We start from the raw sequence: 51,639 nt of genomic DNA, 5'->3' as shown, positions 1-51,639 counted from the left end.
CCACCCCCCAAGACATGCGATCGACAGGGGGAGAAAGTCATGCCAACTCCGAAGGCCGGGCGCCCCGTTGCGGGGCCACCAAGAAGGTAATGGGGGGGGGGGGGGTGGACCTCCTCGGTCATGAGCCGCCATAGATGGGGATGGCCAACTCGGCCGGGAAGATCACGGGGTAGTGGTCGCGGTTGGTTCGTTCGCGGAATCTCCACATCCGGATTGGTGTTCCTTCATTTCCATTCCACCGTGGTGGGGATCTGTTCCGCCGTGGTGGGGACCGGTTGACGCGCGTCGACCCGTACGCCAATCTCTGCGTACAACCCAGCCCCGTTTCACGACCGTTCGAGGGAGAGCCGATGCTCAGACGATCCGCCCGACTGTTGCTCAGCCTTGTCATGACCGTGTCATTCGCCTGGGCCGGGGTGCTCGCCACGGCCGGTACGGCACAGGCCGACGGCTGCTACACGTGGTCCCGCACCCTCTCGCAGGGCGCCACGGGCGCCGATGTCACCCAGCTCCAGATCCGGGTGGCCGGCTATCCGGGAACCGGCGCCGTACTCGCCATCGACGGCGATTACGGCCCGGCGACCACCGCAGCGGTGAAGCGCTTCCAGTCCGCGTACGGGCTGGCGGCCGACGGCGTCGCGGGTCCCGCGACCTTCACCAAGCTCTACGCGCTCCAGGACGACGACTGCACCCCGATCCACTTCAGCTACGCCGAGCTGAACACCTGCAACAGCACCTGGGCGGGCGGCGCGGTCGACGCGGCCACCGCCAAGTCCAACGCCCTGCGCACGATGTGGAAGCTGGAGGCGATGCGCCACGCGCTGGGCGACCAGCCGCTCCGGGTCACCAGCGGCTTCCGCTCGACGGCGTGCAACAACGCGGTCGGCGGGGCGGCGGGCAGCCGTCATCTGTACGGGGACGCCGCCGACATCGGCTCGGGGCCGCACTCGCTCTGCACGCTGGCGCAGGCGGCCCGTAACCACGGCTTCAACGGGATCCTCGGTCCGGGCTACCCGGGTCACGACGACCACGCGCATGTCGACCACCGGCCGAGCCGCTACTGGTCGGCGCCGAGCTGCGGCATCTGAGCGGGTCTTCCCGGTCTGCGTCCGGGGCCTCACGCGCGCGGCGTGCGGGGGCCCCGGAGGATGCGGGCCTCACGCGGCGTGCGGGGGCCCGGAATCTGGCGGGGGTCTCATGCGGCGTGCGAGGGGCCCCGGAGCGTACGGGCCTCACGCGGCGTGCGAGGGGCCCCGGAACGTACGGCGGTACGCGTTCGGGGTCGTCCCGAGCGTGCGCAGGAAGTGGTGGCGCAGCCCGGCCGCGTTCCCGAACCCGGCGCGGCCGGCGACGCTGTCCACCGTCTCGTCCGTCGCCTCCAGCAACTCCTGTGCCAGTAGCACCCGCTGGCGCAGCAGCCAGCGGTACGGGGTGGTCCCCGTCTCCTGCTGGAAGCGGCGGGCGAACGTGCGCGGCGACATATGGGCGCGCTCGGCCAGCTGCTCGACGGTCATCTCGCGGTCCAGGTGCCGTTCCATCCAGCCGAGGACGTCGCCGACCGTGTCGCAGCGGCTGCGGGGGAGCGGGCGCTCGATGAACTGGGCCTGGCCGCCGTCGCGGTGCGGCGGTACGACCATGCGGCGCGCGATCGCGTTGGCGACCTCCGGGCCGTGCTCCATCCGTACGAGATGGAGGCAGGCGTCGATCCCGGCGGCGGTGCCGGCCGAGGTGATCACCGGCCCCTCGTCCACGTACAGCACATCCGGCTCGACGACGGCCCGCGGATAGGCGCGGGCCAGCTCCGCCGCGTGCCGCCAGTGCCCCGTGCACCGGCGCCCGTCCAGCAGCCCGGCGGCGCCGAGCACGAAGACCCCGGCGCACACACTCAGCACCCGCGAGCCCCGGTCGACGGCGCGGCGCAGCGCTTCGAGCAACTCCGGCGGGTAGTCGCGGTGCACATACGAGGCACCGGCCGGTACGGCGATGAGGTCGGCCTCTTCGAGCCGGTCCAGGCCGTGCAGCGAGCCGATCGTGAACCCCGCGTGGGTCCGCAGCACGGGCCCTTCGGCGGACACCACGGCGAAATCGTGCACGGGGAGACCCTCGTCGCTCCGGTCGAGCCCGAACACCTCGCAGAGCACGCCGAGTTCAAAGGGATGTACTCCGTCCAGGAGGACGGCGGCCACGTTGTTCAGCATGGATCCAGTGTGGCAGGTGTGTGGCAGTAATTCGATGGTCGATGACAGTCCTGCCACTGCTTTCTGTGCCGGGAAGCGGCGACAGTAGGGGCATGAACACCTTCCTGACAGTTCTCGCCCTTATCGCCCTGTTTGCCCTGGTGGTTCTGCCGTCGCTGATCGGGCACCTCAAGGACCGGGCGATCGACCGCCAGCTACGCCGCGCGGAACACCCGGAGCGCCGGGAACACGGGGAGCGCCGGGAGGATGTCCGGCGTTCCGCCGCCACCGTGCCACCCCTACGTGCCCGAGCCCCGCGCCCAGCGCGCCGACCGCGTACCACAGCAGGTCAGGCGCGTTGAACGTCGACCCGAGCACCAGCCGCGCGACCACACTCCGCGCGGCCAGCTCGGCCGGCAGGCCGGTGAGCTGAAACAGCTCGACGGCCCAACTGACCCCGAGCGCGACGCCCCCGGCGACGGGGGCCCGTACCCGGGGAGCGACCAGCACGACCAGCGTGTACACGAGCACGGTGTAGAGCGCGTCCCCGGCGTACTTGACGACATCACCGCCCCCGCCACCGACGACCCGAATCCCGAGCCCCGCACCGACGGTCACCAGCGCCGCACCACCCGCCACGAGGCGCGTACGCGCGAGAGATCCCATGGAGAGAGACCCTATGCGCTCACCCGCGCCCGGTCAGGCACGGTTTTTGAGGCGGTTGTCGTAGTAACGCTCGTTGCCGACCAAAACCGAGGTGACGTAAATGGGAAGCCCGTCCGGAGTGCGCGGGACCTCCTGAGAGGTCTGGCGGCCGAAGCCGAGCGAAACCCCCGGAATGAAGGGAAACTCGGCCTCGGTCCGGTCGACGGTCCAGCCGCGCTCCACCGCCCTGCGGAAAAGGTCCTCGGCGGGGGTCGTGAAGACATCGTCGCCGTCGAGAAGCACGCGAACGTCGCTCCGGCGGCCCTCGCCCGGCCACCACAGCTCGATCGCGGTGACCACTTCACCGGCGCCTTCCAGGAGGACGTTGACCCGGATCTGCTGGCAGGACGTGTAGATGGTCTTCGAGGGGTCGTCCTCCTCGTCGTAGTCCACATCGTGCGGCCCCCAGACAGAAACCGCCGCAACCGCCTCATCGAGGCTGGCCCCCAGCCGTACGGGGCCGGCGCCGTGAGGTGGATCCAGAACGATGTCCATGGTGCTTCTTTCCTCCGCTACTTAAGGATGTCGTAGTCGATTGTCCAGCCGCGCTTTTCGAGCATCTTCTGAAACTTCCTGTTGTTTTGCAGGCTCGCGATCATGTCTTCGATGTGCCCATCGTACTTATCGCCGAACTTCTTACGGCATTCCTTGATGTCCATCATCATCGCCTGATCCCATCGGCCCGCGTCGATCAGCGCGCGTTGCTTCTGACGCCATCGGACAGACTTGTCGCTGGATCCCGTGCTGGTCATCCTGCGATGATCGTCGTACTCCATCCTGATCGCTGGTCCCATACCCGCGCCACCACCGTTGGAGTCCGTCTTGAACCCGGGCTCGTCCAGGTGCGCGTAGGAGTTCTTGGCGGGTATGTGGTTGATCTCCATCTCGGTGCTCGTGCGGCGCGTGCCGTCATCGTTCTTGAGGTTGGCCGGCTTCATGCCGCTGTACCAACCGCCGTCCTCCGTGCACCCCTTGGCGATCAGCCCCTCAGGGTCCATCCACACATGCGGGTTGGTGACGTACGCCACCGGGTTCGGCGCCGCGTCCAGCCCCAGCGGGTCGGGACTCAGGTAGCGGGCGGTGGTGGGGTCGTAGTACCGGAAGCAGTTGTAGTAAAGACCGGTCTCCGCGTCGTCGTACTGACCGGGGAACCGCAACGGCGTATACGCGACGGCCGTGCGGTTCCACATTGTGGCACCCCACACGGTCGTCCGGGCCTGCCACGCGATCTGCCCCTGCTCGTCAACCAGTTCGCTGGGCGCGCCGATCAGGTCGGAGACGATCGCGAAGAACCGGGAGTCGATGTCCGTGCCCGTGTCAGGCTCGCGACCGGACCGGCGTTCCAACTGGACGAGTGGTGTGCGACCGTCGTACTCCCAGGTGAGCGTGGTGTGATGAGTGGTGTCGGTCTGCTCGATGAGACGTGTGCCGTCCCAAGTGAAGTAGACGGAATGCAGGACGCCTCCGTCGTCGCCTATTCGATGCTTGGCTGTGCGACGACCGAGCGGATCGTAGGAGTACCGCCACAGCACACCGTCGGGAGTGCGGCAGGCCACCAGCCGGTTCTCGGCATCCCAGGAGTATTGCCAGGTGTCGGGCTTGCGTGACAGGCGGGTCTTCCGTCGTACCAGGGTGCGTCCAGCGGCGTCATACTCGCACCGGACGGCGCCGGCAGCGATCAACCGGGTGCCTTCGTAGGTGCGCGCGCCCATTTCCCCGGTCCGCTGGGCACTGTCCGGCCACGTGGCCATGGTCTGGTTGCCCGCCGTGTCATAGGCGTAGGACTCCGACCAGTTCTCTGCCGTCACTTGCGTCGGACGTCCCACAGGATCGAGTTCGAAGAGCGTGCTTGTGTGTGTCAGCTCATCGGTGACGCTCTCCAGGAAGCCGTCGGCTCGGTAGGCGTAGGAGCGTGCACGCAGGGTCCGGTCACGGGTCGTCAGTACGCGCGAGGCTAGACGTCCGGCACGGTCCCGGTCCGAGGTAAGTGTGAGAGGTGCATCAGGCAGCCCGATGGTGCGGGTGAGTTCGCGGCCGAGGGGGTCGTGCGTGAACGACAGCGCGTTGCCGCCGCTGCTCAGGGCGGTGCGATTGCCGGCGGCGTCGTAGACGGAATCCGACACCACTCCGGCGGGAGTGGTGCGTCGGACGGCCCGACCGGCCGCGTCGTATTCGAAGCGCAGGGTGCGCCCGTCGACCGTCTCGGCCACTACCCGCCCCAGAACGTCACGTTGCCATGCCACCGTGGAGGTGGCCGAGACCGCGCTCACGGGCTGCCCCACAGCGTCGTAGGCGTAGCGCGTGACCTGGTCGGCCACCTCCTTGGACACCACACGTCCGCATGAGTCGTAACTGGTGGTGATCCGGTCGCCGAGCGGCGTCGTATGGTGGACGAGCCGCCCGGCCGCGTCGTAGGCATAGGTGACGGTACGGCCGTCGAAGTCGGTTTCGTCGACCAGATTGCCTGCGGCGTCGTAGGCATAGGTCCAGGTCATACCCTGGGGGTTACGGACCTCGGTGAGCCGCAGTTCGGTGTCGTAGGCGAACTCGTACCGCGCCCCGTCCGCACCGATGCGGGCTTTGAGCCGGTCGAAGTGGGTGTATTCGAACCGGGTCACCTCGCCTCTCGGGCCGACGTGGGAGAGGCAATTGCCCTCGTCGTCCCAGGTCCACGATTCCTCGGTCCCGTCGGGACGGACGCAGCGCGAGAGCCATCCCTCCGGAGTCCACTCCATTCCGGTGACCGCCCCGTTGGGGTCGGTGCTTCGCACTGGCCGACCGAAAGCGTCCCGGACGACGGTGTAGCGGTGGCCGAGCGGATCGGTCAGCGTGAGTGAGACACCCGCGCTGTTGTACGTCAGCCGCTCCGTCGCACCGGTCGGGTCCGTCTGTTCGACCACCGCGCCGCGCGGGTCGAGGCGGTAGTACGAGACCGAACCGTCCGGGGCGGTGATCGAGACCCGGTTGCCCCGGTCGTCGTAACTCTGTCGCCATGTCGCGCCGTCCGGGTAGGTCGCCTCTACAGGCAGGTTGAACTCGTTGTAGCGGGTGGAGGATGTGCTTCCGTCCGGTCGCCGGATCGACGTGAGGTTGGCATAGTCGTCCCAGGTGAATTCTGCGGTGTTGCCCAACTCGTCAGTGCGGGAGAGCAGGTTGTCGTACCGGTCCCACTGTCGCTGAACGGTGTTTCCGAGCGGATCCGTCTCCGCGATCACCTGGCCGAGTTCGTTGAGCCGAGTGACGGTGACCGCACCGGTCGAGTCGGTGAAGCGGGTGACGCGGTTGACCGTGTCGTAGGAGAAGTGGGAGGACAGCGCCCCGCCCGGCCCCAGGGTTTGCATCACGCGGCCCGCAGAATCGTAGACGTACCGATAGGTGTGGCCGTTGCGGTCGGTCCACGAAGTCACCCGCCGCTCGTCGTCATAAGTGAACCGCAAGGGCCTGCCGGAGAAGTTGGCGACAGCTTCCAGGTTCCCCTCACTGTCGTAGCCGAAGGTCGCCACCTGGACGGGGCCGTCCGGTGCGGGCATCGCCAGCCCGGTAATACGTCCAGTCTCCGGGTCCGAGGACACCACCACCCGGTAACCGCCCTCGTGCACCACCGTCGCCGGTACGCCGTCGTCATCACGGCCTATCCGAAAGGCGTTGCCGTTACGGTCCTCGATCTCACCCAGCCAGTAGAGACCACCAGCCCTGTAAGGACTGCCGGTGAAACGCCGGGTCAGGCCCGAGTGCGGGTCGGTGACCTCATAGGTAACATCACCGGCAGCGCCGCGCCCGGCGAGGCGCAGCGGCAACCGGTCGCCCTCCAGAGGCAGGACCTGCTCGCCCTCACCGCTAGGGAGGCCGGGGTAGACCAGGACCGAGCCATCCTCCCGTGCCCACGCCGCGCCCGAACCGGTCGGCTCCAGGCGTTCGTCGAGAGTGGAGGCCCAACTGGTCCCGAAACACTGACCAAAGCGATAACTGGATATGTGTGTTCGCCGCAGCACCAGCCACAGGATCCCGGGCAGTGCCAGATCCGTCTGGGCAAGCACCATCTCCCCGCTTGCGATGTCCACGGGGTCCGTCTTGCACCGCCTCTTGAACAGCGACAAAGCCAGCTCACGAGTCCTGTCCCGGGCTTCCCTCATCGACGCAGGCCGCCTCCGCTCAGGGCGGGGGCCACTACGGCGTCCACTCAGGTCGCCCTCGTCCTTGCGGTCACCGGACGTGATTCTCTTGACTCGGTCGCGGATGTCGCCGTCAGTGTCCTTGTGGTTCTTCGAGCTCCTGGTTATGGCGTCCGGCAGCTTCTTCCCAAGGTGTTCGCCGAGGTCGTTGAGTGCTTTGCCGAGCTTCTCCACCACACCGTCGATGGTGCTGTCCAGGACGGCGGTCAGGGAGTCCTTGCCCTTGGCACGCCCATGGTGGCCTTTGGCCTTGACGAGCTTGCCGCCCGTCCTGTCGCGCATGGAGACTTGCACACCGGCCAGGTGCAACCCGGTTTGGCCGTGCGCGTCATGGTCGATCCGCGGACCACCCCTGCCGCTGCCCGCCCCGTCGGCCGAGGCGAGTTGCAGCCCGTCCTTGCCCGCCTGCGCTGTCTGTCCCGTGTTGTAGCCGTCCTGCACACCGGCAATGTTCAGCGCGGTCTGGATCGCCAGGTCCGCCACTATGTTCTCGATCGCGGCGACCGCAGGCTCCGTGAGCGTGGCGACGATCTCCGACACGGCCGCCTCTGCCATCTCCTTCAGGATCCGCTTGAAGGCGATACGCGTTGCCGCGATCTTCGCCCCGGCCAGTAGCGTCGACAGACCGGCGGTCACTGGCGCGAATGCGAGGGTGATGCCCACCGTCGCGCAAAGATCCGCGAGTTCGGCCACCGCCGCTATTTTCCGCGCCACGATGATGTCCGCCACCCGGTCCAGCGCTCCGGCGACTATTCGAGCTGCAGACGCCAAGTCCTTGTGCTTGCCCTGCACTTTCGACCAGTGCGTGTCCAGAGCACTTAGCGACTCGCTCTGCCCACTGGAGAGCAACCGCTGGATGTGCTGATGGGCGGCATGCCCGTCGTCGTCCGCGTCATCCGCGAACTCTCGCAGCGAGTCCGCCATGTCCCGGTACGCGTCCTCGTCGACATTCGGCCAGCCCACGCCGACCACATCGAGCATCGTGTCGACACCTTCGGGAATTGTGTAACCCACGACGCAACAGCCCCCGCTTTTCCAGCACGCCAACAGAAAGATCAGCCAGGATGCCATGGGACGGCGGGGTCGGCCAGCAGGCGAACTTGCGTCCATGTCACAGGGGATCGGGCTGCCTCGTCTCAGGGGGTGTAGGCACTCACGACCACCGAGGGAGCACACCATGGACGCGCGACTGAACTACTTCGACAGCCCGACCGCCGGCAAGGCCCTCAAGCACTTCATGTCGGCGGGCAGGGCGCTCAAGGAGTCGTCGCTGCCGGCCGTCACGCAGGAGCTGGTGGCGCTTCGCGTCAGTCAGATCAACGGGTGCGCCGTCTGCGTCGACATGCACACCAAGGAGGCCGCCGCTGCCGGTGAGACCTCGCTGCGGTTGAACCTGGTCGCTGTGTGGCGGGAGGCCACGGTGTTCACCGAGGCCGAGCGCGCCGCGCTGGAGCTGGCGGAGGAGGGGACGCGGGTCGCGGACGCGGACCGTGGGGTCAGCGACGAGGTGTGGGCGTCCGCCGCCAAGCACTACGACGAGGAGCAGTTGACCGCCCTGGTGATCATGGTCTCGTTCATGAACTCGGTGAACCGGCTGAACATCATCACGCGGCAGCCGGCCGGCGACTACGAGCCCGGACAGTTCCACTGAAAGGGAGGGAGCCCGAAAGAAGGGAAGCGGGCGTGAGCAAGGTCGAGGAGTTCGAGGAGCTGCGCCCGCTGCTGTTCTCGATCGCCTATCGGGTTCTGGGCAGTGTGGGCGAGGCCGAGGACGCGGTGCAGGAGACATGGCTGCGCTTCGACGGCTCGGCGACCAGGCCCACGTCGGCCAGGGCCTATCTGTCGGCCGTGGTGACGCGGATCTCGATCGATGTGCTGCGTTCCGCGCGGGTGCGGCGGGAGGAGTATTCCGGGCCGTGGCTTCCCGAGCCGCTGCTGAGCGATCCGTATCAGGATCCGGCGCGTTCGGTGGAACTGGCGGACTCGGTGTCGATGGCGGCGCTGTTGCTGCTGGAGCGGCTCAGCCCGCTGGAGCGGGCGGTGTTCGTGCTTCGGGAGGTGTTCGCCTTCGGGTTCGACGAGATCGCCGAGGCGGTGGGGCGTTCGGAGGCGGCGTGCCGGCAGCTGCTGGTACGGGCGCGACGGCATATGGAGGCCGGGCGGCCGCGGTTCGCGGCGGACCGTCAGGAGCGGCAGGAGCTGGCGACGCGGTTCTTCGACGCGATGAAGGACGGCGATGTGGCCGGGCTGCGGGATCTGCTGGCCGCCGATGTGCAGTTGGTCGGGGACGGCGGAGGCAAGGCCCCGAAGCTGGCCAACGCCGTTGTGGGCGCGGAGAACGTGGCCCGGGTGCTGGGTACGGTCTTCCCGTTGCTGATCCGGATCGACGTGTCGTTCGAGCCGCACGAGATCAACGGCCAGCCCGGCGCGATCTTCCGCGATCGGGACGGCAAGGTGCTCCACATCATGGCCGTCGATGTGCTCGGCGGGCAGATCCAGACCATCCGCGGAGTGATCAATCCCGACAAGATTGGCCATATCGGGCCGGTCGCCGACGCCTGGGCCATCGACCGCGAGGTGAAGCGGGCCCGTCGGCAGCCGAACTGAGGCGACACACGGCAGGCACGGCGGCGCAGGCGATGCCGCCGGTGGCGGGCGCATGTGTCCGGGTATGAGTGGCCGTGCCGCCTGGCGGGGTGATTGGCTGCGCCGTATGGATCTCGCGCGAGTGTTCGCCGGGTGCGGGGATGTGCACGCTGAGCCGGTGCGGCCGGGAGGTACGACATGAGCGTCCGTCGCGCGCCGTCGGAGTCGGGCCGTGCCCCGTCGCCAAGGGCGCCAACGGAGCCAAGGGCGCCAACGGAACCAAGTGCGCCAAGGGCGGTGCCTCCCTTCGACCCCGAACTGAGCGCCGCGCTGGCGGCCATGGGCGACGAGCCGAGGGAGTCGGTCACCCCGCGGAATCTTGCGTCCTGGCAGGAGCGGGATGCCGCGACCCGGCCCAGGCCGACCGTCGAGGACCTTCGTGCCGACGGCCGTTTCGAGGTGGCTGAGCTGCGCGTGCCGGGACCGTCGGACGGACCCGACGTCACGCTCGTGAGCGCCCGGCCCGCCGGCCTCACCGGGCCACTGCCGCTGCTGTACTACATGCACGGCGGAGCGATGATCATGGGCAACGCGTGGTCCGTGCTGCCACGGATCCTTCGCGAGTGGGCACTCCCGCTGGAGCTGGCCGTCATCTCGGTCGAATACCGGCTGGCGCCGCGGACCCAATACCCGGGGCCACTGGAGGACTGCTACGCCGGACTCGTCTGGGCGGCCGGGCACGCGGGCCAACTGGACATCGACGCGGACCGCGTCCTCATCGGCGGCAAGAGCGCCGGCGGCGGACTCGCCGCGGCCCTCGCCCTGCTGACCCGCGACCGCGGCGGTCCCGTGCCACGGGGACAACTGCTGCTGTGCCCGATGCTCGACGACCGCGACAGCACCTTCTCCAGTCACCAGATGACGGGCCTCGGTACGTGGGACCTCACCTCGAACGCGACCGCGTGGAAGGCGCTGCTGGGTGACCGCTACGGCGCCGCGGACCTGCCGCCTTACGTCGCCCCCTCACGTGCCACGGACCTTTCCGGACTCCCCCCGGCCTATATCGAGGTCGGATCGGCCGAGATGTTCCGGGACGAGGACGTGGCCTACGCGAACGCGATCTGGCAGGCCGGCGGCCAGGCCGAACTGCATGTATGGCCCGGCGCGTACCACGGCTTCGACAGCCTGGCCCCACGGGCCGCGCTCAGCCAGGACGCACGTGACGCCCGTATCCGCTGGCTCCGGCGGGTCCTCGCGTAGGCCGGTACGGGGAGCCGAACGCCGGGTGAGCGGGCTGTGGTTGCCGAAGTGCGCATGGGTTTCGTGGGGGCCGCTGGGCGCGCGTACGCGCGAGAGATCCCGTGGGGAGAGACCCTATGGCGCTCGCACGCGCCCGGCCCTCACGGGCTACTTGCCGCCGTCCCCTCCCTGCGGTTGGGGCTGGGGCTGCGGGTCGCGCGGGGCCTCGGGCGGCATGGGGCCGCCGTCGTGCTTGCCGTCATCGACCACCGTCATGTCGGCGGGGTGCCGGAACGGTACGCCGCGCCACCCGGCGGCGTCGGGTGCGCGTGTTTCGTACGTATCGACGTGCTCGGAGCCGGCAACGCTCATGGAGTTCTCCTCGGATCGTGGGGGCGACTGCCCTGTGACAGGACCGTAGGGCGCAACTCGGCCGGCTCCCAAGGAGATTGCGTGAGTTTGCGGCATCCGTGTTGACGACGTGGAATGTGTGCCTTGACGATCGGGTCACCGCACAATCTCAAGCAAGATGGCGGACGGGAGAACGGCCATGAAGTTACGGTTTCTCGGTAAGAACTCCACCCCTGGAGACAGTCCCACGCTGTACGCCAGTGACCAGGACAGTTACGTCGTCCAGGGCTGGCGGGTCTACGCGCAGGATCTCCTCGACCAACTCGACGTACCGGAGGGGCACTCTGTCGTAGAGGTGCCCACTGAGCTGTTCGAGCATCTGATCAACGACGGTGTACCTGTCGGTGAGATCAAGAATTACTCGGACCCGATCGTGCTCGTGACCGAGCAGGGAACCTGCATCGTGCAGGGTCCGCAGATGTGTGACGCCGAGGCTCTGGGCCAGATGCGGATGCCCGACTATGAGACCTGCGTCGAGGTCCCCAAGTCCTCGATCACGGCCCTGTTGGAGGAGAACAGTGGATCTGATCACCAGCGCCGAGCGCGATGAACTCTTCAACAGCTTCACGCACGACGCCTTTCATCTGGAGCTGAGGGACGACTACGGCTCGCCCATCGAGGACACGCCGTACGCCCGCTGGCAGAGAGAAGAGCCGGACGATTTCGCGTGGCTCGGGCCGTGGATGGCGCTCATGAAGCGCGTCACCGGGGAGGGGAGGACGGTACGGAGGGTGCGAGTCGTGTCCGAACCGCACTCGCGGTACGTCGGGTGGGAGCACTCGCTCACCCGGCTGAACCTGGAGGCCGGAGAGGACATTCGGTGGCTGCCTCGGCATCAACTGCCTGAAGGCGTCTCCCTCCCGGTCGCGGGGAACGACTGGTGGCTCTTTGACGACCGTCTCTTGGCCGTGGGGCACTTCGATGCCGAGGGCCGGGTCCTCGGGTCCGAACTGATCGAGGACCCTGAGACCGTGGCGGAATGTGTCCGGGTGAGGGATCAGCTGTGGGCCGTCGCCATTTCACACGTCGCGTACAAGCCCTGACTCATCAGTGGACAACGAAGCACAGAAGCTGCGTGAGGCGCTGGGCGCCCGGTTGCGAGGTCTGCGCAAGGACGCCGGTTTCGCCAGCGGCCGGGCATTCGCCTCCGCCACGCAGTGGCAGGAATCCAAGGTTTCCCGGATCGAGAACGGTCGGCAGAACGCCAGCGAGGAGGACATTCGCCTCTGGTGCCGGAAGACCAATGCCCAGGACCAGATCGATGATCTCATCGCCACAGTTCGCCATATAGAGGAGCTTTGGCTGGAGTGGCGTCGCCAACTGCGGAACGGGGCCGCACCGAGGCAGGAAAGGGCTCTTCCGGTTTACGCCAGGACGAAGGTCTTCCGCGTCTGGCACCCGACTGTGGTGTGGGGAACACTCCAGACCGCCGAGTACGCGGCTGAGACGTTCCGGCAGGTCGTCGACTACTACGAGATCCCGGACGACACGGAGTCCGCCGTGGCGAAGCGACTGGAGCGTCAGCAGTACCTCTACCGGGGTGACCGCATCTTCAACGTTCTGCTGGCCGAGCAGACCCTCTACACGAACTTCGGTGGCCCAGAAGTGATGCGAGGACAGCTGGACCGGCTCCTGGCCGTGATGACACTGCCACGGTTGAGCCTGGGCATCGTTCCGCGGCGAGCTGAGATGCGTATCTGGCCCGGCAACTCGTTTTCCATGTTCGATACCAGGCTCGTGCTTGTGGAGACGTATTCGGCCGAGTTCTCCGTCACCCAGCCGCGCGAGATCGCCTTGTACGCGAGGGCTTTCGACCTCCTGAAAGCGTCGGCGGTCCATGGCAGGGCGGCGCGGGCCCTGATCAGGTCGGCCCTGGACGGCCTCGGCTAGGCCCTGTCCGGCTGTTCGCGATCTCCAGGGCGACCTGTCAGGTGGCTTGGGGCCGGGCGGTCAGCGTTCCAGGAGGGCGATGCGGATGGCGCGTTCGACGTGGGCGGCGGTGTTTGCGTGGCCTGCGGCGTTGGGGTGGACCAGGGTGGCGCGCTTGTTGACGAGAGCGCAGTTCAGCAGGGTGCCGGGGAGCTTGGCGGGCCAGTAGTCCTCGGCGTCGCCGCAGATCCCCTCGACCCACTTGGTGTCCGCGGGCTGGCAGGCGTCGTGGCCCACGCTGGAGGAGTAGACATCGACGTAGCGGTCGCCGAAGAAGTCCGTGACCCTCTTGATCGTGGCGTTCAGCTGCTTGAGGACGTCGTCACGGAGCCAGTCGACGTCGGCGTGGGTGATCGAGCCCAGCTCGGTGAGGGAAAGGCGGTTGCAGTCACTGCCCCGCTCCGGCAGGACGGCCGGGTAGCCGACCGTGATCACCTTGGCGTTGGGCGCGGCCTGGTGCACCTTGGCCAGCATCTCGATGTACTCGTCCTGGACCCGGGCGAGCTTGTCCTGGATGCTCTCCTCCCCCTCGGGGGGATTGGTGTAGTGGTCACGGCAGGACTTGCCGGCCGCACCCCGTTCGAGGCACTTCAGGAGCATGCCGCCGAAGGGCAGGCTGTTTCCGCCGACGCCGACGGTGACGATGTCGGTCTGGTCGCCCAGGCCGGCCCGCTGGGTCTGCGGGTCCACCGCGGGCCAGCCGCCCTCGGGGGGCTGGACGGGACTGATCGGTGTCTGCTTGGCCGTGGCGATGTTGTCGATGGTGGCGTTGCCGCAGCTGACGTTGGTCAGGCGGACGGGCTTGCCCGGCGGGAACTCGGCCAGCTCCCGGTCGACGACGTCGGGGTAGGCGTTGGTGGTGCGGTCGCAGCCGTCCCGTGACGCGTCACCGAGTGCGGGCCGCGGGTCCCCGACGAAGCCGCCGGCGGTGTACGAGTCGCCCAGCGCGGCCCACTCGTACTGGTCGGCCGCCCCGGCGGAGCCCGAGGGGACAAGCACGGACGCCGCCAGCGCGAGCCCGACGGCCAGCGCGCGCGTGCGCAGGCGGGGAACAGGGTGTCGCATGGATCCTCCAGGATCAGCAAAAGACGCCCGGAGCTGGAACGTGACTCCGGGCGGAAGGCACCTGGGCCAAGATCATCCATGCCGTCGACTTGCCCCATGGGCGAATCGGGCCTACCGTCCCCGATCGAGTTAAATGTTCAGATATTTCGTGCCGTTCTCGCGGAACGGCTGCGGGACCACCAGGCCCAGAAAATGTCGGACGGCGATGTCGAGAACGCGTGGCCGGCTCCGTCCCCGCAGTGAACGCGACCACAATGGGTCGTACCAGCACCGAGGAGAAACACCATGGCCAAGTATCTGCTGCTGAAGCACTACCGCGGCGCCCCGGCCGCGGTCAACGACGTCCCCATGGCCCGGTGGACGCCGGAGGAGATCTCGGCCCACATGCAGTACATGCAGGACTTCGCGGACCGGCTTGAGAAGACCGGCGAGTTCGTCGAGGGTCAAGCGCTCGCCCCCGAGGGGACGTTCGTCCGGTACGACGGCGAGGGCCGCCCCCCGGTCACCGACGGCCCGTTCGCCGAGACCAAGGACCTCATCGCCGGCTGGATGGTGATCGACGTCGACAGCTACGAGCGCGCCGTCGAACTGGCCGGCGAACTGTCGGCCGCCCCCGGGGCGGGCGGGAAGCCGATCCACGAGTGGCTGGAGCTGCGCCCGTTCCTGACCGCGTCACCCACCATCACGGAGTGACCTCCGGGATGGACGAGGTACTGCTCAGGGGCCTCACGCCGAGCGTGCTCGGGATCCTCGTCCGCCGCGGAGCCGACTTCGCGGCGGCCGAGGACGCCGTCCAGGACGCGCTGGTCGAGGCGGTACGGGTCTGGCCGGCCGACATGCCGAAGGATCCGAAGGGCTGGCTGGTCACCGTGGCCTGGCGCCGGTTCCTCGACGCGACCCGCGCGGACACCGCCCGCCGCCGGCGTGAGGACCGTGTCGACGAGGAGCCCGCGCCCGGCCCCGCGCCCGGCGTGGACGACACGCTCCAGCTCTACTTCCTGTGCGCCCACCCGTCACTGACACCGTCGTCCGCCGTCGCGCTCACGCTGCGCGCGGTCGGCGGGCTGACCACCCGCCAGATCGCCCAGGCGTACCTGGTGCCCGAGGCGACCATGGCGCAGCGGATCAGCCGGGCCAAGCGCACCGTCTCCGGCATACGGTTCGACCGGCCCGGCGACGTCGCCACCGTGCTGCGCGTCCTCTACCTGGTCTTCAACGAGGGCTACTCCGGCGACATCGACCTCGCCGCCGAGGCCATCCGGCTCACCCGGCAGCTCGCCGCCGCGATCGACCACCCCGAGGTGGCGGGGCTGCTCGCCCTCATGCTGCTCCACCACGCCCGGCGAGCCGCCCGGACCGCGCCGGACGGCAGCCTCGTCCCGCTCGCCGAGCAGGACCGGAGCCGGTGGGACACCGAGTCGATCGCCGAGGGCGTCGAGATCCTGCAAGCGGCCCTCGCCCGCGACCGGCTGGGCGAGTTCCAGGCCCAGGCCGCCATCGCGGCACTCCACGCCGACGCGCCCACCGCCGAGGAGACCGACTGGGTGCAGATCGTCGAGTGGTACGACGAGCTCGCGCGCCTGACCGACAGCCCGGTCGTCCGGCTCAACCGCGCGGTCGCCGTGGGCGAGGCGGACGGCCCGCGCGCCGGCCTGGCCGCGCTCGCGGCGCTGGACGAATCACTGCCCCGCCACACCGCCGTGGCGGCGTACCTCCACGAGCGCGACGGCGACCTGACGACGGCGGCACGGCTGTACGCCGAGGCGGCCCAAAAGGCACCCAACCTCGCCGAACGCGACCACCTGACGCGTCAGGCCGCCCGGCTCAACGCTCGCGGGACGCGAAGGTGATGAAGGTGTTCCAGGGGGCGGCGGGGACGTGAAGTATGGGGCCCTGCGCCGTTTTCGAGTCGCGGACGAGGACGGTGGTGGGGGCGATGGCTACCTCTACGCAGTCGCCGCCGTCCGAGCCGCTGTAGCTGCTCTTGAACCAGGCCACTTCTACGCAGTCCCCGCCTTCCGGGCCGCTGTAGCTGCTCCTGAACCATGTCAACCCAGTGCTCATGATCCTCCTGCCATGTGTTTGATGAGGCATGTGGACTCCTCGACGTTCAGAGCCTGTGAACGTAGCCTGCCGTGGCGTAGGGCGAAGCCGCTGACTTTGGCGGCATCGGTTACCACCAAGCCCACTCCCTGCGACTCGATATAGCCGACCTGGCGGTGTTCCAGGGTCTCCATGATGACCACCGGGCCGTTGAGCCCGAGGTGGAAGCCGCCGTCCGAGGGCATGATCTGGATCTCGACATTGCGCATCGCCCCTTGCTTCAGCAGGTGTTCAAGCTGTGCCCTCACCACATCAGCGTTACCTGCCATGCTGGTCAAGGCCTGTTCGCCGATGATGAAGCATGTCTCCACCATGGGTGTTCGCGTTAACAGTTTCTGTCGGCTGAGCCTGGCTTCCACATGCTGCTCGATCATCTCGTCGCTGAGCGGCGGGCAATGCTCCGAGAACAGCGCCCGCGCGTACTCCTCGGTCTGGAGCAAACCCGGGATCAGCAGTGGATCGGAGGAGAACCGACTCACCGCCTCCGTCTCGATCAGCGCGAAGTCCTGGAAGAACGCCGGAAGTTTCGCCAGGTCCACGTCGTCCTGAAGCACCGCCAGCGTCCCGCCCGCGCTCAGCACCACCTCCGCCGCGTCCGTGAACGCGGACTTCGCCGGCCTCCGGCCCTGCTCGATCGAGGCGACCTGATCGCATGAGTAGCCCACCGCCTCCGCGAGTTCCTGCTGTGACAATCCGACCCGGTCTCGGTGGAGCTTGACCAGTTTGCCGTAGCCGACCCAGATACCCGGGCGGTCGTCGTCCTTGGTCCGCTGCTTCTTCTGACGGCTGGTTCCCATGCCTCACACCCCAATGCGCCGATGTGCGAATGTGGTTCATATGCAAACGCGCGCGGCGCAGCACCCGTCACTGCCGGTGACCCGTACATAAACGCACCCCGCTCGTACATGACGTACAGGTACGCTCGTCCGCCCTGGTCACGCTAGACGCGTAACGGGGCGGTTACCCTATGAAGTCGGAAACTGCCTCCCTGATCGTCGCCCCGACGGAGCCGACCGCCCCCGCCCAACTCGCCGCCCCTCCGCCGCTCTCGCCCCTGTATCCGCCCTCGCGGATCAGGCTCAGTTCCAGCCATCGCGGCGCGCGGCTCGCGCGGTTGCTCGCCGCGCAGCAGTTGGAGGAGTGGGGGATTCCGCGTACGACGGCCACCGGCGCCGTGGTCGTCGCCGTCATCGCCGAGCTGGCCGCGAACGCCGTCACCCATGGCCGTACCCCCGGGCGGGACTTCGAGGTGCGGCTCGCGCTCTCGGCCGTCGTCGTCCGGATCGAGGTCCTTGATACGCGGCCCGACCGGCTCCCCCGAGTCCCCGGCCTCACCCTCCCGCCCCCGCCGGACGCGACCAACGGGCGCGGGCTGCTGCTCGTCGCCGCGTATGCCGACCGGTGGGGGTGGTGCGTGCGTGATCCGTACACCACCAAGACCGTCTGGGCCGAGGTGGACTACCGGCGGGCATAGGGTCTGGGGCCTCGGCCGCGGGCGGCGGTGGGTCGGCCATCGCCGCATCCTGGAGGCCATCGCCCTCCAGGCCGCACTCCACCTCGCGGCCGTCGTCATCTAGGCACGACGCTGACCAAAGAGATAGAACCTTGCCATGCCAAGCTTCGAGGTCACACCGATAGGTACAGTCCGGAACAACCGGACGGACGTCCAGCACACGGACAACTGGGGTGCCGTCCGCAGCACGATCACCATCGACGAGCGCTTCGGCGAGGCGTGCCTCCAGGGTCTGGAGGGCTTCTCCCATGTGGAGATCCTCTTCATCTTCGACCAGTTCCCGGAGCACGACGACTTCCGCGAACCCCGCCCCTACCGCGGCCGCTCCGACCTCCCGCCCGTTGGTGTCTTCGCCGGCCGCGGCCCCCGCAGACCGAACCGCATCGGGGTGACGTGCTGCGCCATCGAGTCCGTCCACGGCCGCGAACTGACGGTGGTGGGCCTCGACGCGGTCTCCGGCACCCCGGTCATTGACCTGAAGCCGACGATGGCGGAGTTCCGCGCGGTGAACATCAGGCAGCCGGAATGGGTCAGCCGCCTGATGTCAGAGTACTTCCAGCCGTAAACGGCCCCCGTCAACCCGCCCGCGCTCACCGCCCCGCCCGACCTGAGAGAGACGGCCTAGAAGTCGTCGTCGAAGCCGACCGTGCCCTCGACCGCGACCTGGTACGCCGACGGGCGGCGCTCGAAGAAGTTCGTCAGCTCCTGGACGCCCTGGAGCTCCATGAAGGCGAACGGGTTCTGCGAGCCGTAGACCGCCGGGAAGCCCAGCCGCGTGAGGCGCTGGTCCGCGACGCACTCCAGGTACTCGCGCATCGACTCGGTGTTCATGCCCGGCAGGCCGTCGCCGCACAGGTCGCGGCCGAATTGCAGCTCCGCCTGGACCGCTTCCTTCAGCATGTCCGTGACCTGCTGCTCCAGGGCGTCGTCGAAGAGGTCCGGCTCCTCCTTGCGTACCGTGTCCACGACCTCGAACGCGAAGTTCATATGCATCGTCTCGTCACGGAACACCCAGTTGGTGCCGGTGGCGAGGCCGTGCAGCAGGCCGCGTGAGCGGAACCAGTAGACGTACGCGAACGCGCCGTAGAAGAACAGCCCCTCGATACAGGCCGCGAAGCAGATCAGATTCAGCAGGAAGCGCCGGCGGTCGGCCTTCGACTCCAGGCGGTCGATCGTCTCTACCGAGTCCATCCACTTGAAGCAGAACTGCGCCTTCTCGCGGATCGACGGGATCTCCTCCACCGCGTCGAAGGCCGCCGCGCGGTCCTCCGGATCGGGCAGATACGTGTCCAGCAGCGTCAGATAGAACTGGACGTGTACGGCCTCCTCGAAGAGCTGGCGCGAGAGATAGAGGCGCGCCTCGGGGGAGTTGATGTGCTTGTAGAGCGTCAGCACGAGGTTGTTCGACACGATCGAGTCGCCCGTCGCGAAGAACGCGACCAGCCGGCCGATCATGTGCTGCTCGCCGGGGGAGAGCTTGGCGAGGTCGGCGACGTCGGAGTGCAGGTCGACCTCCTCCACCGTCCAGGTGTTCTTGATCGCGTCGCGGTAGCGCTCGTAGAAGTCCGGGTAGCGCATGGGCCGCAGCGTCAGCTCGAAGCCCGGGTCCAGGAGGTTCTTCTCGGAAGTGGTCATTACTGGCAGGCCTCGCAGGACTCGGGGTTTTCCAGGGAGCAGGCGATGGCGTCCTCGTCGGGCGTCATCCGCGCGGGTACGGGTACGGACGCCCGTGCCGCCCGCGCGATCCGGGTCGCCGGGCGCGAGCGCAGGTAGTACGTCGTCTTCAGGCCCTTCTTCCAGGCGTACGCGTACATCGAGCTGAGCTTCCCGATGGTCGGCGTCTCCAGGAACAGGTTCAGCGACTGGCTCTGATCGAGGAACGGCGTACGGGCCGCCGCCATGTCGATCAGGCCGCGCTGCGGGATCTCCCACGCCGTACGGAACAGTTCGCGCACCTCCGCCGGGATCCAGCCGAAGCCCGCGACCGAGCCGCTCGACTCGCGCAGCGCCTCGCGCGTCTGCGCGTCCCAGACGCCGAGCCGCTTCAGCTCGTCCACCAGGTACGAGTTGACCTGGAGGAACTCCCCGGAGAGCGTCTCGCGCTTGAAGAGGTTGGAGACCTGCGGCTCGATGCACTCGTACACGCCCGCGATCGAGGCGATCGTCGCCGTCGGAGCGATCGCGAGGAGCAGGGAGTTCCGCATGCCGGTCGTGGCGATCCGGGCGCGCAGCGCGTCCCAGCGCTCGGGCCAGTTCAGCTCCACGTCGTAGTGGTCGGGGTGCAGCACCCCGCGCGCGGCGCGCGTACGGGACCAGGCGGGGAGTGGGCCGTTGCGTTCGGCGAGCGCGCAGGACGCCTCGTACGCGGCGAGCATGATGCGCTCGGCGATCTTCGTGGAGAGGGCGGCGGCCTCGGCGGAGTCGAAGGGCAGCCGCTTCTTGAAGAAGACGTCCTGGAGGCCCATCGCGCCCAGGCCCACCGGGCGCCACTTCGCGTTGGAGGCGCCGGCCTGCTCGGTCGGGTAGAAGTTGATGTCCACGACCCGGTCGAGGAAGGTCACGGCCGTACGGACGGTCTCGTCCAGCCGCTCCCAGTCGAGGTCGCCCGACTTCAGCACGAACGCGCCGAGGTTGATCGAGCCGAGGTTGCAGACGGCCGTCTCGCCGTCGTCCGTCACCTCCAGGATCTCCGTGCAGAGATTGGAGGAGTGGACGACGCTGCCGGGCTCGGCGGTCTGGTTCGCCGTGCGGTTCGAGGCGTCCTTGAAGGTCATCCAGCCGTTGCCGGTCTGGGCGAGAGTGCGCATCATCCGGCCGTACAGCTCGCGCGCGGGGATGGTTTTGCGCGCCAGGCCCGCCGCCTCCGCCTCGCGGTACCGGGTGTCGAACGCGTCGCCCCACAGGTCGACCAGTTCCGGGACGTCGACGGGGGAGAAGAGGGACCAGACGCCGTCCGACTCGACCCGGCGCATGAACTCGTCCGGGATCCAGTGCGCGAGATTCAGATTGTGCGTACGGCGGGCGTCCTCCCCGGTGTTGTCGCGCAGTTCGAGGAATTCCTCCAGGTCCGCGTGCCAGGTCTCCAGGTAGACACAGGCCGCGCCCTTGCGCCGGCCGCCCTGGTTGACGGCCGCGACCGAGGAGTCGAGGGTGCGCAGGAACGGGACGATGCCGTTGGAGTGGCCGTTGGTGCCCCGGATCAGCGAACCGCGCGAACGGATACGGGAGTACGACAGGCCGATCCCGCCCGCGTGCTTCGAGAGCCGCGCCACCTGGTGGTACCGGTCGTAGATCGAGTCCAGCTCGTCCAGCGGGGAGTCCAGCAGATAGCAGGAGGACATCTGCGGGTGGCGCGTACCGGAGTTGAAGAGGGTGGGGGAGGACGGGAGGTAGTCCAGCCGGCTCATCAGCCGGTAGAGCGCGGCGACCTCGTCGCGCGCGCGGGCGCTCTCGTCCTCGGCCAGTCCGGAGGCCACGCGCAGCATGAAGTGCTGCGGGGTCTCGATGACCTGGCGGGTGATCGGGTGGCGGAGCAGATAGCGGCTGTAGAGGGTCCGCAGCCCGAAGTAGCCGAAGCGGTCGTCGGCGGCCGGGTCGATGAGCGCGTCGAGGACATCGGCGTGCAGCGTGACGAAGGCGGCCGTGGTGTCCGCGATCAGGCCCTCGCGGTGGCCGACGGCGACGGACGCGGAGAACGCCACGGCGCCCTGGCCCGCGGCCTCGTCGGCGATGGTGCGGGTCAGCAGCCTGGCCGCGAGCCGGGAGTAGGCGGGGTCCTCGGAGATGAGTCCCGCCGCCGCCTCGGTGGCCAGCTCGCGCAACTCGGCCTCGTCCGACCGGGCGTTACGGCCGCGCAGCGCGGCGGCGGCGACCCTTCCGGGGTCGGCGTCGGGCAGATCGGCGGTCAGGTCCGTCAGGGTCCGCAGCAGTGCGGTCCCGGGTCCGTCGGCCGCCCGCACGGCGGCCTCGGAGATGGCTGAAGCCGGATCGGCTGGCGCGATGGTCACGTGGTGCTCTCCCTCGCTCGGCTCTGGGCCGTCGGGAGGGGAGCGGGCTTGTTCTCGCGGTACGTCGGTCCGTACGGCCCGGATCCGGGCAACACGGCGTACGGCGTACGGCGCCCACCGGCCCATCCACGAGGCCCGGACGTCTCGGCGTCCGGTTCGGTCGAACCGGGCGCACTGTCGGCAGGTGTTCGGACTCGTGGGTATGGCGAAGCACACCACATCACACCGTTGCGGGACAGTTCCGGATTCGCACCGGATTCCCCTGCGTGACAGCGAGGTCGAGCATACATGTGGGGGCTGGTTCGGGTGACAGCCCCCAGATGTTGTGTCGTGCGTCATCCTGTCCGGGCCCGCGCGGGCAGCGGAAGGGCCGCCGGATCCCCTTGTGGCAAGGGGATCCGGCGGCCCGGCGAGCCGTACGGGGACCGGTCAGTGGCCTCCGGGACCGCCCGAGGTCGCCGCGGGAAGCTCGGTCTTCACGCCCGGGTCGCCCGCGTCCGCCGTGTAGTCGGAGGGGCTGGTCTCGTCCGTACCCTCCGGGGCCTTGACGGCGCGCAGGACGAAGGTGAGCGCCACCGTCACCACCAGGTTGAGCACGAACGCGGTGAGGCCGATGTAGCCGATCTCGCCCAGGCCCGGGATCTCCTTGGAGGAGCCGCCGAAGTGCGCCTGGGTCGGGCTGGCCACGCCGTACGCCGCGGCCGTGCCGTACACCATGCCGACCGCCCAGCCCGCGAGCAGCGCCCAGCGGTGGAACCAGCGGGTGAAGAGGCCGCCGACCAGGGCGGGCATCGTCTGGAGGATCCAGATCCCGCCCAGCAGCTGGAAGTTGATCGCCACCGTCTTGTCCATGGTCAGGACGAAGACCAGCGCGCCCACCTTCACCAGCAGCGAGACCAGCTTCGAGACCTTGGTCTCCTGCGCGGGTGTCGCGTCCGGCCTGATGAAGTCCTTGTAGATGTTGCGGGTGAAGAGATTCGCCGCGGCGATCGACATGATCGCGGCCGGCACCAGCGCGCCGATGCCGATGGCCGCGAAGGCCACCCCCGCGAACCAGTCGGGGAACATCGTCTCGAAGAGCTGCGGGATCGCCAGCTGTCCGTTGTCCACCTTGACCCCGGCGGCGATCGCCATGAAGCCGAGCAGCGCCAGCAGGCCCAGCATCAGTGAGTACAGCGGCAGGATCGTGGTGTTGCGCCGGATCACCTCGCGGCTGCGGCTGGAGAGCGTCGCCGTGATGGAGTGCGGATACATGAAGAGCGCGAGCGCGGAACCGAGCGCCAGCGTGGCGTAGCCCCACTGCCCGGCCTCGCCCGGCGCGAGGGAGCCGCGTGGCTGGCCGGTCGCCGGGTTGGTCTGCGCGAAGGCGTCGCCGGCCTTGGCGAAGATGGTGTCGAACCCGCCCAGTTTGATGGGGATGTAGATGATCGCCACGATGATCACGATGTAGATCAGCGTGTCCTTGACGAAGGCGATCAGCGCGGGCGCCCGCAGCCCCGACGAGTAGGTGTACGCCGCGAGCACACCGAACGCGATCAGCAGCGGCAGGTCCTTGATGAACCAGTGGGTGTTCTCGCCGCCGCCGACGCCCATCACGTCCAGCACCGCCTGGATGCCGACGAGCTGGAGCGCGATGTACGGCATCGTCGCGAGGATGCCGGTGAGCGCGACGGCCAGCGACAGGCCCTTCGAGCCGAACCGGCCCCGGACGAAGTCCGAGGTGGTCACGTAGCCGTGCTTGTGCGACACGGACCAGAGCCGGGGCAGGAAGGTGAAGATCAGCGGGTAGACCAGGATCGTGTACGGCACGGCGAAGAAGCCGGCCGCGCCCGCCGCGTAGATCGCCGCCGGTACGGCCACGAAGGTGTACGCCGTATAGAGGTCACCGCCGAGCAGGAACCAGGTGACCCAGGTGCCGAACGACCGGCCGCCCAGGCCCCATTCGTCGAGGCTGTTCTCGTTGGCGGCCTTGCGCCAGCGGGCCGCCAGGAACCCCATGACCGTGACGGCCACGAAGAAGAAGATGAAAACGGCGAGTGCCACGCCGTTCACGCCGTCCTTCATTTCGACGCACCTCCCTTGCGGGAGCGCTGGTCACGCTTCCACAGCTGGTAGGCGATCATCGTGAGCGCCGCCGAGACCGGTACCCAGAGCATCTGGTACCAGTAGAAGAAGGGGATGCCGATGAAGGTCGGCTCGATCTTCGCGTAGGACCCGACCCAGAGCAGCGTCACAAAGGGCGCGAGGAGACAGAGGGTGATGATCACCCGCCCGGGAGTGACCGTGGGGGGTGGTTTCTTGTCCGGGACTTCGGACATGGCGGCTCCGTTCCCTCGTAAGATCGCCTGTGGTAACGCGCAGGAAATCTAAGCGAAGGCGCTGGTCAGCGTCACCCCTTGACCGCAGGTCGTTACGTCAACGGTATGGTCCGGGCCGTTCAGTGGGCCGGGCGCTTCAGCCGGGCCACGAACTTGTAGCGGTCGCCGCGGTAGACGGACCGTACCCACTCCACCGGCTCACCGGCCGCGTCCAGGGAGTGCCGCGACAGCATCAGCATCGGCAGCCCGACGTCCGTACCGAGCAGCCCGGCCTCGCGCGGGGTGGCCAGCGAGGTCTCGATGGTCTCCTCGGCCTCGGCCAGATGCACGTCGTACACCTCCGCCAACGCCGTGTAGAGCGAGGTGTACTTGACGAGGGAGCGGCGCAGCGCGGGGAAGCGCTTGGCCGAAAGATGGGTGGTCTCGATGGCCATCGGCTCCCCGCTGGCCAGCCGCAGCCGCTCGATCCGCAGCACGCGCCCGCCGGTGGTGATGTCCAGCAGCCCGGCCAGGGTGTCATCGGCGGTGACATAGCCGATGTCCAGCAGCTGCGAGGTCGGCTCCAGGCCCTGGGCCCGCATGTCCTCGGTGTACGAGGTGAGCTGGAGCGCCTGCGAGACCTTGGGCTTGGCGACGAACGTGCCCTTGCCCTGGATGCGTTCGAGCCGGCCCTCGACCACCAGCTCCTGGAGCGCCTGGCGCACGGTGGTGCGCGAGGTGTCGAACTCGGAGGCGAGCGTACGCTCCGGAGGCACCGGTGTACCCGGCGGCAGCGTCTCCGTCATATCGAGCAAGTGCCGCTTCAACCGGTAGTACTTGGGCACGCGTGCCGTACGGGTGGCGGGTCCGTTCTCGCTCTCCGTACCGCCCCCGTCCGTGGCCATGGCCTGCCTTCCCGACTCCTGTGCTGCTGCCGTCACCGGCTCCTCCGTCTGTCGCGGCTCACATGGTGGCACGGTCCGGCCACGGGTCGTCGCCCTGCCTCAGGTGTCGGTCCGATAACGGACACGACTGCCCTTCTTATACACCCTTGACACCCCTAAAGGTCTAGGCCAAGCTCCCCGTACTGGTCTAAACCATTAAAGACCAGGTCCCAGCCCCAGCAGTACTCGTCGTACGTCTTCGCGGTCTTCGCGGTGGGCAGGGGTTGCAGGCATCCCTGAGGAGGGTGGCGTGAAGCGCAAGCTCATCGCGGCGGTCGGCGTCGCGGGCATGATGGCCGGTATTGCCGCGTGTGGTTCGGATGAGGGCACGGCGTCCAAGGACCCCAAGGACCGTAAGGAGACGCTGACCGTCTGGCTCATGTCGGACGCGCAGAGCACCTGGCCGGAGCTGGTCAAGGACGTCAACGCGCAGTTCAAGGCGAAGTATCCGAATGTGACGGTCAAGGTCCAGTACCAGCAGTGGGCGGACAAGGCCAAGAAGCTCGACGCGGCGCTGGCCGGCGACAAGTACCCCGATGTCGTCGAGCTCGGCAACACCGAGACCATGACGTACATCCTCAACGGCGCGCTCGGCGAGATCGACCCGAAGAAGTACGAGAACTCGGACACCTGGATCAAGGGCCTGAAGGACACCTGCGCCTTCGAGGGCAAGCAGTACTGCGTGCCCTACTACGCCGGTGCGCGTGTGGCCATTTACAACAAGGACATGTTCAAGGCCGGCACCGGCTCGGACCAGCTGCCCACCACCGAGGCCGAGCTGGCCACGGCGCTGGACAAGGTCGGCGCCAAGTACGGCAAGGACAAGGCGTTCTCGCCGCTCTACCTGCCGGGCCGTTACTGGTACGCCGCGATGTCCTACGTAGCGGCGTACGGCGGTCAGATAGCCAAGTACGACGAGGGCGCGAAGGAGTGGCAGGCCACCCTCTCCACCCCGGAGGCCCAGAAGGGCATCCAGCACTTCGTCGACCTGGTGAAGAAGTACAACCACGGCGACAAGACCAAGGACGAGGCGGACCACGCCAACGTCATGGCCAACGAGAAGACCGCGCTTCTCTACGGCAACGGCTGGGAGGCCGGCAGCGTCGTCGACTCCGCCGCGAACGGCAACCCGAAGCTGAAGGACAAGATCGGCACGGCCGGTATGCCCGGCCCCGACGGCAAGGCCCTGCCGTCCTTCATCGGCGGCTCCGACCTCGCCACCATCTCCAAGTCGAAGGTCCAGGACCTCGGCGAGGAGTGGATCGCGGCCTTCACCAGCGCCAAGTCGCAGGAGGTCCTCGCCTCCAAGAACATCCTGCCGAACAACACCAAGCAGCTGGAGCCGCTGAAGGCGAAGCCGGAGACCGCGCCGATCGCCAACGCCGTCCCGGACGCGTGGTTCACCCCGATCGCCCCCGGCTGGACGGCCATTGAGAAGAAGGAAACCCTTGAGGTGATGCTGCTCGACATCATCAAGGGCAAGTCGGTGGCCGACGCCACGAAGGCGGCCGACGCGGAGATCAACCAGCTGATCAACGAAGAGTCCTGAGTCTGTTGATCGCTTAGGTCACAGGGGGGTGGCGGGCCCGCGAGGGCTCCGCCGCCCCCCGTCCTCCGGTACCAGGTCCGAACGGAAGGCCAGCACAGTGAGTGCCGCCGACATGAAAGCAGCCGACCCTCCGGTAGCCGTCGCACGCGTCCCCGAGAGATCCGGCTCCCAGCCGCCCGCGGGCGGGCAGCGCAAGCGGCGCAAGGCCGGGGCGCTGTTGCCGTACCTCCTGATAGCTCCCGCGTTCGTCGCGATCGCCGCCGTCTTCGTCTGGCCGCTCATCAAGACGATCCTCATGTCCTTCCAGGACGTCGGCCGCCGTGAGCTGTGGACCGGGGAGGCCGCCCCCTGGGTGGGCTTCGAGCAGTTCACCAACATCCTCGGCGACGGCGAGTTCTGGGCCGTCGTCTGGCGCACCATCATCTTCATGGTCGCCTGTGTGGTGGCCACCATGGGGATCGGGCTCGGTATCTCCATGCTGATGCAGCGCATGGACACCTGGGTACGTCTGCTGCTCACCGCCGCGCTGGTGGCCGCCTGGTCGATGCCGCTGCTGGTGGCGACGTCCATCTTCCGCTGGTTCGCCGACTCCGACTACGGCGTCCTGAACATGGTGCTGACCAAGTACCTCGGGATCGACGCCCAGGGCCACAACTGGTTCCTCGACCCCAAGCAGGGCTTCCTCATCATCGGGGCCGTCGTCGTCTGGGGCGCCATCCCCTTCGTCGCCGTCACGCTCTACGCGGCGCTCACACAGGTCCCCCGGGAGCTGGAGGAGGCCGCGGCCCTCGACGGCGCGGGCGTGGCCGGCGTCTTCCGCTTCGTCACCTGGCCGGTCATCAAGCCGGTGTTCCAGATGGTGGCCACGCTGTCCGTTCTCTGGGACTTCAATATCTTCGGCCAGATCTTCCTGATCCGTGGCAACAAGCCGGAGCCGGAGTACTCGGTCCTCGGGATCTACTCGTTCGAGAAGGCCTTCGAGTCCAACTCGTTCAGCCAGGGTGCGGCCATCTCCCTCATCACGGTCCTGCTGCTCTCCGGTGTCGCCGTGTACTACCTGCGTCAGCTGCTCAAGATCGGAGAGGTCGAATGAGCGCCTCCACCTCCCAGGCCCTCCGCCCGGACACCGAGCGGGGCGCCGGTCCCGGCACCCCGCAGGTCCTTCGCCAGGACCGCAAGAAGAACCGGCTCGTCTACAACATCGCGGGCCTGGTCGTCTTCGTCCTCATGGCCTTCCCGGTCTACTGGCTGATCATCAGCGCCCTGCGGCCGAACCACGAGATCCGCAGCTACGACCAGACCCTCTGGCCCTCCTCGCTCACCTTCGACAACTTCCAGCGGGCCATCGACCAGCCGAACTTCGGCACGGCCATCCAGTCCAGCCTGATCGTCTGCGGCGTCGCGGTCATCGGCGGCATGCTGCTCGCCGTCATCGCCGCCTTCGCGATCGGCCGCTTCCGCTTCCGCGGCCGCAAGTTCTTCATGATCGTGCTGCTCGTCGTGCAGCTGCTGCCGCCGACCGCGATGCTGATCCCCATCTACATCCAGCTCAACGACCTGGGCGGGCTGAACGAGTACTGGGGCGTCATCGTCATCTATCTGGTCTCGACGCTGCCCTTCGCGACCTGGATGATCCGTGGCTTCATCGTCAACATCCCGCCGGAGCTGGAGGAGTCCGCGATGGTCGACGGCTGCAGCCGGATGGGCGCCTTCTGGCGGGTCACGTTCCCGCTGCTCGCTCCCGGTCTCGCGGCGGCGGCGATCTTCTCCCTGATCACGGCGTGGAACGAGTACCTCCTCGCCTATGTCGTCCTCCAGGACAATGACAAGTACACGCTGAACGTGTGGCTGATGAACTTCACGACCTCGCGCGGCATCGACTACGGAGCCCTGATGGCCGCCTCGACCCTGATCGCCATCCCGGTCGTGGCCTTCTTCCTCCTGGTGCAGAAGTACATGGCAACCGGCCTCACCTCCGGCGCAGTGAAGGGCTAGAACCGCCGATGACGACCCTCGTAAGCACTACGGACACCCTCACCCGTGACGCGCTCGCCGTGCTCCAGCCCGGCTTCCTCGGTACGACCGCCCCCGACTGGCTGCTGCGCCGTCTCGGCGAGGGCCTGTCCTCCGTCGGGCTCTTCGGCCGCAACATCGCCTCGCCCGACCAGCTCGCCGCGCTCACCGAGCGGCTGCGCGCCGAGCGGGACGACGTCCTCGTCGCGATCGACGAGGAGGGCGGCGATGTCACCCGGCTGGAGGTCAGGCACGGCTCCTCCTTCCCCGGCAACTACGCCCTGGGCGCCGTCGACGACGTGGACCTGACCCGGGCCGTCGCCCGGGAGCTGGGCCGGCGGCTCGCCGAGTGCGGGGTCAACCTCAACTGGGCCCCCTCGGCCGATGTGAACTCCAACCAGGACAACCCGGTCATCGGCGTACGGTCCTTCGGCGCCGTCCCGGCGCTCGTGGCGCGGCACACCGCCGCGTATGTGGAGGGCCTGCAGAGCGCCGGGGTCGCCGCCTGCACCAAGCACTTCCCCGGCCACGGCGACACCTCCGTGGACTCGCACCACGCGATGCCCCGTATCGACGTGGACCTGGACACCGTGCACGCCCGTGACCTGCTGCCCTTCCGCGCGGCCATCGCGGCGGGTTCCAAATCGGTCATGAGTGCGCATATCCTGCTTCCCGCGCTCGACCCGGACCGCCCGGCGACCCTCAGCCCGCAGATCCTCACCGGTCTGCTCCGCGAGGAGCTGGGCTTCCAGGGCCCGATCGTCACCGACGGCATGGAGATGCGGGCCATCGCCTCGGCGTACGGGATCGAGCGCGGCTCCGTCCTCGCGATCGCCGCGGGCGCCGACGCCATCTGTGTCGGCGGCGGCCTGGCGGACGAGGAGACCGTGCTGCGGCTGCGCGACGCGCTGGTGGCGGCGGTACGGAACGGCGAACTGCCCGAGGAGCGACTGGCCGACGCGGCCGCGCGGGTGCGCGGACTCGCCGACTGGACGCGCCGGGTCAGGGGGGCTTCGGAGCCGGGCGCGGATTCGCAGGAGGGGACCGCGCCCGGCACCGCGACCATCGCGCCGGACCCGGAGATCGGCCTCGTCGCGGCCCGCCGCGCCGTGCGGGTGACAGGCGGTGCGGAGCCGCTCACGGAAGCGCCGTACGTCGCCGCGTTCACCCCCGTCGCGAACATCGCCGTCGGGGACGAGACCCCGTGGGGCGTCGCGGCGGAGCTGGGGCGGCTGCTTCCCGGTACGCGGACGGGCTCGTACGGCGGCGCCGGAGAGGCCGGTACGGACCCGGCCGCGCTGGCCGGCGAACTGCTCGCGGCGGCGGGCGACCGCACGATCGTCGCCGTCGTACGCGACGCGCACCGCCACCACTGGATGTCCGAAGCCCTGGACGCCGTGCTGGCCGCCCGACCGGGCACGGTCGTGGTGGAGATGGGCGTGAACGAGGCGGAGCCCCGCGGTGCCCTGCACATCGCGACCCACGGCGCCGCACGGGTCTGCGGACGGGCCGCCGCGGAGGTCATCACGGGACGCCGGGAGTGAACGTCCGGGACTGCCGCTGAAGCGACGGTGCCGGGCCGCCCCCTGGCGGGGGGGGGCCCGCCCCCGCGTGTCGCGGGGGGCGCAGGTGGCCAGCCACTCCCGCTTGGTCGCGAACGTGGCGCGGAAGTAGTCCGCGAGCTTCAGCCGGGACGCCGCCGCCTCGTCCACCACGACCGTGGCGTGCGGGTGGAGCTGGAGCGCGGAGGCCGGTACGAGCGCGGCGACCGGGCCCTCGACGGCCTGCGCGACCGCCTCCGCCTTGCCCTCGCCGGTGGCGAGCAGCACCAGATGGCGGGCTTCCAGGATGGTGCCGATGCCCTGCGTGATGACATGGTGCGGCACCTCCTCGGGGCTGTCGAAGAAGCGCGCGTTGTCCTCGCGGGTCTGCCGGGTCAGCGTCTTGATACGGGTGCGCGAGGCGAGCGAGGAGCAGGGCTCGTTGAAACCGATGTGCCCGTCCGTACCGATGCCGAGCAGCTGGAGGTCCACCCCGCCGGCCTCGGCCAGCGCGCGGTCGTACGCCTCGCACGCCGCCTGGACGTCCTCGGCGGCGCCGTCCGGGCCCATGAAGGAGCCCTCGCTCAGTCCCAGCGGCTCGACGACCTGGCGCAGAACCACCGAGCGGTACGACTCGGGGTGGCCCGCGGGCAGGCCCACGTACTCGTCCAGCTGGGCTATCCGCGCGCGCGAGGCGTCCACCTCGCCGGAGCGCACCTTGGCCGTCAGCGCCCGGTAGATGGGCAGGGGGGTCGAGCCGGTGGCCACGCCGAGCAGAGCGTCGGGCTTGCGGCGCAGCAGGCCGGCGATGCTGTCCGCGATGAGCTCGCCACCTGCCGCGGCGTTCTGGACGATGACAACTTCCACGCTGGGCCCACCCAATCTGGAAACGAGACTTTTGTGGTATAGACCAATTCTAGCAGAGGGGTGCCCAGGGCCGGCCGGGTTGTCCGGCACGCCCGCCCGGGTGCTCCTATCGTGAGGAACACCCGGTGGTGAAGGGCGCTGAAGGCGGGCACGGCATGACGGACTCGGTGACGGATGCGGTGATCGACTACGCGGCGGTGTTCCAGGTGCTGCCCGGCATGGTGGCGCTGGTGACACCCGAGCTGGTCTACGCGGACGCGAACGAGGCGTACCTCCTCTCCGCCGGGCGCACCCGCGAGCAGGTGATCGGCCGGTATCTGTTCGACGTGTTCCCCGACAACCCCGACGACCCCGAAGCCAGCGGCATGCGCAACCTGAGCGCCTCGCTGCTGCGCGTGGTGGCCACCGGCGAGCGCGACGCCATGGCCCTCCAGCGCTACGACGTCCAGTCCGTCGAGCGGCCCGGCGAATGGGAGGAGCGCTACTGGAGCCCGGTCAACGCCCCGCTGTTCGGCCCCGACGGCCGTGTCGCCCTGGTGGTGCACCGGGTGGAAGAGGTCACCCAGCTCATCAAGGCCCGCGGCTCCCCCGACAGCTCCCGCACCGCCGTGCTCGAAGCCGAGCTGTACACCCGCGCCAGGGAACTCCAGGAGGTCAACGAACGCCTGCGCCTCGCCCACGCCCGCGAACGCGAGGTCGCCCTCGTCCTCCAGAAGGCGATGCTGCCCGCCCCCGCGGACGTGGGCCACCACCGGGCCGCCGTACGGTACCGGCCCGCCGCCGGCGCCCTGAACGTCTGCGGCGACTGGTACGACCTCATCGACCTGCCCGGCGACCGCATCGGGGTCTCCGTCGGCGATGTCGTCGGCCACGGCCTGCACGCCGCCGGCGTCATGGGCCTGCTGCGCAGCGCGCTCAGCGCCGCCTCCCGCGTCGCCGACGGCCCGGCCGAGGCCCTGGACGTCCTCGGCCTGTACGCCCGCTCCGTCGACGGCGCCGAATCCACCACCGCCGTGGAGATCTCCATCGACTGGGAGAGCCACACCCTCGCCTACAGCAGCGCGGGCCATCCGCCGCCCGCCCTGCTGCACACCTACGGCGGCGTCGAATTCCTCGACCGGGCCACCGACCCGCCGCTCGGCGCCCGTCCGGAGCACGTCCCCCGCCCCCAGGCCGCCACCGCTTTCACCGAGGGGGACACCCTCGTCCTGTACACCGACGGGCTGATCGAACGCCGCCGTGAGGACATCGACACCGGCCTGGCCCGGCTCGCCCGCTCCCTCACCCGCCACCGGGGCGCCGACCCCGAATCCCTCGCCGACGCGCTCCTGTTCGACCTCCTGCCGCCCCAGGGGGCCACCGACGACACGGCCCTGGTCATCGTCCGGCTCTGAGCGGCCGGAGCGGCGTTGGCGGGCGGGGGCGGCCCGGCGGCTCCCCGACGGCGAGCCTCACGGCTGCCCGGTGCCGGCCCGGTGGCGGGGGTGCGGCGGCCCGTGGTCGACTGGGAGGGGCCGAGGGGTATGACCGACTTGGGAGGCACCCAGCATGTCTGCCGCGCTGCCGGGCGAGTCGTGCGAGCGGGCCGGCGGCATCATGTCCGCGGAGGTCGCGGAGCAGCCCGCCGTGCTGCGGCGGATCCTCCGGGACGGTACGCCCGGCGTCCGCGAGGTGGCGGCGGCCATCGCCGCGCGCAAGCCGCGCTTCGTCCTGCTCACCGCCCGCGGTACGTCCGACCACGCCGCGCTGTACGCGAAGTATCTGCTGGAGATCCGGTGCGGCCTGCCCTGCGGACTGGCCTCCATGTCCACGACGACGGCGTACGGCGCGAAGCCGGACCTCACCGACGTCCTGGTCATCGGCGTCAGCCAGTGGGGCGGCTCGCCGGATCTGGTGGCGTCCACCTGGGCCGCGCGGGAGGCCGGCGCGACCACGCTCGCGGTGACCAACAACCCGGACTCGGCGCTGACCGCCGTGGCGGAGTTCCATATCGACGTCCTGGCGGGCCCGGAGAGGGCGCTGCCCGCCACCAAGTCGTACACCGCCTCGCTGCTGTCGCTGTATCTCTTCGCCGAGGCGCTCGGCGGCCGTGACGGCGCGGCGGCAGGCGATCTGCCGGACCTCGCGGAACGGGTGCTGGCGCGCACGGCCGAGGTACGGACGCTCGCCTCGCGCTACCGCTTCGCCGAGCGGATGGTGATCATCTCCCGGGGCTACGGCTATCCGACGGCGAAGGAGGCCGCGCTCAAGCTGATGGAGACCTGCTACATCCCCGCGCTCTCCTACTCCGGCGCGGATCTGCTGCACGGTCCGCTGGCGATGGTCGACAACATCTCGCCGGTGATCGCGATCGTCCCCGAGGGCAAGGGCGGTGAGGCCCTTCAGGCGGTCCTCGCGCGGCTGCGGGCCCGGGGCGCCGATCTGTTCGTGGTGGGATCCCGGGCGGAGGTCGAAGCGGCGTCGGCGGGGTTCGTGCTGCCGACGGACGGGGTTCCGGAGGAGCTTCAGCCGCTCCTGCAGATCCTGCCGCTCCAGCTGCTGGCCCACGAGGTCGCCATCGCCAGGGGCCAGGATCCGGACGCGCCGCGCACGATGGCGAAGACACCGGAGACGGACTGACAGGGCTCCGGGACGGGGTGCGTACCCGCGGGCCGCGGCGCCGCGACGGGACCCTCAACCCGTCCGGCACCGCAGCCCGGAGTTGCAACGGCCATGGGGTCTCCCCGCCCCTGGCAGGGGAAGGGTGTGCGGTCCCGCGTGGCCGTGGGGAGAGGTCCCGTCGCAGTCAGGGCAGAGAGCGCCGGCACCTCGGTCCACCCTCCTGTGCGGGGAGGGCGGAGGCTCATACACCATTGTGGACTAGACCATTCTGGCCTGTCCATGCGTGTACCGAGCCTATTTCCCTTCGTACCCTCCAGTACAGACTTCGGTTCGCCCTGGTTCACGCCGCGGGTACGCTCGCCTGTGTGCCCTCCATGAACGACCTCGTACGCCAGCACACAGCCCTCAGTGAGTCCGACCTCGAGTGGCTGCATCTGCTGGTCTCGGAGTGGCAGCTGCTCTCCGACCTCTCCTTCGCGGACCTCGTGCTCTGGGTCCCCACCCGCGACGGCACCCGCTATGTGTCCGTCGCCCAGATGCGCCCCAACACCGGGCCCACCTCCTACCAGGACGACATGGTCGGCCATCTCGTCCCCCGAGGCCGCCGGCCACTGCTGGACGCGGCGCTCGACGAGGGCCGCATCGTCCGGGAGGGCGACCCCGAGTGGCGCGAGGAGGTGCCCGTACGGGTCGAGTCCATCCCCGTACGGCGCGACGGCCGTGTCCTCGGGGTCATCGCGCGCAACACCAATCTGCTCACGGTCCGCACGCCCAGCCGGCTGGAGCTCACCTATCTCCAGTCCGCCTCCGATCTCGCCCAGATGATCGCCGCCGGGTCCTTCCCCTTCCCCGGCCAGCAGGTCGACATGGACGCCTCCCCGCGCGTCGGTGACGGGCTGATCCGGCTGGACGCGGACGGGGTCGTCCAGTACGCGAGCCCCAACGCCCTTTCCGCGTATCACCGATTGGGACTCGCGTCCGACCTAGTGGGACACCATCTCGGCCGCACCACCGACGAACTGGCCCCCGCGCGCGGCCCGGTGGACGAGGCCATGGTCAAACTGGCCAGCGGCTACGCGCCCCGCGAGACCGAGGTGGAGGGCAGCGGCGGGGTCATCCAGCTGCGCGCCATCCCCCTCAAGCCCAAGGGCACCAGGATCGGCTCGCTGGTGCTGCTCCGCGACGTGACGGAACTGCGCCGCCGCGAGCGTGAGTTGATCACCAAGGACGCCACCATCCGGGAGATCCACCACCGGGTGAAGAACAACCTCCAGACGGTCGCCGCGCTTCTCAGGCTCCAGTCCAGGCGGATGGACTCCGTGCGGGGCAGGGAGGCCCTGGACGAGGCCGTACGGCGCGTCGGCTCGATCGCCATCGTGCACGAGACGCTGTCTCAGAATCTGGATGAACGCGTCGAGTTCGACGAGATCGCCGACCGGGTGCTGGCGATGGTCGCCGAGATCTCACCCGGCAGGGTCGTCTGCCGCCGTACCGGAAAGTTCGGCGTGCTCGACGCCGAAGTGGCCACGCCCCTCTCGATGGTGCTCACCGAGATTCTCCAGAACGCGCTGGAGCACGCCTTCGCGCCGGGAGAGGAGGGCCGGGTCGATGTCTCGGCGGTCCGCAGTGGTGACGCGCCGGGGACCAAGCGCGGCGAGGGGGCCCGGTCGGACGCGCGCCTCATGATCACCGTCCAGGACGACGGGCGCGGTCTGCCCGAGGGGTTCGATCCGCAGCGCGCCGGGAATCTGGGGCTCCAGATCGTACGGACCCTGGTGGAAGGGGAGTTGGGCGGCGGCTTCGACATGGTGCCGGCGCCGGTGCGCGGTACGCGCGTGATGCTGGACATTCCGGTGGAGCCCCAGAAGTAACCCCCCCCGTACCGTCCAGCACAGCAGCGAGCCCCGGACCGTGGTGACGGTCCGGGGCTCGGCTCGAAGCTCACTTTGCGATGCGCATCGGGGGGTACTGCGCGCTGCGTTTCGGGGGCGGGGCTATGCGTACACGCTGTACGCTCCGCCGGCCAGGGCTCGTTGGCGGGGTGCTTCAGGCGGTCGCGTTACGCGCCCGGTTACGAGCCGCGCGGCGCTTCATGGCGCGGCGCTCGTCCTCGCTGAGGCCACCCCAGACACCCGAGTCCTGACCGGACTCAAGTGCCCACTGCAGGCACTGCTCCATGACGGGGCAGCGACGGCAGACGGCCTTGGCTTCCTCGATCTGCAGCAGCGCAGGACCGGTGTTGCCGATGGGGAAGAACAGCTCGGGGTCTTCCTCGCGGCAAACGGCGTTGTGACGCCAGTCCATGGCTGCTACCTCTCTTGGTATTACATGCAGATTGCTTGTGAATGTGAACGCTTTCACGAATCCCCCGACAAGGGAAGGGCTGACCGCCAGCGGAAACTGGTGGAGTCCTTGGTTTGAGGAGGGGTTCTGGCTCTCAGGGAGGCCGGTGAAGCGGGCCGTCCCGAGCGCCATGTAGAGATTCGCAAACCTCGGCGGCGGATACAACCCCTTCTGGAAAGTTTTTTTTGATTCCTCGGTGTCGACTAGGTCACAGCCGTACTTCCATGGGGTGGATGCCAGCCTAAACGTTCGAGTGAAAGGACTTTGACCCCTTCCACTCACACAATCACACGCAGTGCACGGCGTACGCCTGTGAACGTCACGCTCGTACGCAGTCCGAGGTGGTCGCCGTCCATCTGGAACGGGAGGGGCGCCTTGGAATGCAAGGTGAAGTCGGTCAGGTCATGAAGAGACACCGCATGGCGTCCGCGGGGGCCGCGATCAGGGGTAGAAGTGAGCAATTGGGTCGCATATCTGGCCACCGCGGGAGTCGACATTCTGCTCAGTCCGAGGACATCGAGAGCGAGATCGAAAGAGGCGGCGGGCGACGCGTACACCGGACGATTGCCCAGGTAGGTCCAGGGGGCGGTGTTGCAGATTATGGAGAGGACAAGATCTTTCACCGGATCCTCACCGGGGCGTTCCAGTGTGATCAACCCGCCCCGCCGGTGCGGCTCTTCCAGGAACTGGCGTACCACCTGGCGCACATAGAGCGCGTGCGTCGATCGTTTCCCGCGCTCCCGCTGCTGTTCGACTCGTCCGATCACCCCCGCGTCGAAACCGAAGCCGGCGCAGAAGGTGAACCAGCGGGACGGCACGGACTCGTCCTCGGTGCCCGGTGTCCCGGCCGCCAGTCCCAGACCGACCGTACGTTCGCTCCGCAGCGCGAGCGCGTCCAGGATCGCGCCGGTCGCCTCGACCGCGTCATTGGGGAGCCCGAGCGCGCGGGCGAAGACATTCGTCGAACCGCCGGGGACCACCGCGAGGCGTGGCAGCCGCTCGGGATCGGGGCCGTTGTGCAGCAGCCCGTTGACGACCTCGTTGACCGTGCCGTCACCGCCGAGGGCGACGACCAGCTCGACATCGTCCGAGTCGGCGGCCCGTCTGCCCAGGTCACGGGCGTGTCCGCGGTATTCCGTGGTCACCGCTTCCAGCTTCATCTCGCTGGCGAGCGCGTGGATCAGTACGTCACGTGTGCGGGCACTGGTGGTGGTTGCTGCCGGATTGACCACGAGAAGTGCGCGCATGCCGAGCAGATTACCGGCCGGGCGCCGGAGGGTCGTCCCCGGGAGCCGGGGACCCCAGGGTCCGCCGGGCCGGGACGGCGGGGTCCGCCGGGCGAGGACGGCGGGGTCCGCCGGGCCGGGAGCGCGGGGCCTGTCGGGGGGTGCGCGGCGGCCCTGTGGTTACCCTCAAGGGGTGAGCAGCAGCAGCGAGCAGACCGCCCCCGCATCCTCCCCGCGCCCCCCGCGCCTGACCGCGGCGGCCGGCGCCTGTGGGCTCGAAGCCCTGGCGCTCGTCATCGGCGGTGTGTATCTGCTGGTGATGGGGTTGCTCGGGAAGCCCGACAGCCCGCAGCAGGCGGAGATGGGCGGGATCACGCTGATCGCGCTCGGTGTCATCCCGCTGATCGCCGCGCGCGGGCTGCTGCTGCGGCGCGCCTGGAGCCGGGGGCCCGCACTGATCACCCAGATCATGGCGCTGCCCGTCGCCTATACGCTGCTGACCTCCACGGGCGGCATGATCCCGGCCGGTATCGCGCTCGCGGTGGTCGCGGTGGCGGGGCTGGTCCTGCTGGTCAACCCGACCACCACGGAAGCCCTCGGCATCCGCGGCCCGGCCGACGGCTCCCGGAGCTGAGAGCCCCCGTACCGCCAGGGCCCCCGTACCGCTCTACTCCTCCACCAGCAGCCGCTCACGCAGCTGCGCGAGCGTACGGGCCAGCAGTCGCGAGACATGCATCTGCGAGATGCCGACCTCCTGCGCGATCTGCGACTGCGTCATATTGCCAAAGAACCGGAGCAGCAGAATCCGCTTCTCTCGTGGCGGCAGATCCTCCAGCAGCGGCTTGAGCGACTCGCGGTACTCGACGCCCTCCAGCGCCTCGTCCTCCGCGCCCAGCGTGTCCGCGACCGCCGGGGACTCGTCGTCCGTGTCCGGGACGTCCAGCGAGAGTGTGGAGTACGCGTTGGCGGACTCCAGGCCCTCCAGGACCTCTTCCTCCGAGATGCCGAGCCGCTCCGCCAGCTCATGGACCGTGGGCGAACGGCCGTGCTGCTGGGAGAGTTCGGCGGTGGCCGTCGTCAGGGCGAGCCGCAGTTCCTGGAGGCGGCGCGGCACCCGGACCGCCCAGCCCTTGTCGCGGAAATGCCGCTTGATCTCCCCGACGACCGTCGGCGTCGCATACGTCGAGAACTCGACACCACGCTCCGGATCGAACCGGTCCACGGACTTGATCAGACCGATGGTGGCGACCTGCGTCAGATCGTCCAGCGGCTCGCCGCGATTGCGGAACCGTCTCGCCAGATGCTCGACCAGCGGCAGATGCATCCGCACCAGCTGATTGCGGAGGTCCGCCTTCTCGGGCGAGCCGTCGGGCAGCTTGCGCAGCTCGATGAACATCGCCCGCGCACCGCTGCGGTCATGTGGATCGTGGTGCTTGTCGTTGTGCTGCTCGCTCATAGTGGCCGCCCGCTCTGCCTGCGCCTGCTCCGCCGCGGCCGTCTGGCCGTCAAGTCCGTCCTCCGGGTGGGGACGGGCCTGCTGCTCCGGGATGCCCGCGGGGGAGGGCACCGGCTCCGACGGAGCTTCGTGCCCTTCCCGCGGCTCCCGTGGGATGCGCCCCTCGTCACGCACCGGACCGTCCCCGTTCCTCACGCCGGCCCGGGTCCCGCGCCGCGCTGTTTGTACAGGCTGATCGTGACCGTACGGTCCTCCGCGACCGTCGATTCGACCTTGCCGGCCAGCGCGGAGAGCACTGTCCAGGCGAAGGTGTCGCGCTCCGGCGCGCGCCCGTCGGTGGTGGGCGCCGACACGGTCACTTCGAGCGCGTCCTCGATGAGCCGGAAGACGCAGCTGAGTACGGAGCCCGGTACGGCCTGCTGGAGCAGGATCGCGCAGGCCTCGTCCACCGCGATGCGGAGGTCCTCGATCTCGTCGAGGGTGAAGTCCAAGCGCGCCGCGAGGCCGGCCGTGGCCGTACGCAGCACGGACAGGTAGGCACCCGCAGCGGGCAGCCGGACTTCCACGAAGTCCTGGGTCCCGGGCTCGCCTGCGATCTGGGACACCCTCACCTCCAAGGTGGCACAAGCTCTTCTGGGCTCAGGGACAGGGGATGTCCCGGAGCCTTGCGGTACGTAGTCGGTACGTAGCCGGTCTGGAGTGGCGACGCTATCGCGATCCATGGTGCTGTGTCGCCGGGACCCCCTCCCGGCGACTGTCACTCATGGTAAGCATATGAACACAGAAAGTGGCTAGAGGTCTGTGGCGTCCAATTACGAAGAACCGGCGGAGGGTTGACGTACCCAGTCGTCAGACGATCGAACCGTCCACGAAGCACCACCGCCAGCTCTCCCCGGGTTCGAAACTCCGCATCACGGCATGACCCGTGTCCTTGAAGTGTTGTGTCGCGTGTTGGTAGGGCGAGGAGTCACAGCAGCCGATCTCTCCGCAGACCAGGCAGATCCGCAGCTGTACGGGGTGGCTGCCGGCCGCGAGGCAGTCGCGGCAGGTGTCCGCGCGCGGCGCGGGCTCGGGGCGCGGCAGTTCCGCGACGTGGGGGCACTCGCTCATGATGACCAGGTTACGACGGGTGCAGAGGACGTGGAATGGACGTATTGCCGCTGATCGCGCTGGTGGCGGGGAGCGCGGCTATCGCCGGCGCGGCCCGCAGGACGCCGGTCGCCGCGCCGTTGCTGTTGGTCGCCGCGGGGCTGGGCGCCTCGTACGTGCCGGGTGTACCGGACTACACACTGGATCCGCATGTCGTGCTGCCGCTGGTGCTGCCGCCGCTGTTGTACACGGCGGCGGTGGACAGTTCGTATCTCGATCTGCGGGCGAACATCAGGCCGGTCGCGCTGCTGTCGGTGGGGTATGTCCTGTTCGCGACGGTCGCGGTCGGCTGGCTGGTGTATCTGCTGGTGCCCGATCTGCCGTTGACGACGGCGCTGGTGCTCGGCGCCGTCGTCGCGCCGCCGGACGCGGTCGCCGCCACGGCCATCGCGCGCAAACTGGGGCTGCCGAACCGGATCACGACCATCCTCCAGGGTGAGTCCCTGGTGAACGACGCGACGGCGATCACCGCGTTCAAGGTGGCGCTGGCCGCGGCGGTCGGCGCGGGCGCGAGCTGGGCCGGCGGGATCGGGGAGTTCGCGCTGGCGTCGCTCGGCGGCATCGGGGTGGGGCTGGTGCTGATGGTGCCGCTGCACTGGCTCCGTACGCATCTGACCGAGGCGCTGCTGCAGAACACCCTCTCGCTGCTCATCCCGTTCCTCGCCTACGCGCTGGCCGAATACGTGGGCGCGTCCGGGGTGCTGGCCGTCGTGGTGGTCGCGCTCTATCTCGGACACCGTTCCTGGCAGGTGGACTTCGCGACGCGGCTCCAGGAAGCGGCGGTGTGGAAGATGGTCGCGTTCGTGCTGGAGTCGGCGGTGTTCGCGCTGATCGGACTCCAGCTGTCCTATGTGGTCAGGGGACTCGGGGAGTACGGGGTCGGGGAATCGCTGCTGTACGCGCTGGGCGTATTCGTGGTGGTCGTGGCGGTCAGATTCGTCTGGGTCTATCCGGCGACCTTCCTGCCGCGCGCGCTGTTCCCCGGGATCAGGAAGCGCGAACCGGACACCAACTGGACCGCGCCGCTGATCGTCGGCTGGGCCGGGATGCGCGGTGTGGTGTCGCTGGCGATCGCGTTCTCGATCCCGCTGACGATGGAGGACGGCCGGCCGTTCCCCGGGCGCAATCTCGTCCTGTTCCTGACCTTCACGACCGTGATCGGCACGCTGGTCGTGCAGGGGCTCACACTGCCGCCGCTGATCCGGCTGCTGAAGCTCCCGGGCCGCGACCGGCAGGCCGAGACCCTGGCCGAGGCGCAGGCGCAGAGCGAGGCGTCGGGGGCGGCGGAACGGCGGCTGGACGCCCTGCTGGCCGATGAGCGCAACGCGCTGCCGCCGCCGCTGGCCGAACGGCTCCGTGCCGTCCTGGAGCGCCGCCGCAACGCGGTCTGGGAGCGGCTCGGAGCCGTCAACGAGGTGACGGGGGAGTCGGCGGACGACACCTACCGGCGGCTGTCCCGGGAGATGATCGAGGCGGAGCGCGCGGTGTTCGTGGAGCTGCGGGACCGGCGGCGGATCGACGACGAGATGATGCGGACGCTGCTGCGCAGACTGGACCTGGAGGAGGCGATGGCCTACCGGGAGGAGGGCTGAGGCGGCTCCGGCCCGGACGGTTCCGGCCGGCCCGTGATGACGGCGGCGACGGTCGTGCCCGGCGGGAACGCGCCCTCCTCGGCCAGCGCGGTCAGCCCGTACAGCATCTTGGCGACATAGAGACGTTCCACCCGCAGCCCGTGCCGCTCCCCGAACTCCTCGGCGAACGCGTCGAGCGCGGGGGTGGTACGGGCGAAGCCGCCGAAGTGGAAGCGTCCGTCGAGCCGCCAGTCGCCGACGGGGCCGCCGAACGCGGCCTGTTGGAGCTCCCGTATCTCCCGCTCCAGGAAGTCGCCCCTGAGTACCGGGAATCCCACGGCCCGCTGACCGCTGCCGAGCCCGGCGGCGAGCCCCGCGAGCGTCCCGCCGGTGCCACAGGCCACGGCGACGGTCCCGGCCACGCCGCGCAGCTCGCGGCCCAGCTCGGTGCAGCCCCGGGCCGCGAGCGCGTTGCTGCCGCCTTCCGGTACGACGTACACGGCGCCGGGCTCCAGCCCCGCGCGGCCCAGTACGGCGGCCAGCACCTCGGGCTCCGACTTGCGCCGGTAGGCCGCGCGGTCCACGAAACACAGCCGCATCCCGTCGGCCGCGCACCGGGTGAGCGACGGATTGAGCGGCCGGTCCGCCAGCTCGTCGCCCCGTACGACACCGACGGTGGCGAAGCCGAGGAGCCGGCCGGCGGCGGCGGTCGCGCGCAGATGGTTGGAGTACGCGCCGCCGAAGGTCAGCAGCGTCCGCCGGCCGCTCGCGGCGGCGGCCCGCAGATTCGGCGCCAGTTTGCGCCACTTGTTGCCGGCCAGTTCGGGGTGGATCAGATCGTCGCGTTTGAGCAGCAGCCGTACGCCGTGGCGCGCGAAGCGCTCGTCGTCGGCGGGCACCAGCGGCGAGGGCAGCCGGGGCCGCAGAGCGGCGGCGAGGTCGGGCGTTTCATGGCGGGGCACGCCTTCATTGTGGCGCCACCCGAGGGCCGGGCACTGTGGCGCCAACCGGTGCGGGGCTTCGTAGGACGGACCCCGGCCCGTGACAGACCCCGCCCCGTGACAGACCCCGGCACTGCCCGCCCCTGGAGCGCGTCACTTCAGGCGGTCGCGGACGCGGTCCCGCATCGCGTCCATCGTGAACCCGCGCGGGTCGACCTTGCCCGGCTGCCACTCCAGATGTCCGATCACCGACCCGGCGCCCCAGCCGTGGTGCCGGCAGACCGCCGCCGCGGCCTTCTCGATGGCCGCCAACTGGGCCTCGGGCCACGGGTCCTCGCCGTCGCCCAGGTTCTCGCACTCGAAGCCGTAGAAGTGCCGGTTCCCGTCGGTGTCGGCCTCGTTGTCCGGCGGGAGGCGCTTCTCGGCGATCACGGCCTTCAGCACGTCGCCGTCGCCCGGTCCCGCGTGATTGGCGCGTCCGTAGCCGACCAGATGGACCGTGCCGTCCTTGGCGATCACGCCGTGGCACAGCGGCCCCGGCAGCGCGTCGTGGCCGTCCCTGCACAGCCGCACCGTGGCGTCCGTGCCCCGGGTGACGGTGTGATGGACGACCACGCCGTGCACGGGCCCCCAGGGGCCCTGGCGGTCGCGGTTGTGGGTGCGCCAGTCGCCGACCTCGACGACGGTCAGCCCTTCACTCTTCAGGGCGTCGAGGAACTGGGCCGCGGACATGGGTGAGGCCATGGGGGACTCCTTGCGGTTCGCTGTGGGGGGTTCGGCGTGGGGTTCGATGCGGGGGTTCGGTGCGCGGTGCGCCGCGTCCGGACGTAATGAACGTGCGCGTGTAGTTCCCCGTTCTGCGTCATCCAGTCCCACTCATATGTGTAATGGCGCGTGTACGCCACGTGCTGGAACCATTCTTCTCGCAGGTCAGTACATGATCGAAGGGGAGACTTCATGTCGGTTGGTAACGAGGTTCTCGCAGCGCAGCCGCCGTCCCAGCAGAGTCTTGGAACGGCCGCGGCCAGGAACCTGGCGACCACCACCAAATCGGTACCGCAGATGCAGGAGATCACCTCTCGGTGGCTGCTGCGCATGCTGCCCTGGGTGCAGGTCCAGGGCGGTACGTACCGGGTGAACCGCAGGCTCAGCTACGCGGTCGGCGACGGACGCGTGACGTTCGTGCAGACGGGGGACCGGGTCACGGTCATCCCCGCCGAGCTCGGCGAGCTGCCGGCGCTGCGCGCGTACGACGACGAGGGTGTGCTGTCCGAGCTGGCGCGCCGCTGCGAGCAGCGGGAGTTCGCGGCGGGCCAGGTCATGGTGGCCGCCGGCGACGCGGCGGACGAGGTCTTTCTGCTGGCGCACGGCCGGGTCGAGAAGGTGGGCTCGGGCCCCTACGGGGACGACGCGGTGCTCGAAGTACTCGCCGACGGGGCGTACTTCGGCGACCAGGCCCTGGTGGACGGGGAGGCGACCTGGGAGTACACCGCGAGGGCGGCGACGGCCTGCACCGTGCTGGTGCTGAGCCGACGGGACGTACGCAACCTCGCGGAGCGCGAGGACTCGCTGCGCGACCATCTGGCGGCGGTCGTGTCCGTACCGCACCAGCGCACCAACAAGTACGGCGAGGCCGCGATCGATCTCTCCGCCGGGCATGTCGGCGAGAGCGTCGTGCCGCATACGTTCGTGGACTACGAGGCGTCGCCGCGCGAGTACGAACTGAGCGTCGCGCAGACCGTGCTGAAGGTGCACAGCCGGGTCGCCGACCTCTACAACCAGCCCATGAACCAGACCGAGCAGCAGTTGCGGCTCACGGTCGAGGCGCTGCGCGAGCGCCAGGAGCACGAGCTGATCAACAACCGCGAGTTCGGTCTGCTCAACAACTGCGACTACGGGCAGCGGCTCCAGCCGCACGACGGCGCGCCGACCCCGGACGACATGGACGAGCTGCTCTCCCGCCGGCGTGGCTCGAAGATGTTCCTCGCGCATCCGCGGGCCATCGCCGCGTTCGGCCGCGAGTGCAACAAGCGGGGGCTCGTTCCGGCCACTGTGGAGGTGGCGGGCCACCATATGCCCGCCTGGCGCGGGGTGCCGATCTTCCCGTCCAACAAGATCCCGATCTCGGACGCCCGGACGACCTCGATCATCTGTATGCGTACGGGCGAGGCCGAGCAGGGTGTCATCGGCCTCCAGCAGAGCGGGATCCCGGACGAGATCGAGCCGAGCCTGTCCGTCCGCTTCATGGGCATCGACGAGCAGGCGATCATCTCGTACCTGGTCACGGCCTACTACTCGGCCGCCATTCTGGTGCCGGACGCCGTGGGTGTGCTGGAGAACGTGGAAGTGGGGCGCTGGGGGTGAGGTGACCGGCCCGGACGGGCCGGCTGTGCTCCTTCGTACGGCCGGCCCCGGGCACCCGGGCACCCGGGCACCGGCACCCGGTGTCCGGACAGGCCCTGGTCCCCACCCCCTGTCCCCCGTCCCATGTCCGTGGGACAGGCCGCACGCCTCGTGCCGCAGAGGAAGTGACCGTGACCATGACCAGCACGGATGCCGCCACCGAGGGCCACGAGGCCGTGGCACTCCTGGAGCGCACCCGCACCGCTGTCCACCCCGAACTGCGCTCCACCGTCGAATCGTTGCCCGATTCCCTGCGCCGGGTCGCGATGTACCACCTCGGCTGGGAGCACGCCGACGGCACCCCGGCCTCGGGCCGGGCGGGCAAGGCCATCAGACCCGCGCTCGTCCTCGCCGCCGCGCGGTCGCTCGGCGGGGATCCGCACCACGCCGTACGGGCCGCCGTCGCCGTCGAACTGGCGCACAACTTCACGCTGCTCCACGACGATGTGATCGACGAGGACCCGACCCGGCGGCATCGCGCCACCGCCTGGACGGTCTTCGGCACCGCCGACGCCATCATCGCGGGCGACGCCATGATGGCCCTCGCGCTGCGGCTGCTCGCCGAGGACCCGCACCCGGCGTCGGCCGCGGCCTCGGCCAGGCTCGCGGCCTGCGTCATCGAGCTGTCCGCGGGCCAGCAGACGGACTGCGCCTTCGAGCAGCGCGATCCGCACGAGGTCTCGCTGGACGAGTGTGTCGCCATGGCGACGGCCAAGACCGGTGCCCTGCTGGGCACTTCCTGCGCGCTCGGCGCGCTGTACGCGGGCGCGGGGGAGGAACAGGTCGCCGCGCTGGACGCCTTCGGGAGGGAGGCGGGGCTCGCCTTCCAGCTGATCGACGACCTGATCGGGATCTGGGGCGACCCCGACCGTACGGGCAAACCGGCCGGGGCGGATCTGGCCGCCCATAAGAAGTCCCTGCCGGTGGTCGCGGCCCTGGCCTCTGGCACCCCGGCGGGAGAGGAGCTGGCCGAGCTGTACCGGGGGCCGATGGACGCCGGGGCGGTGGCGCGCGCGGCTGCGGCCGTCGAACGGGCGGGCGGGCGCGACTGGGCGCAGTTCCAGGCGGCCGAGCGGATGTCCCGGGCCGTGCACGAACTGTCCCGGGCGGTCCCCGATCTGTCGGCGGCGGACGATCTGCTGGCCCTGGCGGAGTTCGTGACGCGCCGTACCCGCTGAGGCGCGCGAGGACCCGTCGGCGCGGCCGTAGGGCATTTTTCCGCCCAACTCTAGGATCAGCTCGTCGTATTGACGCGAGGGTTGTCATCCGGAGGAGGGCCAGAGGATGGGCGCGGGGACGGAACGGGCGGGGACGGAACGGGCCGGGACAGGACGGGCGGGGATCAGGCCGGCCGGGATCAGACGGGCGGGGGAGAGCGACCGGCCCGCCTTGGTACGGCTGCTCGAAGAGGCATTCGACGACGACCCCGTGAGCTGCTGGATCTTCCCCGACAAGGCCCACCGCCACCGGGTGCACGGGCTCTTCCTCGGGGTGTTCGCCGATGTCGCGCTCGCCGAGGGGTGGGTGGACCTCCTGGAGGACGAGACGGGCATGGCGCTCTGGCTCCCGGTGCCGGCGGGCCCGCCGGAGGAGGAGGACGACACCCCGGCCCGGATGCGGGCGATCGCCGATCCGGACAACGAGCGGACCGAGCTGGTCGGCCGGCTGACGGGCGCGATCCATCCGCACGACCGCGCGCACGCGTATCTGCTGATGATCGCGGTGTCCCCGGAGCACCAGGGCCGGGGGCTGGGCCGGGCGCTGATCGAACCCGTGCTGGAGCGCTGCGACCGTGAGGGGCTTCCGGCCTATCTGGAGGCGAGCAGCGAGCGGAGCCGGCGGCTGTACGAACGGCTCGGGTTCGGCCTCATGGGCAGGACGGTCGATCTGCCGGACGGGCCGCACATGTGGCCCATGTGGCGGGAACCGCGGGGCGGCTGAGAAGGGCAGGGGAAATCCGCTTGCGTCACCACTACACCCAAAGCACTATGAGTGCAGTGGTCAGGCGGCCGGGGTGACTTCTCGGGGACGCCGGCCCGTTCCTGTCGTCCAGAGGCCCGGAGGATCCGGCTTGCGCAAGCTCACGTACTTCATCGCGGTATCGATCGACGGCTTCATCGGCGCCCCCTCGGGCGACGCCACGGCCTTCCTGTCCTTCGTGGACGAGGAGTTGTTCGCGTTCCTGAAGGAGGAGTACCCGGAGACGCTGCCCACCCATGGCCGTCGCCCGCTCGGTATCGACGATCTGGAGAACCGTCACTTCGACACCATCATCCAGGGCAGGGCCAGTTACGACCTCGCCCTGGAGGCCGGGGTCACCAGTCCGTACGCGCATCTGCGGCAGTACGTGGTGTCGCGCAGCATCAAGGAGAGCCCGGATCCGGCGGTCGAGATCGTCTCCGGGGACGTGGCCGCGAAGGTGCGGGAGCTGAAGGCCGAGGAGGGCGGGCTCGGGATCTATCTCTGCGGCGGCGCCGATCTCGCGGGGCAGTTGACCGAGGAGATCGACGAGCTGATCATCAAGACGTATCCGCTGGTCCTCGGCTCGGGGATGCCGATGTTCGCGACGGATTTCGCCCTTGGCGAGTTCACCTTGGAGTCCGTCAGGACGTTCGGGAACGGTGTGCTCGTGAGGAAGTATGACCGGAAGCCGTGACCCGTGCTGCGACGGAAGATCCGCTACCGCTACAGTCCGCGCCATGACAGCGGAGTCGACGGATTCATGGGCGGGTTGGTACCGGGACCGCCTGGGCGCGGAAGCGATCACCCTGAGCGCGGGTGCACAGCACGTACGTACTCACATCAGGGGAGTTGAGTACGAAGGGGCGGATTTCGCCGTCCTGGAAGCGGTGGGGGCCGGCGGGCTGCTGTCGTCCTGCGTCATGGAATGGGACATACCGCTGCCGGTCAGCTCGGCCGGCGCCGTCCAGCAGGCCACGCTCAGCTGTCTGCTGACGCTCGGTGAGCGGGCGGCCGAAGGGCCGGTCGGCCGGGCCGAACTGAGCCTGACGCTGCACTGCGGCGGGGCGGCCTACGCGTCGGGGATCGCCGGGGGCGGCTTCGAGGAGGCGCTCGGCCGGATCCGGCGCCAGCTGCCGGACGGTACGGAGCTGGGCGACCGGCCGCTGGTGGGAGCGTCCTGACGAACTGAGCCCCCGGACAGGCCCGAGCCCCGCCCTCCGGGCGGACGGCGCTATGTGTCAGACAGGCCCTAGTCCGGGACCGGGGCGTCGTCGTGGAGGACGAACTCCTCCGCGATGTCGGCCGGTTGGAATCCGGCCACTATCAGGCCGTCGAGCAGCGCGTCCAGCCGGGCGCGCGCCGCCGGTCTGCCGACACCGCGGGCGCGCTGTGTCACGGAGCGCTCCTGGACCCCGCGGGACAGCACCCGGCGCGCGGCGCGCGAGACATGCGCGCCGTGCCGTTCGGCGACCGCCGCCAGGCGCTGGGTGTCGTACGGGATCGGCAGCCGCAGCGTGACGCGATGCTCGAAGTGGCAGTACGCGGGCAGCGCCGCGGCCTCGGCGTCGGTCTGCGGCACGCCCTCGTTCCAGGGCGCCGCCACCAGCCTGGTCCGTACGACGGGGAATCCGGCCGCCGCGAGGCGCTCCGCACACCGCTCGACGGCCCGGCGCTGCTCGTCGACGGTGCCCGTACCGGGCAGGGTGAGCGTCGGCCGGGACGGCGTGCGGCCGCGGTCCAGGACGCCGTGGGTGACCGCGAGGCCATGGGCGACGGCCCAGTCGTGGAGACACGCGACCCGGTCCGGGCGGTCGGCCCGTACGGTCAGGAGTGTCTCGAAATCGCCCTCGATGGTCCGATGCGGCTCGCGGTGGGGCGACGCGCCGGTCTCCGTACTGAAGTCCACCGAGGGACGTTACCAAGGGGCACACGTGAAGGGGCGCCCCTTGGTGGGTTCGGGGCGCCCCCGTCACGCGAGGGAGGTCGGGCGGATGGTCTCCGTGGGGGAGGTCAGGAGACCTTGGCCAGCGCGGCGGCGAGGCCGTTCGCCCACAGGGCGTTGACCCGGGAGCGCTCGGCCGCGTTCGGCTGGGCGTTCTGGCAGGAGGTGCCGGGGCCGCCGCCGGACATCAGCTCGCTGCACGGGCCGGAGTAGTTGTCGGGGAGGCCGAGGACGTGCCCGGTCTCGTGCGCGGTGACGCGGGTGGAGTTGTACTGCTGGTTCTGCCGGTAGTCCAGGAAGATGTAGCCGCGGCCGTGACCGTCGGTGCTCGCGTACGAGCCGCGCGAGTCATTGCCCTCGTAGTACGTGAAGTCCGCGTTGCTGCCCGCCTGGAGCTTCACATTGGAGACGGCGCTGTTCCATATCGAGGTGGAGCTGGCTATCTGGCTCGCGAACGTGGGCGCGTTCGACGCGTTGTAGACCACGGTGACGGCCGCGGCACCGGGGTTCGCGGCACGCTTCTCGGCGACCGACTTCAGTACGGCGTCGAAGAACGCCTTGTTGCCCGCGGCCTCCGCCTTGGAGCCCTCGTAGGCGGCGTACGAGGAGGTGGTGGCCTCGCCGGCGGGGGCCGGGGCGGCGGTGGCGGTGGGCGCGACACCGAGCGTCGCGAAGGCGAGACCGATACCGGCGATGGCGGAAATGGCGGTCTTGGGGTGTCTCATGTGGGGGGCTCCTGCTCGTTCGTCGAACGGGTTGGGTACCGCCGAGTCTCGGGGAGTCCGCCCTTGTGCGGATGATGTCAAAGAGCGATAACACCAGGGCATCACCCTGGCCGTAATTCGTCGAATGCGCGTCCAATTACAGCGATTTGAACATCTGGTGTGGTGCCGGAGGCCGCTCTACTCTCGGGGCATGGAGCTGGAGGTGAGACATCTGCGTGCCCTGTGTGCCATTGCCGATGCCGGCAGTCTGCACAAGGCGGCGCGACAGCTGGGGATGAGCCAGCCATCCCTGACGACACAATTGCGGCGTATCGAGAACGCGTTGGGCGCGGAGCTGTTCTCCCGGGAACGTACCGGCTGCCGGCCCACCCCGCTGGGCCGCTCGGTACTGAGCCGGGCCCGCCCGCTCGTCTCCGGAATGGCCGCCCTGGTCACCGAGGCGCGGGTGGCGGCCGGCCTGGCCGACGGGCCGAGGCTGCGGATCGGCTCCACCGCGAGCCGGGCGCTGGTGGGATGGCTGCGCCGGCTCAGAAACCGGCTGCCCGGTACGGATATCTCGCTCCATATGGACGTCTCCGCCAACGCGTTGCTGCGGATGCTCGCCGTCGGCCAGCTCGACGTGGCCTTCGTACACGAGGTGGAGGGCTGCCCCCTGCTCGTTCCCGAGGGGCTGGAGCGGCGCGTACTGGTGGAACGGGAACCGCAGTTCATCTCCATGGCCCGGGACCATCCGGCGGCCGGCAGCCCGGTGGTGGAACTGGCGGATCTCGCCGAGGACCGCTGGATGGTCGATCCGACGGTGGACGGCGAATGGGACGGCCTGCTCCGGGTATTGGGCGCGGCCGGGCTCAACCCGCCGGTGCTGCACGGGGATTACCTCACGGCGGCCTCACTGATCGCGGTCGGCGAGGCGGTCGCGCCCTGCCAGCCGACCTCGGGCCCGCGCGACGACATGGCGATCCGTCCGCTGCGGGACGATCCGCTGGCGGTGCGGCTGCTGCTGTTCTCGCGGCCGGACGTGGGGGCGGGGCCGGAGGCGGGGGCGCGACCGGAGGCGGCGGGGCCGGGCGTGGCGTGGGCGGGCGTGGGCGGCCTGGGGTCCGGCCGGGACTTGGTGTTCGCGGATCTGGAGGCGTCGTACCGTGAGGCGGCGCTGCGCGCGGTCGACTACCGCAGATGGCTGACCGCCCACAAGAGCCCACTGCTGCACGCCCCGGCGGCCTGAGAGGGCCGGGGCGCCGTACGCGGTGAGGGCCGGACAGTCGGAAAACCGGTTGATCGGTGCGGGCCCGGCTGAGTAGGCAGGAGTCCGTGCCCGTATCCGACGGGCGGCCCCCGAGGAGTGACCATGGCTCACCGTATGACCGTGCCCGGCCTGTTCCCGCCCCCCGACTACGCGCACACCGCGGTCATCGATACGGACCGTCGCCTCGCCTTCCTCGCCGGCTCCGTACCGCTCGACGCCGACGGAACACTGGTCGGCCCCGGCGATCTCGTGGCCCAGACGGAGCAGGTTCTCGCCAACCTGGAAACCGCCCTGCGCGCGATCGGCTGCGGCCTGTCCGATGTCGTGGCGACCACGGTGTACGTGGCCGCGACGGAACCGGCCGATCTCAGCCGCGTCTGGGAGGTGGTCCGCAAGAGCGACCTCACCCTGGCCCCGCACACCTCCACCCTGCTCGGAGTCACCTGCCTCGGATACACGGGACAGCTGGTGGAGATCACGGCGGTGGCCGAGGCCCCCTGACGGGCGTGGTGACAGCGCCCGGCGGATACCGGATGAGGGCCCCGCGATCCCGGCGGATTCCAGGGGCCCTCGGAGTCCTGCCCGAGGTCAGCTCGGCTGGTCTCCGATGTACCGGTAGATTCCCCCGTCGGAGTTGACGTGCCAGACGGTGCCGTCGGCGGCTACTCCGATGTCGACGGCTTTTCCGGGGATGCCGATCCATGGGTTGGTGTCGTGGCCGGTGTAGCGGTACATCTGGCCGAGGGAGTTGACGCCCCAGACGTGTGTTCTGGAGCCGACGGAGATGCGGGTGAGGCCGCCGGAGACGGGGATCCAGTCGGTGGATCCTTGGTCTCCGGTGTAGCGGTAGATGCCGCCTGCGGAGTTGACGTGCCAGACGGTGCCGTCGGCGGCTACTCCGATGTCGACGGCTTTTCCGGGGATGCCGATCCATGGGTTGGTGTCGTGGCCGGTGT

Annotated in this window: 50 protein-coding genes, 1 pseudogene and 1 riboswitch; of the genes and pseudogenes, 27 read left to right on the top strand and 24 right to left on the bottom strand. The window is 69.4% G+C overall.

All coding sequences use genetic code 11. The annotated features are described in order from the left end of the window. Positions 1-350 precede the first annotated feature (350 nt). A complete protein-coding gene (locus tag ACFRKB_RS31895) occupies positions 351-1,088 on the top strand; it encodes a D-Ala-D-Ala carboxypeptidase family metallohydrolase (protein WP_383110087.1) in 738 nt (245 codons plus the stop codon). Positions 1,089-1,232: 144 nt separating this feature from the next. Here the strand turns inward: ACFRKB_RS31895 and ACFRKB_RS31890 are convergent, their stop codons facing one another. The 4 genes from ACFRKB_RS31890 to ACFRKB_RS31875 all read right to left on the bottom strand — a co-directional run bounded on the left by ACFRKB_RS31890 (position 1,233) and on the right by ACFRKB_RS31875 (position 8,035). Beyond that, positions 1,233-2,198, bottom strand: a complete 966-nt coding sequence (locus ACFRKB_RS31890; protein ID WP_383110086.1) for a helix-turn-helix domain-containing protein — start codon at positions 2,196-2,198, stop codon at positions 1,233-1,235. Positions 2,199-2,366: 168 nt separating this feature from the next. Beyond that, positions 2,367-2,843 carry a ribosomal maturation YjgA family protein gene (locus ACFRKB_RS31885; protein WP_383110085.1) on the bottom strand — a complete coding sequence of 159 codons (477 nt, stop codon included), beginning with the start codon at positions 2,841-2,843 and terminating at the stop codon, positions 2,367-2,369. A gap of 33 nt (positions 2,844-2,876) precedes the next feature. Further along, positions 2,877-3,377, bottom strand: coding sequence for a hypothetical protein (locus tag ACFRKB_RS31880; protein ID WP_383110084.1), 501 nt, complete (start codon positions 3,375-3,377; stop codon positions 2,877-2,879). A 17-nt stretch (positions 3,378-3,394) separates the two neighbouring features. Next, a complete protein-coding gene (locus ACFRKB_RS31875) occupies positions 3,395-8,035 on the bottom strand; it encodes an RHS repeat-associated core domain-containing protein (RefSeq protein WP_383110083.1) in 4,641 nt (1,546 codons plus the stop codon). Between the two features lie 196 nt (positions 8,036-8,231). On the opposite strand from ACFRKB_RS31875, the gene ACFRKB_RS31870 reads away from it, so the two are divergent. The 3 genes from ACFRKB_RS31870 (at position 8,232) to ACFRKB_RS31860 (ending at position 10,900) form a co-directional block, all read left to right on the top strand. Then, the gene (locus tag ACFRKB_RS31870) at positions 8,232-8,705 is read left to right on the top strand and encodes a carboxymuconolactone decarboxylase family protein (protein ID WP_383110082.1); all 474 of its coding nucleotides are present in this window, start codon (positions 8,232-8,234) and stop codon (positions 8,703-8,705) included. A 32-nt stretch (positions 8,706-8,737) separates the two neighbouring features. Then, complete coding sequence (locus ACFRKB_RS31865; protein ID WP_383110081.1) at positions 8,738-9,661, top strand: RNA polymerase sigma-70 factor; 924 nt, start codon at positions 8,738-8,740, stop codon at positions 9,659-9,661. A 276-nt stretch (positions 9,662-9,937) separates the two neighbouring features. Further along, complete coding sequence (locus tag ACFRKB_RS31860) at positions 9,938-10,900, top strand: alpha/beta hydrolase (RefSeq protein ID WP_383110080.1); 963 nt, start codon at positions 9,938-9,940, stop codon at positions 10,898-10,900. A 147-nt stretch (positions 10,901-11,047) separates the two neighbouring features. Here ACFRKB_RS31860 and ACFRKB_RS31855 read toward each other — a convergent pair whose 3' ends face one another. After that, complete coding sequence (locus tag ACFRKB_RS31855; RefSeq protein ID WP_383110079.1) at positions 11,048-11,251, bottom strand: hypothetical protein; 204 nt, start codon at positions 11,249-11,251, stop codon at positions 11,048-11,050. A gap of 178 nt (positions 11,252-11,429) precedes the next feature. Between ACFRKB_RS31855 and ACFRKB_RS31850 the strand changes: the two genes are divergently transcribed. Genes ACFRKB_RS31850 through ACFRKB_RS31840 form a run of 3 tightly spaced genes read left to right on the top strand, consistent with a single transcriptional unit; the run spans position 11,430 to position 13,180 of the window. Beyond that, entirely contained in the window at positions 11,430-11,840 is a 411-nt protein-coding gene (locus ACFRKB_RS31850; protein ID WP_383110078.1) for a hypothetical protein, read from the top strand. Then, positions 11,809-12,333, top strand: coding sequence for a DUF6879 family protein (locus ACFRKB_RS31845; RefSeq protein WP_383110077.1), 525 nt, complete (start codon positions 11,809-11,811; stop codon positions 12,331-12,333). Before ACFRKB_RS31850 ends, ACFRKB_RS31845 begins: the two co-directional genes overlap by 32 nt. A gap of 7 nt (positions 12,334-12,340) precedes the next feature. Beyond that, positions 12,341-13,180: a helix-turn-helix domain-containing protein gene (locus ACFRKB_RS31840; RefSeq protein WP_383110076.1), complete on the top strand. Its 840-nt coding sequence runs from the start codon at positions 12,341-12,343 to the stop codon at positions 13,178-13,180. 60 nt (positions 13,181-13,240) lie between these two features. On the opposite strand, the gene ACFRKB_RS31835 is transcribed toward ACFRKB_RS31840, so the two are convergent. Next, a complete protein-coding gene (locus ACFRKB_RS31835) occupies positions 13,241-14,284 on the bottom strand; it encodes an SGNH/GDSL hydrolase family protein (protein WP_383110075.1) in 1,044 nt (347 codons plus the stop codon). A gap of 285 nt (positions 14,285-14,569) precedes the next feature. Between ACFRKB_RS31835 and ACFRKB_RS31830 the strand changes: the two genes are divergently transcribed. Both ACFRKB_RS31830 and ACFRKB_RS31825 read left to right on the top strand, forming a co-directional pair. Beyond that, positions 14,570-14,977, top strand: a complete 408-nt coding sequence (locus ACFRKB_RS31830) for a YciI family protein (protein ID WP_383110074.1) — start codon at positions 14,570-14,572, stop codon at positions 14,975-14,977. Positions 14,978-14,985: 8 nt separating this feature from the next. Further along, positions 14,986-16,134: an RNA polymerase sigma factor gene (locus ACFRKB_RS31825; protein ID WP_383110092.1), complete on the top strand. Its 1,149-nt coding sequence runs from the start codon at positions 14,986-14,988 to the stop codon at positions 16,132-16,134. Here ACFRKB_RS31825 and ACFRKB_RS31820 read toward each other — a convergent pair. Then, on the bottom strand, positions 16,109-16,348 hold the full coding sequence (locus ACFRKB_RS31820) for a DUF397 domain-containing protein (protein ID WP_383110073.1): 240 nt from the start codon (positions 16,346-16,348) through the stop codon (positions 16,109-16,111). The genes ACFRKB_RS31825 and ACFRKB_RS31820 overlap by 26 nt on opposite strands. Further along, positions 16,345-17,184 (bottom strand): Scr1 family TA system antitoxin-like transcriptional regulator, encoded by an 840-nt coding sequence (locus tag ACFRKB_RS31815; RefSeq protein WP_383110072.1) that lies wholly within the window; start codon positions 17,182-17,184, stop codon positions 16,345-16,347. The genes ACFRKB_RS31820 and ACFRKB_RS31815 overlap by 4 nt, the downstream gene beginning before the upstream one ends. Before the next feature lie 170 nt (positions 17,185-17,354). Here ACFRKB_RS31815 and ACFRKB_RS31810 point away from each other — a divergent pair, with 170 nt between their 5' ends. Then, entirely contained in the window at positions 17,355-17,861 is a 507-nt protein-coding gene (locus ACFRKB_RS31810) for an ATP-binding protein (protein WP_383110071.1), read from the top strand. A gap of 136 nt (positions 17,862-17,997) precedes the next feature. Beyond that, the gene (locus tag ACFRKB_RS31805; protein ID WP_383110070.1) at positions 17,998-18,465 is read left to right on the top strand and encodes an SAM-dependent methyltransferase; all 468 of its coding nucleotides are present in this window, start codon (positions 17,998-18,000) and stop codon (positions 18,463-18,465) included. Between the two features lie 56 nt (positions 18,466-18,521). Here ACFRKB_RS31805 and ACFRKB_RS31800 read toward each other — a convergent pair whose 3' ends face one another. From ACFRKB_RS31800 to ACFRKB_RS31780, 5 genes are all read right to left on the bottom strand, one after another. After that, a complete protein-coding gene (locus tag ACFRKB_RS31800) occupies positions 18,522-19,535 on the bottom strand; it encodes a ribonucleotide-diphosphate reductase subunit beta (protein ID WP_376584818.1) in 1,014 nt (337 codons plus the stop codon). Further along, positions 19,535-21,907, bottom strand: a complete 2,373-nt coding sequence (locus ACFRKB_RS31795; RefSeq protein WP_383110069.1) for a ribonucleoside-diphosphate reductase subunit alpha — start codon at positions 21,905-21,907, stop codon at positions 19,535-19,537. The genes ACFRKB_RS31800 and ACFRKB_RS31795 overlap by 1 nt, the downstream gene beginning before the upstream one ends. 162 nt (positions 21,908-22,069) lie before the next feature. After that, positions 22,070-22,199, bottom strand: a riboswitch (cobalamin riboswitch). Between the two features lie 137 nt (positions 22,200-22,336). Further along, complete coding sequence (gene mctP, locus ACFRKB_RS31790; RefSeq protein ID WP_383110068.1) at positions 22,337-23,971, bottom strand: monocarboxylate uptake permease MctP; 1,635 nt, start codon at positions 23,969-23,971, stop codon at positions 22,337-22,339. Then, positions 23,968-24,225, bottom strand: coding sequence for a DUF3311 domain-containing protein (locus ACFRKB_RS31785; protein ID WP_383110067.1), 258 nt, complete (start codon positions 24,223-24,225; stop codon positions 23,968-23,970). The genes mctP and ACFRKB_RS31785 overlap by 4 nt, the downstream gene beginning before the upstream one ends. A 119-nt stretch (positions 24,226-24,344) precedes the next feature. After that, positions 24,345-25,109 (bottom strand): GntR family transcriptional regulator, encoded by a 765-nt coding sequence (locus tag ACFRKB_RS31780; RefSeq protein ID WP_383110091.1) that lies wholly within the window; start codon positions 25,107-25,109, stop codon positions 24,345-24,347. 289 nt (positions 25,110-25,398) lie between these two features. On the opposite strand from ACFRKB_RS31780, the gene ACFRKB_RS31775 reads away from it, so the two are divergent. The 4 genes from ACFRKB_RS31775 to ACFRKB_RS31760 all read left to right on the top strand — a co-directional run bounded on the left by ACFRKB_RS31775 (position 25,399) and on the right by ACFRKB_RS31760 (position 30,254). Beyond that, positions 25,399-26,697 (top strand): sugar ABC transporter substrate-binding protein, encoded by a 1,299-nt coding sequence (locus ACFRKB_RS31775; protein WP_383110066.1) that lies wholly within the window; start codon positions 25,399-25,401, stop codon positions 26,695-26,697. Positions 26,698-26,794: 97 nt separating this feature from the next. Further along, entirely contained in the window at positions 26,795-27,790 is a 996-nt protein-coding gene (locus ACFRKB_RS31770) for a carbohydrate ABC transporter permease (protein WP_383110065.1), read from the top strand. Next, on the top strand, positions 27,787-28,692 hold the full coding sequence (locus tag ACFRKB_RS31765) for a carbohydrate ABC transporter permease (RefSeq protein ID WP_383110064.1): 906 nt from the start codon (positions 27,787-27,789) through the stop codon (positions 28,690-28,692). The genes ACFRKB_RS31770 and ACFRKB_RS31765 overlap by 4 nt, the downstream gene beginning before the upstream one ends. A gap of 8 nt (positions 28,693-28,700) precedes the next feature. Continuing rightward, entirely contained in the window at positions 28,701-30,254 is a 1,554-nt protein-coding gene (locus ACFRKB_RS31760; RefSeq protein WP_383110063.1) for a glycoside hydrolase family 3 protein, read from the top strand. Positions 30,255-30,347: 93 nt separating this feature from the next. On the opposite strand, the pseudogene nagB reads toward ACFRKB_RS31760, so the two are convergent. Beyond that, positions 30,348-31,118 (bottom strand): annotated as a pseudogene (gene nagB, locus ACFRKB_RS31755) (glucosamine-6-phosphate deaminase); the annotation flags it as partial. Positions 31,119-31,285: 167 nt separating this feature from the next. On the opposite strand from nagB, the gene ACFRKB_RS31750 reads away from it, so the two are divergent. From ACFRKB_RS31750 to ACFRKB_RS31740, 3 genes are all read left to right on the top strand, one after another. Beyond that, the gene (locus tag ACFRKB_RS31750; RefSeq protein WP_383110090.1) at positions 31,286-32,512 is read left to right on the top strand and encodes a PP2C family protein-serine/threonine phosphatase; all 1,227 of its coding nucleotides are present in this window, start codon (positions 31,286-31,288) and stop codon (positions 32,510-32,512) included. A gap of 154 nt (positions 32,513-32,666) precedes the next feature. Beyond that, the gene (locus ACFRKB_RS31745; RefSeq protein WP_383110062.1) at positions 32,667-33,737 is read left to right on the top strand and encodes an SIS domain-containing protein; all 1,071 of its coding nucleotides are present in this window, start codon (positions 32,667-32,669) and stop codon (positions 33,735-33,737) included. Between the two features lie 356 nt (positions 33,738-34,093). After that, on the top strand, positions 34,094-35,590 hold the full coding sequence (locus ACFRKB_RS31740) for a PAS domain-containing sensor histidine kinase (RefSeq protein WP_383110089.1): 1,497 nt from the start codon (positions 34,094-34,096) through the stop codon (positions 35,588-35,590). Positions 35,591-35,765: 175 nt separating this feature from the next. Here ACFRKB_RS31740 and ACFRKB_RS31735 read toward each other — a convergent pair whose 3' ends face one another. Both ACFRKB_RS31735 and ACFRKB_RS31730 read right to left on the bottom strand, forming a co-directional pair. Next, positions 35,766-36,023 carry a WhiB family transcriptional regulator gene (locus tag ACFRKB_RS31735; protein ID WP_004937597.1) on the bottom strand — a complete coding sequence of 86 codons (258 nt, stop codon included), beginning with the start codon at positions 36,021-36,023 and terminating at the stop codon, positions 35,766-35,768. Positions 36,024-36,340: 317 nt separating this feature from the next. Further along, positions 36,341-37,309: a diacylglycerol/lipid kinase family protein gene (locus ACFRKB_RS31730; RefSeq protein ID WP_383110061.1), complete on the bottom strand. Its 969-nt coding sequence runs from the start codon at positions 37,307-37,309 to the stop codon at positions 36,341-36,343. A 172-nt stretch (positions 37,310-37,481) separates the two neighbouring features. Between ACFRKB_RS31730 and ACFRKB_RS31725 the strand changes: the two genes are divergently transcribed. After that, entirely contained in the window at positions 37,482-37,922 is a 441-nt protein-coding gene (locus ACFRKB_RS31725) for a hypothetical protein (protein ID WP_383110060.1), read from the top strand. A gap of 33 nt (positions 37,923-37,955) precedes the next feature. On the opposite strand, the gene ACFRKB_RS31720 is transcribed toward ACFRKB_RS31725, so the two are convergent. The 3 genes from ACFRKB_RS31720 to ACFRKB_RS31710 form a co-directional block, all read right to left on the bottom strand. Continuing rightward, positions 37,956-38,939 (bottom strand): RNA polymerase sigma factor SigF, encoded by a 984-nt coding sequence (locus ACFRKB_RS31720; protein ID WP_383110059.1) that lies wholly within the window; start codon positions 38,937-38,939, stop codon positions 37,956-37,958. Next, the gene (locus ACFRKB_RS31715; RefSeq protein WP_383110058.1) at positions 38,936-39,349 is read right to left on the bottom strand and encodes an ATP-binding protein; all 414 of its coding nucleotides are present in this window, start codon (positions 39,347-39,349) and stop codon (positions 38,936-38,938) included. Before ACFRKB_RS31715 ends, ACFRKB_RS31720 begins: the two co-directional genes overlap by 4 nt. Before the next feature lie 244 nt (positions 39,350-39,593). After that, positions 39,594-39,854, bottom strand: a complete 261-nt coding sequence (locus ACFRKB_RS31710) for a UBP-type zinc finger domain-containing protein (RefSeq protein WP_383110057.1) — start codon at positions 39,852-39,854, stop codon at positions 39,594-39,596. Positions 39,855-39,889: 35 nt separating this feature from the next. On the opposite strand from ACFRKB_RS31710, the gene ACFRKB_RS31705 reads away from it, so the two are divergent. Then, complete coding sequence (locus tag ACFRKB_RS31705; protein WP_383110056.1) at positions 39,890-41,485, top strand: Na+/H+ antiporter; 1,596 nt, start codon at positions 39,890-39,892, stop codon at positions 41,483-41,485. On the opposite strand, the gene ACFRKB_RS31700 is transcribed toward ACFRKB_RS31705, so the two are convergent. Together ACFRKB_RS31700 and ACFRKB_RS31695 are read right to left on the bottom strand one after the other, a co-directional pair. Continuing rightward, the gene (locus ACFRKB_RS31700; protein WP_383110055.1) at positions 41,467-42,426 is read right to left on the bottom strand and encodes a 1-aminocyclopropane-1-carboxylate deaminase/D-cysteine desulfhydrase; all 960 of its coding nucleotides are present in this window, start codon (positions 42,424-42,426) and stop codon (positions 41,467-41,469) included. The genes ACFRKB_RS31705 and ACFRKB_RS31700 overlap by 19 nt on opposite strands. Positions 42,427-42,558: 132 nt before the next feature. After that, complete coding sequence (locus tag ACFRKB_RS31695) at positions 42,559-43,149, bottom strand: N-acetylmuramoyl-L-alanine amidase (protein ID WP_383110054.1); 591 nt, start codon at positions 43,147-43,149, stop codon at positions 42,559-42,561. Positions 43,150-43,362: 213 nt separating this feature from the next. Here ACFRKB_RS31695 and ACFRKB_RS31690 point away from each other — a divergent pair, with 213 nt between their 5' ends. The 5 genes from ACFRKB_RS31690 (at position 43,363) to ACFRKB_RS31670 (ending at position 47,951) form a co-directional block, all read left to right on the top strand. Beyond that, the gene (locus ACFRKB_RS31690) at positions 43,363-44,769 is read left to right on the top strand and encodes a family 2B encapsulin nanocompartment shell protein (RefSeq protein ID WP_383110053.1); all 1,407 of its coding nucleotides are present in this window, start codon (positions 43,363-43,365) and stop codon (positions 44,767-44,769) included. Between the two features lie 176 nt (positions 44,770-44,945). Next, positions 44,946-45,986, top strand: a complete 1,041-nt coding sequence (locus ACFRKB_RS31685; protein ID WP_383110052.1) for a family 2 encapsulin nanocompartment cargo protein polyprenyl transferase — start codon at positions 44,946-44,948, stop codon at positions 45,984-45,986. A 106-nt stretch (positions 45,987-46,092) separates the two neighbouring features. After that, positions 46,093-46,749 (top strand): GNAT family N-acetyltransferase, encoded by a 657-nt coding sequence (locus ACFRKB_RS31680; protein ID WP_383110051.1) that lies wholly within the window; start codon positions 46,093-46,095, stop codon positions 46,747-46,749. 130 nt (positions 46,750-46,879) lie between these two features. Continuing rightward, entirely contained in the window at positions 46,880-47,464 is a 585-nt protein-coding gene (locus ACFRKB_RS31675) for a dihydrofolate reductase family protein (protein WP_383110050.1), read from the top strand. Between the two features lie 43 nt (positions 47,465-47,507). Then, positions 47,508-47,951: a DUF6304 family protein gene (locus tag ACFRKB_RS31670; protein WP_365971140.1), complete on the top strand. Its 444-nt coding sequence runs from the start codon at positions 47,508-47,510 to the stop codon at positions 47,949-47,951. 68 nt (positions 47,952-48,019) lie between these two features. Here the strand turns inward: ACFRKB_RS31670 and ACFRKB_RS31665 are convergent, their stop codons facing one another. Next, positions 48,020-48,676 carry a regulatory protein RecX gene (locus ACFRKB_RS31665; protein ID WP_383110049.1) on the bottom strand — a complete coding sequence of 219 codons (657 nt, stop codon included), beginning with the start codon at positions 48,674-48,676 and terminating at the stop codon, positions 48,020-48,022. A gap of 104 nt (positions 48,677-48,780) precedes the next feature. After that, positions 48,781-49,437: a snapalysin gene (gene snpA / locus ACFRKB_RS31660; protein WP_383110048.1), complete on the bottom strand. Its 657-nt coding sequence runs from the start codon at positions 49,435-49,437 to the stop codon at positions 48,781-48,783. A 190-nt stretch (positions 49,438-49,627) separates the two neighbouring features. Between snpA and ACFRKB_RS31655 the strand changes: the two genes are divergently transcribed. Beyond that, a complete protein-coding gene (locus tag ACFRKB_RS31655; protein WP_383110047.1) occupies positions 49,628-50,662 on the top strand; it encodes a LysR family transcriptional regulator in 1,035 nt (344 codons plus the stop codon). 123 nt (positions 50,663-50,785) lie between these two features. Then, positions 50,786-51,184, top strand: coding sequence for a RidA family protein (locus ACFRKB_RS31650; RefSeq protein ID WP_383110046.1), 399 nt, complete (start codon positions 50,786-50,788; stop codon positions 51,182-51,184). Between the two features lie 87 nt (positions 51,185-51,271). On the opposite strand, the gene ACFRKB_RS31645 is transcribed toward ACFRKB_RS31650, so the two are convergent. Beyond that, positions 51,272-51,639: tectonin domain-containing protein (locus tag ACFRKB_RS31645; RefSeq protein ID WP_383110045.1), on the bottom strand; the 368-nt coding region annotated here is incomplete at its 5' end.

It is taken from the genome of Streptomyces scopuliridis (assembly GCF_042790125.1).
Lineage (GTDB): Bacteria > Actinomycetota > Actinomycetes > Streptomycetales > Streptomycetaceae > Streptomyces > Streptomyces scopuliridis_A.
The sequence above is the reverse complement of the archived record's forward strand: the minus strand, read 5'-3'. Positions and strand labels throughout refer to the sequence as shown.

What these genes read in the sequence shown, in the direction of transcription:
- ACFRKB_RS31805 (WP_383110070.1), top strand. Translation starts at nt 17,998, where the DNA reads ATGCCAAGCTTCGAGGTCACACCGATAGGTACAGTCCGGAACAACCGG.
- ACFRKB_RS31695 (WP_383110054.1), bottom strand. Translation starts at nt 43,149, where the DNA reads ATGGCCTCACCCATGTCCGCGGCCCAGTTCCTCGACGCCCTGAAGAGT.
- ACFRKB_RS31895 (WP_383110087.1), top strand. Translation starts at nt 351, where the DNA reads ATGCTCAGACGATCCGCCCGACTGTTGCTCAGCCTTGTCATGACCGTG.
- ACFRKB_RS31735 (WP_004937597.1), bottom strand. Translation starts at nt 36,023, where the DNA reads ATGGACTGGCGTCACAACGCCGTTTGCCGCGAGGAAGACCCCGAGCTG.
- ACFRKB_RS31780 (WP_383110091.1), bottom strand. Translation starts at nt 25,109, where the DNA reads ATGGCCACGGACGGGGGCGGTACGGAGAGCGAGAACGGACCCGCCACC.
- ACFRKB_RS31855 (WP_383110079.1), bottom strand. Translation starts at nt 11,251, where the DNA reads ATGAGCGTTGCCGGCTCCGAGCACGTCGATACGTACGAAACACGCGCA.
- ACFRKB_RS31705 (WP_383110056.1), top strand. Translation starts at nt 39,890, where the DNA reads ATGGACGTATTGCCGCTGATCGCGCTGGTGGCGGGGAGCGCGGCTATC.
- ACFRKB_RS31655 (WP_383110047.1), top strand. Translation starts at nt 49,628, where the DNA reads ATGGAGCTGGAGGTGAGACATCTGCGTGCCCTGTGTGCCATTGCCGAT.
- ACFRKB_RS31765 (WP_383110064.1), top strand. Translation starts at nt 27,787, where the DNA reads ATGAGCGCCTCCACCTCCCAGGCCCTCCGCCCGGACACCGAGCGGGGC.
- snpA (WP_383110048.1), bottom strand. Translation starts at nt 49,437, where the DNA reads ATGAGACACCCCAAGACCGCCATTTCCGCCATCGCCGGTATCGGTCTC.
- ACFRKB_RS31710 (WP_383110057.1), bottom strand. Translation starts at nt 39,854, where the DNA reads ATGAGCGAGTGCCCCCACGTCGCGGAACTGCCGCGCCCCGAGCCCGCG.
- ACFRKB_RS31680 (WP_383110051.1), top strand. Translation starts at nt 46,093, where the DNA reads ATGGGCGCGGGGACGGAACGGGCGGGGACGGAACGGGCCGGGACAGGA.
- ACFRKB_RS31815 (WP_383110072.1), bottom strand. Translation starts at nt 17,184, where the DNA reads ATGGGAACCAGCCGTCAGAAGAAGCAGCGGACCAAGGACGACGACCGC.
- ACFRKB_RS31690 (WP_383110053.1), top strand. Translation starts at nt 43,363, where the DNA reads ATGTCGGTTGGTAACGAGGTTCTCGCAGCGCAGCCGCCGTCCCAGCAG.
- ACFRKB_RS31870 (WP_383110082.1), top strand. Translation starts at nt 8,232, where the DNA reads ATGGACGCGCGACTGAACTACTTCGACAGCCCGACCGCCGGCAAGGCC.
- mctP (WP_383110068.1), bottom strand. Translation starts at nt 23,971, where the DNA reads ATGAAGGACGGCGTGAACGGCGTGGCACTCGCCGTTTTCATCTTCTTC.
- ACFRKB_RS31885 (WP_383110085.1), bottom strand. Translation starts at nt 2,843, where the DNA reads ATGGGATCTCTCGCGCGTACGCGCCTCGTGGCGGGTGGTGCGGCGCTG.
- ACFRKB_RS31810 (WP_383110071.1), top strand. Translation starts at nt 17,355, where the DNA reads ATGAAGTCGGAAACTGCCTCCCTGATCGTCGCCCCGACGGAGCCGACC.
- ACFRKB_RS31875 (WP_383110083.1), bottom strand. Translation starts at nt 8,035, where the DNA reads ATGCTCGATGTGGTCGGCGTGGGCTGGCCGAATGTCGACGAGGACGCG.
- ACFRKB_RS31785 (WP_383110067.1), bottom strand. Translation starts at nt 24,225, where the DNA reads ATGTCCGAAGTCCCGGACAAGAAACCACCCCCCACGGTCACTCCCGGG.
- ACFRKB_RS31830 (WP_383110074.1), top strand. Translation starts at nt 14,570, where the DNA reads ATGGCCAAGTATCTGCTGCTGAAGCACTACCGCGGCGCCCCGGCCGCG.
- ACFRKB_RS31760 (WP_383110063.1), top strand. Translation starts at nt 28,701, where the DNA reads ATGACGACCCTCGTAAGCACTACGGACACCCTCACCCGTGACGCGCTC.
- ACFRKB_RS31820 (WP_383110073.1), bottom strand. Translation starts at nt 16,348, where the DNA reads ATGAGCACTGGGTTGACATGGTTCAGGAGCAGCTACAGCGGCCCGGAA.
- ACFRKB_RS31825 (WP_383110092.1), top strand. Translation starts at nt 14,986, where the DNA reads ATGGACGAGGTACTGCTCAGGGGCCTCACGCCGAGCGTGCTCGGGATC.
- ACFRKB_RS31730 (WP_383110061.1), bottom strand. Translation starts at nt 37,309, where the DNA reads ATGCGCGCACTTCTCGTGGTCAATCCGGCAGCAACCACCACCAGTGCC.
- ACFRKB_RS31880 (WP_383110084.1), bottom strand. Translation starts at nt 3,377, where the DNA reads ATGGACATCGTTCTGGATCCACCTCACGGCGCCGGCCCCGTACGGCTG.
- ACFRKB_RS31650 (WP_383110046.1), top strand. Translation starts at nt 50,786, where the DNA reads ATGGCTCACCGTATGACCGTGCCCGGCCTGTTCCCGCCCCCCGACTAC.
- ACFRKB_RS31890 (WP_383110086.1), bottom strand. Translation starts at nt 2,198, where the DNA reads ATGCTGAACAACGTGGCCGCCGTCCTCCTGGACGGAGTACATCCCTTT.
- ACFRKB_RS31670 (WP_365971140.1), top strand. Translation starts at nt 47,508, where the DNA reads ATGACAGCGGAGTCGACGGATTCATGGGCGGGTTGGTACCGGGACCGC.
- ACFRKB_RS31850 (WP_383110078.1), top strand. Translation starts at nt 11,430, where the DNA reads ATGAAGTTACGGTTTCTCGGTAAGAACTCCACCCCTGGAGACAGTCCC.
- ACFRKB_RS31800 (WP_376584818.1), bottom strand. Translation starts at nt 19,535, where the DNA reads ATGACCACTTCCGAGAAGAACCTCCTGGACCCGGGCTTCGAGCTGACG.
- ACFRKB_RS31685 (WP_383110052.1), top strand. Translation starts at nt 44,946, where the DNA reads ATGACCAGCACGGATGCCGCCACCGAGGGCCACGAGGCCGTGGCACTC.
- ACFRKB_RS31740 (WP_383110089.1), top strand. Translation starts at nt 34,094, where the DNA reads ATGAACGACCTCGTACGCCAGCACACAGCCCTCAGTGAGTCCGACCTC.
- ACFRKB_RS31745 (WP_383110062.1), top strand. Translation starts at nt 32,667, where the DNA reads ATGTCTGCCGCGCTGCCGGGCGAGTCGTGCGAGCGGGCCGGCGGCATC.
- ACFRKB_RS31835 (WP_383110075.1), bottom strand. Translation starts at nt 14,284, where the DNA reads ATGCGACACCCTGTTCCCCGCCTGCGCACGCGCGCGCTGGCCGTCGGG.